This is a genomic window from Flavobacterium sp. T12S277, assembly GCF_048514875.1.
Taxonomy (GTDB): domain Bacteria; phylum Bacteroidota; class Bacteroidia; order Flavobacteriales; family Flavobacteriaceae; genus Flavobacterium.
The window spans coordinates 1-57671 of the sequence record NZ_JBLYEG010000008.1 but is presented as its reverse complement, the minus strand read 5'-3'; the positions used below and the strand labels follow the sequence as shown (position 1 = coordinate 57671).

General features: G+C 35.1%; 46 protein-coding genes, 5 tRNA genes, 1 rRNA gene, 1 other RNA gene and 1 pseudogene (1 of these 54 running past the window's edge). 23 read left to right on the top strand and 31 right to left on the bottom strand.

The window, feature by feature from the left end; translation table 11 throughout:
• The 3 genes from nagB to ACN1CN_RS13230 form a co-directional block, all read right to left on the bottom strand.
• Positions 1-318, bottom strand: partial view of a glucosamine-6-phosphate deaminase gene (gene nagB, locus ACN1CN_RS13240; protein ID WP_419135999.1) — the start only. Its footprint begins 1620 nt before the window's first position; only the first 318 of its 1938 coding nucleotides appear in the window; it begins with the start codon at positions 316-318; its stop codon lies off the left edge, out of view.
• 116 nt (positions 319-434) lie between these two features.
• Positions 435-2018, bottom strand: coding sequence for a RagB/SusD family nutrient uptake outer membrane protein (locus ACN1CN_RS13235; RefSeq protein WP_291287139.1), 1584 nt, complete (start codon positions 2016-2018; stop codon positions 435-437).
• An 11-nt stretch (positions 2019-2029) separates the two neighbouring features.
• A complete protein-coding gene (locus ACN1CN_RS13230; protein WP_291287138.1) occupies positions 2030-5062 on the bottom strand; it encodes a SusC/RagA family TonB-linked outer membrane protein in 3033 nt (1010 codons plus the stop codon).
• A gap of 423 nt (positions 5063-5485) precedes the next feature.
• On the opposite strand from ACN1CN_RS13230, the gene ACN1CN_RS13225 reads away from it, so the two are divergent.
• The 3 genes from ACN1CN_RS13225 to ACN1CN_RS13215 all read left to right on the top strand — a co-directional run bounded on the left by ACN1CN_RS13225 (position 5486) and on the right by ACN1CN_RS13215 (position 8875).
• Complete coding sequence (locus tag ACN1CN_RS13225) at positions 5486-6538, top strand: sensor histidine kinase (RefSeq protein WP_264524577.1); 1053 nt, start codon at positions 5486-5488, stop codon at positions 6536-6538.
• Entirely contained in the window at positions 6528-7229 is a 702-nt protein-coding gene (locus ACN1CN_RS13220; protein ID WP_419135998.1) for a LytR/AlgR family response regulator transcription factor, read from the top strand. Before ACN1CN_RS13225 ends, ACN1CN_RS13220 begins: the two co-directional genes overlap by 11 nt.
• Positions 7230-7405: 176 nt before the next feature.
• On the top strand, positions 7406-8875 hold the full coding sequence (locus tag ACN1CN_RS13215; protein WP_419135997.1) for an MFS transporter: 1470 nt from the start codon (positions 7406-7408) through the stop codon (positions 8873-8875).
• A gap of 194 nt (positions 8876-9069) precedes the next feature.
• Here ACN1CN_RS13215 and fsa read toward each other — a convergent pair whose 3' ends face one another.
• The 3 genes from fsa to ffs form a co-directional block, all read right to left on the bottom strand.
• A complete protein-coding gene (gene fsa, locus ACN1CN_RS13210; protein ID WP_173968024.1) occupies positions 9070-9726 on the bottom strand; it encodes a fructose-6-phosphate aldolase in 657 nt (218 codons plus the stop codon).
• A gap of 44 nt (positions 9727-9770) precedes the next feature.
• Positions 9771-10574, bottom strand: coding sequence for an SDR family oxidoreductase (locus ACN1CN_RS13205; RefSeq protein WP_419135996.1), 804 nt, complete (start codon positions 10572-10574; stop codon positions 9771-9773).
• 294 nt (positions 10575-10868) lie between these two features.
• An RNA gene (gene ffs, locus ACN1CN_RS13200) (signal recognition particle sRNA small type) lies at positions 10869-10966 on the bottom strand.
• Positions 10967-11054: 88 nt separating this feature from the next.
• On the opposite strand from ffs, the gene ACN1CN_RS13195 reads away from it, so the two are divergent.
• The gene (locus tag ACN1CN_RS13195; RefSeq protein ID WP_419135995.1) at positions 11055-12107 is read left to right on the top strand and encodes a glutaminyl-peptide cyclotransferase; all 1053 of its coding nucleotides are present in this window, start codon (positions 11055-11057) and stop codon (positions 12105-12107) included.
• 105 nt (positions 12108-12212) lie between these two features.
• Positions 12213-13451, top strand: a complete 1239-nt coding sequence (gene hutI, locus ACN1CN_RS13190; protein ID WP_419135994.1) for an imidazolonepropionase — start codon at positions 12213-12215, stop codon at positions 13449-13451.
• Between the two features lie 75 nt (positions 13452-13526).
• Here the strand turns inward: hutI and ACN1CN_RS13185 are convergent, their stop codons facing one another.
• The gene (locus ACN1CN_RS13185; RefSeq protein ID WP_173968029.1) at positions 13527-14405 is read right to left on the bottom strand and encodes a hypothetical protein; all 879 of its coding nucleotides are present in this window, start codon (positions 14403-14405) and stop codon (positions 13527-13529) included.
• A 97-nt stretch (positions 14406-14502) separates the two neighbouring features.
• Between ACN1CN_RS13185 and ACN1CN_RS13180 the strand changes: the two genes are divergently transcribed.
• On the top strand, positions 14503-15540 hold the full coding sequence (locus ACN1CN_RS13180; RefSeq protein WP_264524583.1) for a formimidoylglutamase: 1038 nt from the start codon (positions 14503-14505) through the stop codon (positions 15538-15540).
• A 135-nt stretch (positions 15541-15675) separates the two neighbouring features.
• On the top strand, positions 15676-16926 hold the full coding sequence (locus ACN1CN_RS13175; protein WP_419135993.1) for a DEAD/DEAH box helicase: 1251 nt from the start codon (positions 15676-15678) through the stop codon (positions 16924-16926).
• On the opposite strand, the gene ACN1CN_RS13170 is transcribed toward ACN1CN_RS13175, so the two are convergent.
• The 3 genes from ACN1CN_RS13170 to aroC form a co-directional block, all read right to left on the bottom strand.
• Positions 16923-19109 (bottom strand): response regulator, encoded by a 2187-nt coding sequence (locus tag ACN1CN_RS13170; protein WP_419135992.1) that lies wholly within the window; start codon positions 19107-19109, stop codon positions 16923-16925. The two genes, ACN1CN_RS13175 and ACN1CN_RS13170, sit on opposite strands and share 4 nt — an antisense overlap.
• 127 nt (positions 19110-19236) lie before the next feature.
• Positions 19237-20520, bottom strand: a complete 1284-nt coding sequence (locus ACN1CN_RS13165; protein WP_264524586.1) for a dicarboxylate/amino acid:cation symporter — start codon at positions 20518-20520, stop codon at positions 19237-19239.
• Between the two features lie 52 nt (positions 20521-20572).
• Positions 20573-21631 carry a chorismate synthase gene (aroC, locus tag ACN1CN_RS13160; protein WP_419135991.1) on the bottom strand — a complete coding sequence of 353 codons (1059 nt, stop codon included), beginning with the start codon at positions 21629-21631 and terminating at the stop codon, positions 20573-20575.
• Positions 21632-21819: 188 nt separating this feature from the next.
• Between aroC and ACN1CN_RS13155 the strand changes: the two genes are divergently transcribed.
• Complete coding sequence (locus ACN1CN_RS13155) at positions 21820-22644, top strand: UDP-2,3-diacylglucosamine diphosphatase (protein WP_264524588.1); 825 nt, start codon at positions 21820-21822, stop codon at positions 22642-22644.
• Between the two features lie 153 nt (positions 22645-22797).
• Positions 22798-23295, top strand: coding sequence for a hypothetical protein (locus ACN1CN_RS13150; protein WP_264524589.1), 498 nt, complete (start codon positions 22798-22800; stop codon positions 23293-23295).
• 187 nt (positions 23296-23482) lie between these two features.
• Here ACN1CN_RS13150 and ACN1CN_RS13145 read toward each other — a convergent pair whose 3' ends face one another.
• From ACN1CN_RS13145 to ACN1CN_RS13110, 8 genes are all read right to left on the bottom strand, one after another.
• A complete protein-coding gene (locus ACN1CN_RS13145) occupies positions 23483-23911 on the bottom strand; it encodes a protease complex subunit PrcB family protein (protein ID WP_419135990.1) in 429 nt (142 codons plus the stop codon).
• A 19-nt stretch (positions 23912-23930) separates the two neighbouring features.
• Positions 23931-25076 (bottom strand): N-acetyl-alpha-D-glucosaminyl L-malate synthase BshA, encoded by a 1146-nt coding sequence (gene bshA / locus ACN1CN_RS13140; RefSeq protein ID WP_291287127.1) that lies wholly within the window; start codon positions 25074-25076, stop codon positions 23931-23933.
• Positions 25077-25204: 128 nt separating this feature from the next.
• Positions 25205-25651, bottom strand: coding sequence for a hypothetical protein (locus tag ACN1CN_RS13135; RefSeq protein ID WP_419135989.1), 447 nt, complete (start codon positions 25649-25651; stop codon positions 25205-25207).
• A gap of 168 nt (positions 25652-25819) precedes the next feature.
• On the bottom strand, positions 25820-26302 hold the full coding sequence (locus ACN1CN_RS13130) for an ABC transporter ATPase (RefSeq protein WP_264524592.1): 483 nt from the start codon (positions 26300-26302) through the stop codon (positions 25820-25822).
• Positions 26303-26420: 118 nt separating this feature from the next.
• Positions 26421-27212 carry a (Fe-S)-binding protein gene (locus ACN1CN_RS13125; RefSeq protein WP_264524593.1) on the bottom strand — a complete coding sequence of 264 codons (792 nt, stop codon included), beginning with the start codon at positions 27210-27212 and terminating at the stop codon, positions 26421-26423.
• 131 nt (positions 27213-27343) lie between these two features.
• Positions 27344-28675, bottom strand: coding sequence for a 4Fe-4S dicluster domain-containing protein (locus ACN1CN_RS13120; RefSeq protein WP_419135988.1), 1332 nt, complete (start codon positions 28673-28675; stop codon positions 27344-27346).
• Between the two features lie 5 nt (positions 28676-28680).
• Positions 28681-29646, bottom strand: coding sequence for an MlaD family protein (locus ACN1CN_RS13115; protein ID WP_419135987.1), 966 nt, complete (start codon positions 29644-29646; stop codon positions 28681-28683).
• Positions 29647-29696: 50 nt separating this feature from the next.
• Positions 29697-30824 carry an N-acetylmuramoyl-L-alanine amidase family protein gene (locus ACN1CN_RS13110; RefSeq protein ID WP_419135986.1) on the bottom strand — a complete coding sequence of 376 codons (1128 nt, stop codon included), beginning with the start codon at positions 30822-30824 and terminating at the stop codon, positions 29697-29699.
• A gap of 82 nt (positions 30825-30906) precedes the next feature.
• Between ACN1CN_RS13110 and ACN1CN_RS13105 the strand changes: the two genes are divergently transcribed.
• Both ACN1CN_RS13105 and ACN1CN_RS13100 read left to right on the top strand, forming a co-directional pair.
• A complete protein-coding gene (locus ACN1CN_RS13105) occupies positions 30907-33627 on the top strand; it encodes a putative LPS assembly protein LptD (protein WP_419135985.1) in 2721 nt (906 codons plus the stop codon).
• A gap of 24 nt (positions 33628-33651) precedes the next feature.
• Positions 33652-34032: a Rid family detoxifying hydrolase gene (locus ACN1CN_RS13100; protein WP_264524598.1), complete on the top strand. Its 381-nt coding sequence runs from the start codon at positions 33652-33654 to the stop codon at positions 34030-34032.
• A 154-nt stretch (positions 34033-34186) separates the two neighbouring features.
• Here ACN1CN_RS13100 and ACN1CN_RS13095 read toward each other — a convergent pair.
• A pseudogene (locus ACN1CN_RS13095) lies at positions 34187-34300 on the bottom strand (methylglyoxal synthase); the annotation flags it as partial.
• A 163-nt stretch (positions 34301-34463) separates the two neighbouring features.
• Here ACN1CN_RS13095 and ACN1CN_RS13090 point away from each other — a divergent pair.
• Positions 34464-36068: a hypothetical protein gene (locus tag ACN1CN_RS13090; protein ID WP_419135984.1), complete on the top strand. Its 1605-nt coding sequence runs from the start codon at positions 34464-34466 to the stop codon at positions 36066-36068.
• A gap of 12 nt (positions 36069-36080) precedes the next feature.
• The gene (locus ACN1CN_RS13085; protein ID WP_419135983.1) at positions 36081-36680 is read left to right on the top strand and encodes a hypothetical protein; all 600 of its coding nucleotides are present in this window, start codon (positions 36081-36083) and stop codon (positions 36678-36680) included.
• A gap of 106 nt (positions 36681-36786) precedes the next feature.
• On the opposite strand, the gene ACN1CN_RS13080 is transcribed toward ACN1CN_RS13085, so the two are convergent.
• The 5 genes from ACN1CN_RS13080 to ACN1CN_RS13060 form a co-directional block, all read right to left on the bottom strand.
• Complete coding sequence (locus tag ACN1CN_RS13080; RefSeq protein ID WP_264524599.1) at positions 36787-37161, bottom strand: methylglyoxal synthase; 375 nt, start codon at positions 37159-37161, stop codon at positions 36787-36789.
• 13 nt (positions 37162-37174) lie between these two features.
• Positions 37175-38026, bottom strand: coding sequence for an N-acetylglucosamine kinase (locus ACN1CN_RS13075; RefSeq protein ID WP_264524600.1), 852 nt, complete (start codon positions 38024-38026; stop codon positions 37175-37177).
• Positions 38027-38156: 130 nt separating this feature from the next.
• Positions 38157-39161, bottom strand: coding sequence for a type I glyceraldehyde-3-phosphate dehydrogenase (gene gap, locus ACN1CN_RS13070; protein WP_264524601.1), 1005 nt, complete (start codon positions 39159-39161; stop codon positions 38157-38159).
• Between the two features lie 83 nt (positions 39162-39244).
• Entirely contained in the window at positions 39245-40231 is a 987-nt protein-coding gene (gene pfkA, locus ACN1CN_RS13065; protein WP_017497661.1) for a 6-phosphofructokinase, read from the bottom strand.
• Between the two features lie 311 nt (positions 40232-40542).
• The gene (locus ACN1CN_RS13060) at positions 40543-45042 is read right to left on the bottom strand and encodes a translocation/assembly module TamB domain-containing protein (RefSeq protein WP_419135982.1); all 4500 of its coding nucleotides are present in this window, start codon (positions 45040-45042) and stop codon (positions 40543-40545) included.
• Positions 45043-45248: 206 nt separating this feature from the next.
• Here ACN1CN_RS13060 and tsaD point away from each other — a divergent pair, with 206 nt between their 5' ends.
• The 8 genes from tsaD to ACN1CN_RS13020 all read left to right on the top strand — a co-directional run bounded on the left by tsaD (position 45249) and on the right by ACN1CN_RS13020 (position 52496).
• Positions 45249-46271 (top strand): tRNA (adenosine(37)-N6)-threonylcarbamoyltransferase complex transferase subunit TsaD, encoded by a 1023-nt coding sequence (tsaD, locus tag ACN1CN_RS13055; protein WP_419135981.1) that lies wholly within the window; start codon positions 45249-45251, stop codon positions 46269-46271.
• A gap of 2 nt (positions 46272-46273) precedes the next feature.
• Positions 46274-46987: a 16S rRNA (uracil(1498)-N(3))-methyltransferase gene (locus tag ACN1CN_RS13050; protein ID WP_419135980.1), complete on the top strand. Its 714-nt coding sequence runs from the start codon at positions 46274-46276 to the stop codon at positions 46985-46987.
• A gap of 63 nt (positions 46988-47050) precedes the next feature.
• Complete coding sequence (locus tag ACN1CN_RS13045) at positions 47051-47689, top strand: DUF4159 domain-containing protein (protein ID WP_419135979.1); 639 nt, start codon at positions 47051-47053, stop codon at positions 47687-47689.
• Between the two features lie 10 nt (positions 47690-47699).
• Complete coding sequence (locus tag ACN1CN_RS13040) at positions 47700-48197, top strand: TrmH family RNA methyltransferase (RefSeq protein WP_419135978.1); 498 nt, start codon at positions 47700-47702, stop codon at positions 48195-48197.
• A gap of 388 nt (positions 48198-48585) precedes the next feature.
• Positions 48586-49536: a zinc metalloprotease gene (locus tag ACN1CN_RS13035; RefSeq protein ID WP_264524607.1), complete on the top strand. Its 951-nt coding sequence runs from the start codon at positions 48586-48588 to the stop codon at positions 49534-49536.
• A gap of 115 nt (positions 49537-49651) precedes the next feature.
• A complete protein-coding gene (locus ACN1CN_RS13030) occupies positions 49652-50743 on the top strand; it encodes an AI-2E family transporter (RefSeq protein ID WP_419135976.1) in 1092 nt (363 codons plus the stop codon).
• A gap of 2 nt (positions 50744-50745) precedes the next feature.
• Positions 50746-51927 (top strand): THUMP-like domain-containing protein, encoded by a 1182-nt coding sequence (locus tag ACN1CN_RS13025; protein ID WP_419135975.1) that lies wholly within the window; start codon positions 50746-50748, stop codon positions 51925-51927.
• 2 nt (positions 51928-51929) lie between these two features.
• Entirely contained in the window at positions 51930-52496 is a 567-nt protein-coding gene (locus ACN1CN_RS13020) for a hypothetical protein (protein WP_264524610.1), read from the top strand.
• On the opposite strand, the gene ACN1CN_RS13015 is transcribed toward ACN1CN_RS13020, so the two are convergent.
• On the bottom strand, positions 52497-53162 hold the full coding sequence (locus ACN1CN_RS13015) for a M15 family metallopeptidase (RefSeq protein WP_264524611.1): 666 nt from the start codon (positions 53160-53162) through the stop codon (positions 52497-52499). It abuts the gene before it with no gap.
• Positions 53163-53770: 608 nt separating this feature from the next.
• Between ACN1CN_RS13015 and ACN1CN_RS13010 the strand changes: the two genes are divergently transcribed.
• Positions 53771-54508, top strand: a complete 738-nt coding sequence (locus tag ACN1CN_RS13010; protein WP_419135974.1) for a hypothetical protein — start codon at positions 53771-53773, stop codon at positions 54506-54508.
• A gap of 426 nt (positions 54509-54934) precedes the next feature.
• Positions 54935-56479, top strand: coding sequence for a hypothetical protein (locus tag ACN1CN_RS13005; RefSeq protein ID WP_419135973.1), 1545 nt, complete (start codon positions 54935-54937; stop codon positions 56477-56479).
• 449 nt (positions 56480-56928) lie between these two features.
• On the opposite strand, the gene ACN1CN_RS13000 is transcribed toward ACN1CN_RS13005, so the two are convergent.
• From ACN1CN_RS13000 to rrf, 6 genes are all read right to left on the bottom strand, one after another.
• A tRNA-Gly gene (locus ACN1CN_RS13000) sits at positions 56929-57001 on the bottom strand.
• Between the two features lie 50 nt (positions 57002-57051).
• Positions 57052-57124 (bottom strand) — tRNA-Gly (locus ACN1CN_RS12995).
• 50 nt (positions 57125-57174) lie between these two features.
• Positions 57175-57248 (bottom strand) — tRNA-Arg (locus tag ACN1CN_RS12990).
• A 78-nt stretch (positions 57249-57326) separates the two neighbouring features.
• Positions 57327-57412 (bottom strand) — tRNA-Leu (locus tag ACN1CN_RS12985).
• Positions 57413-57418: 6 nt separating this feature from the next.
• A tRNA-Phe gene (locus ACN1CN_RS12980) sits at positions 57419-57491 on the bottom strand.
• 70 nt (positions 57492-57561) lie between these two features.
• A 5S ribosomal RNA gene (gene rrf / locus ACN1CN_RS12975) occupies positions 57562-57671 on the bottom strand.

Below are 57671 nucleotides of genomic sequence, written 5' to 3'. Positions count from 1 at the left end.
GTTCTCTTTGCTCATCGGATAGTATTCATCCAGATTAAAAGTGATCACATTGCTAAAACTTAAGCCTTCTTCTCTGTGCATTCTCACCAATTCTTCATAAACTTTTATAGGAGAAGAACCAGTAGCTAAACCTAATACGCAAGATTTATTCTTTTCTTGTTTCGATCGGATCAATTGCGCGATTTCCTGTGCTACAATTACCGAAGCTTCTACAGAATTCCTGAAGATTTCATTGTGGATTTTTTCAAATCGTGTCTCTTCAAACTTCCCCGCGCTTTTATAGCTGATATCAGGTTTTATTTCTAAAGCACTTTTCATTTCTTTTCTTTTTATAATAATTACAATTTTGGTTTTTGAAATGGTATAAGCAACTCTCGTCACTTATACCATTTACTAACCAAACTTAAATTCTTTTACTTCTTGGATTCATTTTTTTAGAAATTTGGAGCAATAACATCCCACCAAAGTCTGGTTCCACCATTATCCGGTCCGCCTAATTTGGCAACACCAGTAGCTACACCTTCTTTATTGTTCAACAATTCATTTGATGTAAAGTTGATTCTTCTTGGGCCAAATTGTGTGGTAATTTTTCCTCCACTGTTATTTACTACTACAGGGAATAATTTTGGATATCCTGTTCTTCTGTAATCAGACCAAGCTTCTTGTCCTTCCGGGAAACCTGCGATCCATTTTTGAGTAATAATTCTTTGTAATTTCACCTCATTTGTAGCAGCATCATCCCATGCAATAGTGATGTTATTTACCGGAGCTGAATTGTTTACAGCAGCAACAGGATCAACATATGCTACAGGTAGACTTGTATTATCAATTAAGTATTTAGCAATACCTGAAGCTTCTCTTTGGTCAAATGACGCCCCAATACCTGCCTCGTATAATGATTTAGCATCACCTCCCATGTTCCAACCTCTTAAAGCTCCTTCTGCTCTTAAGAAATAAGCTTCAGCAGTTGTTACTAAGTAAATTGTTTTTGATCTAACCACTTCTCCGATACCTGAAAAACGCTCACGATCTCCTTTTCCTCCAATGTTGATACCAGTACGGATTCCTTTAAACTGACCCGAAAATTGAGCTGATTTATCAAAATAAATTGGCATTCTAGGATCGTTGTATCCTTTTAAAATAGATTCCATATCAGCAGACATTCTAATGTCTAACCATGAACCACTAATGGTTGCGATAGGATTTGTAAAAGTTGGAGATACAATTCTAAACGCATCTTTCTTAGCTGTAAATACTCCGAATTTTTGTGCTACCGCTTTTTCAGCCTGAGCTTTTGCTAAAGCAGGTTTTACTTTTACGATACGCATTGCTAATCTCAAACGTAATGTATTGGCAAATTTTACCCAAGAAGCATAGTTACCTTCATAACCAGATAAATCGGCATCTTTAAATACAAAAGGTTCTCCTGCATCTGCTCTTTTTGTCAATTCATCTACAGCAAAGTCCAACTCGCTAAACATTTGGTTGTATACTTCTTCCTGAGAATCATACGCAATTGGTGCATTTTTACCGTATTGAGAATAAATGATAGGTCCAAAAATGTCCGTAACACGGTGCATTCCTTCTACTTTCAAGATAAGAGAAAATGCATAAAAATGGTCAAATTTCCCTTTTGTTTTGTTTGCAATATCGTAGGCGTTGAACATAACTGTTGGATAAGCATTTGTCCAAATAGCATTGTTCCATCCATCAATTAAGTCATAAGTTGTATTGTTACTTCCTCCTCTGAAAGGAGTTGGAGTAGCCATATAACCTGACCAAATATCTGCATTTAAGTTCTGTTGTAATTGATACTGAGATTCCAGCTGATCCCCTAAAACCTGGATGTTGTTAAACATCGGAGCAAATCCTTTTTTGATGTCATTAAAATCATCCTTTAGTTGATCATTACTGAAACCATTTGGATTGGTGTTAATCTCATCAAAATTACCTGTACAACCTACCGCAGCAAGAAATGACATACAGATAGCTGTTTTTTTTATGTTATTGAATTTCATTTTTTTTTGATTTAGAAAGTTACATTTAAATTAAGACCAATACTTCTGGTAGAAGGTAAACCATAGATATCAATACCTTGCAGTCCTTCTCCTGTACTTAATGCAATGTTTGGATCAAAAGGAGCGTCTTTGTATATAAAGAATAAGTTTCTTGCAATTAATGAAATAGAAGCTGTTTGAAAAACAGGAAGTTTTTTAGGGTTGAAAGTATATCCTACAGAAATCTCTCTAACGCTTACGTTTGTTGCTTTGTAAACATACTCACCTGTAATTCCATCTCTACCTCCCACTTTTTTATAATAATCTTCAGCTGGTATACTAGTTACCACAGTACCATCAGGTTTAACTGCATTTACTGCAACACCTCCGGCATTTCTGGCATCACCTGTCGCTTTAGAAACTCCAAAGAAATCATTTTGTGCTTCAGTCATACTCATTACATTACCACCAAAACGTCCATCAATTAAAACATTTGCAAAGAAAGAACCTACTTTGAAAGTGTTAGAGAAACCTAACATAAAATCAGGATTTGAATTTCCAACTTCAGTAAAACCTTCAGTACCCTGAATTTTACCATCTTTATCTAATAAAATTCTACCCTGATCGTCTTTTAGGATATTTTTCCCCATAATAACTCCAAATGGTCTTCCTTCAATTAAAGAGTATTGGTAGTTATTAACTCCAGGAACAGTCAAATTCACAATTCCTTTAGATGAAGCAGGAAGTTCTTTTACTGTATTTTTGTTTTGAGAAAAGTTTATAGATGAATCCCAAGAGAATTTTTCTCCTTTAACTACACCTGCATTGAATACAACTTCAAAACCTTTATTTTCGATACTTCCGGCATTGAAACCATAGAATCTAACTCCCTCTGGGCTTCCGTCTGGAGCAGCAGATTGGAAATATTGATTTTTTGTTGTTGAATTGTAGTATGAAAGTTCAATACCAAATCTGTTGTTAAGAAATCTCCACTCTGTACCAAATTCATATTCTGATTTCAATTCTGGTTTTAAAGTAGTTCCTCTTTGTAATCCAACCTGAGGCTGAGTACTATTGTTACCTGGCAAATATGTATCTACTGGTGTAGTAACAAAAGCAGCAACGTCATTACCAACCTGAGCATAAGTTGCACGAACTTTTGCAAAACTAATAGACTCCGGCATTGTAAATATCTCACTAAGTATACCTGTTACCCCTACAGACGGATAAAAATAAGATCCTTTATTAGTATTTACTAAGGTAGAAGACCAGTCATTTCTGGCTGCAAGGTCTAAAAACAGTTTTTCTTTATACCCTAAAGTAGTAGCTGCAAATACAGATTGTACTTCTCTTTTTGAGTCAATTGTTTGGTAATTTCCTGTATTGTTTACAAAATTATTAAGTGTAAACCAGTTCGTAATTTTTAATCCTGCACCAATTCCAGAATCTAAAATTGTTCTGTCATTTGTTACTGTATTGGTGATACTTGTACCAATATTAGCATTGAATGAAAAATCATCACTGAATTTTGTATTAATGGTAGCAATTAAATCTCCATAACGTTGCGTACTTACAGCATCATTACTAATGTATCTACCGTTAACATGAGAAAGTGTTCCTTGAGTAGTAGCAAAAATTTTCTTTTCAAATCCGCTGTCCACTCTGTTATAACTATATCTTGAAGCAATTGTTAACCAATCATTCGCTTTGTATGAAGCCGATATTGCTCCATTGAAGAAAGTGTTTGTGTCTTCAGATTTATTTTTGTTAATAGCCCAATATGGGTTTTGCATAATATCTCTGTTCGTCATCCAATTTTGAGCCATTAAATTTCTGGTCGGATTAAAAACTTCGTAATTATTTTTATAAAAATCGAAATCATTTCCTCTTGGCATTAAATAAACACCTGTAAGCGGGTTAAAGTAAAGACCATTTACCGGTTTATTTGCAATTGATTGTGTAGTATAATTTCCGTTTACACCCACTGTAAGTTTATTATCAAAAAACTTAGCAGTTTGACGAATTCCAAAGTTATTTCTTTTAATTCCGTTTCCTGGAATAATCCCTGATCCTGAAGTATTAGCATATGTCAATGCTGTAGAAGAATTTTCTGTAGCTGCAGAATACCCTACAGATGTAATTTGAGTAACTCCAGTTTGAAAAAAGTCTTTTACGTGATCTTTTATACTTTGTTTTGCTCCCCAAGACTCATCTTCTCCTGCTCTTGCAGCATAATCTTTTTGAAACTTTGGCAAATAAGCAGCCGATTCAAAAGTAGTTACAGACGAACCTGAAAAACTTGATTGTCCTACTTTTCCTTTTTTAGAAGAAAGTAAAATTACTCCATTTGCTCCCTGAGATCCATACAATACAGAAGCAGCTGCACCTTTAAGAACAGTCATTCCTTCGTAATCATCAGGGTTAATTAAAGACACAACATCTCCACCATCACGGTTACCACCATTTAAACTACCAAATGTATCGTTAGGCTGACCTGATCCAGAGTTTAACATCGGGATACCATCAATAACGTATAAAGGCTGATTGTTTGTTGCTGAAGAGCTTCCACGAATATCCACTTTTGTAGATCCACCAGTACCAGCAGAACTTTTTGTTACTGCAACACCGGCAATTTTACCTGCAATTGTATTGATAACGTTGGCATCTCTTACACGTGTTAGTTCTTCTCCTTTAAGTTCCTGAGCGGCGTAAGTCAAAGATTTTCTTGTTTTCTTAATACCTAATGAAGTAACTACTACTTCATTTAAAGCATTAGAAGCCGCTTGTAGCATTTTTACATTAATTGTAGCAGCATCACCTACAACTATTTTTTGTGTTTCAAGACCTACATAAGTAAAAACTAAAGTCTGTCCTTTTTGCACCTCGATTGCGTATAGTCCGTCAAAATCGGTAGTAGCCCCCTTTTGACCTCCTTCTACTGCAACTGATGCTCCTGGCAATGGCAATCCATCAGAATCTGTAATCACACCTTTGACATTTTTTACCTGAGCAAGCGAAACCTGCGCCGTAAAAGCAATCATAAAGATTAAGAAAATTTTTTTCATGTTTATTTATTTTGTTAGTTATAGGGTAAAATTATTCTTAAGGGATTGTTAAAAAAAATAATTTATACAAACAGCACAAAATTTTAAACAAACGACATAAAACAATCAATAATATGCGATTCGAAAACGTTTTCTAGGCAATATCCTATAAAATTTTATAACAAAATAAATATTTACCACAAAAAAAAGAGCTTTTTAGGTACAATCGTTTAACAATCATTAACATTTTAATCACAATTACAAAGGAACGACACTCAATATTTCATAATATACTTTACGAAAACGTTATCCGTTTAAAATACAGCAACACATTTCTCTTTTTCAAAATTTTCTTTAAAAGAATTGCGTTTTAGCAAGTAATTGTTTAAAGTTGCACAATATTATTAATCAGAGCATCAAGCCCTGTAAACTGTTAAATAAAAGTTGAACGAGATACGAAAATTAAAATTTGACATCAAACTTAAAAACCACGTTTGGTTTTGGGGCAGCTATTTTACTCTTAACTTTTTAAGATGGGGAGCTTACTTTAATGATTACCCTTATTCGTTTAAATCGAACCTGATCGAATTCTCGTTACACATTCCACTAGTCTATTTCAATTTATTTGTACTGGTACCCCGTTACGTACTCAAACAAAAATACATTCAGTACACTTTTTTGATGGTCCTGAGCTTGTTGGGTGTTTATTTAATAAAAACCGGTCTTACCTATTATATTATATCTGAAAATATATGGCCCGAAGCGAACCGTGAATATCATACTTTCGACATCAACCACGTACTAGCGGTCTGTATTGGTGAATTGTATGTGGTTGCCATGGCTTCTTCTGTCTACCTTACTTTAACCTGGTTGAGAGAAAGGGAAAGAAACAGATCTTTAAGAGAAAATCAGTTCAGGATAAAGTTAAAATATCTTGAAAATCAGATTCAGCCGCATTTCTTTTTCAACACCCTCAACAATCTGTATGCTTTATCCCTTGAATCGTCGGATAAAGTTCCCGATGTCATTATAAAACTATCCAATTTGATGGAATATGTTTTATATGATGTAAAAGGAACCAAATCTGTTCCTTTAATTAAAGAGATTGATTACATCCAAAATTATATCGAAATTGAGAAGTTACGCTTTGAGAATGTTGAAGTTACCATCAACTTAGAATCGAATATCGAGGATATTGTCGTACCCCCGTTACTCTTTATTTCATTGGTCGAAAATGCCTTTAAACACGGTGGGGTCAACAATAATAACCTAAAAATTAAAATCAATTGTAAAGTTATTGACAATAAAATGTTAGACTTTGAAATCTTAAATAATTTTGTAATTTCACAAAATATTAATGCGAAAGGCGGAATTGGTCTCGCGAATACCAAAAAGAGATTAAAGCTGATTTACAAAAATGACTTCAGTCTAAAAAACACAACTAAATTAAATTACTATATAATCCGTTTGCAAATACCTCTTGATAATGAAAATTAAATGCGTGTTGGTTGACGATGAGCCTTTAGCAATCAAAGTCCTGCAAAATTATTTTACCAATTTTACAGATTTTGAGGTAATTGGCACATTTAATAATTCTCTGGAAGCGCTTGATTTTATAAACAGTACTACTGTCGATGCTGTATTCTTAGACATTAACATGCCTATGATGACAGGATTTGAACTTATTAGCTTGATCGAAAACAAAACCAAAGTTATCATTACAACTGCCTTTAGAGAATTTGCCGCAGAAAGCTACGATCTTGATGTACTCGATTACTTAGTAAAACCTATTCCCCTTCCAAGATTTATAAAGTGCATCAATAAAATCACCACCGAATACAATTTAAAAAACAATATTAAAGTCGAAGCCGCCAAAGGAGACTCTCATATTTTTATCAAAGTCGATAAAAAAATGATGAAAATTAATATTGAAGAAATTTTGTTTGTGGAAGGAATGAAAGAATATATAAAAGTGGTGACTTCAGACAAAACCTATATCACTCATAAATCTCTAACTTCATTGTCTGAAGAATTACCGGCCGACCGGTTCCTGCGCATCCACAAATCCTATGTAATCGCACTCAACAAAGTAAAATCAATTGAGGGCAACCGCATTCAGATACAATCTTATACCATTCCAATTGGAAGAAATTACAGCAAAGAAGTAAAAAACAAAATTCTGGAATAAATTCAACTTACTAAATCGATTTTCTAACTCGGTAAAAATTAACACATTGTTGAAAAAATCACGTCGTTGGTTTAAATTTAACATTATTTGTGGCTTTTTATTTTTTTTTGATACACTTAACAAATATATTTACGGTCTTCAAAAAACAATAAAATAAAAAATTAACCTCTTAAATTATGAGTTCAGAAAATGTTCAAACCAAATGGGGACAGTTTATCTCGTTGATAATTGTTTTCTTCTTTTGGGGTTTTGTTGGTTCGGCCAATGATATCCTGATTCCAGTTTTCAAGAAAGTATTTACCTTATCGCAAGTGCAATCGCAATTAGTAGCCTGGGCCTTTTATGCAGCTTACTTCGTAGGATCATTGATTTTCTTCCTGGTATCTTTAAAATTAGATGTTTTACAAAAATTCGGATACAAAAAAACACTTTCTGCCGGTTTACTATTATCTGCTTGTGGTTCATTTTTATTCATTCCGGCTGCAACAATGGAAAGTTTCCCTTTCTTTTTAACAGCTTTATTTACAGTAGGTTTAGGATTTTCAATCCAGCAAATCGTAGCAAACCCTCTTGCAATTAAAATGGGAAGCCCTGCAACAGGTGCACACCGTTTGACTTTAGCAGGTGGAATCAACTCTTTCGGAACTACTATTGGGGCTATTTTACTTGGAATCGCTTTGTTCGGAATGGGAGACAACAAAAAAACAGCCTTATCATTAGAAGATATCAAACTGCCTTTTATTATTCTTGGACTTGCTTTTATTGTCGTAGCCATTTTCATGAACTTCTCTAAAATTGAAGATCCTGCAAAAGAAGACGAAGAAGAAATTAAAGTAGCACACGAAAAATTCAATATCTTAGATTATCCACAACTCTATCTTGGAATGTTAGGGATCTTCATCTACGTAGGTACAGAAGTAACTATTATCAGTAACCTTCCTGCTTTATTACACACAGCCGAATTTGGCAACATCCTCGAGGATGCTATCGCTCCGTTTATTGCCCTTTACTGGGGAAGTTTAATGATTGGCCGTTGGAATGGTGGAGTTAACGTTTTCAATACTTCTAACTTAGTAAACACAGCACTTAAATTCATCGTACCGGCTATAGCATTTGGAGTAATTATTGGCGCTAACCTTTTTGCTGCACACGATGTTTCTTCCTTTTATATCTACCCAATCTGGATCTTATTGTTTATCGCAGTGAGTTTTGTTGGAGGTAAAAATGCCGGAAAAACACTAATGCTTTTCGGAATATCAGGTGCATTAATGATGTTTGCCGGATTGGTTTGCCCGGATCCGCAAATTGCTAAATTCTTCTTCATCTCAGGAGGTTTATTCTTGTCTATCATGTGGCCGTCTATCTTCGACTTAGCCATTGCAGGTTTAGGAAAAAACACTGGAAAAGCGTCTTCATTCTTAATCATGATGATTCTTGGAGGAGGAATTATTCCTTTAATTCAGGGAAGCATCTGTGATATCGACCTTACAAGTCCAAATGGAATTTTCGGAATTACATGGACACACTTCTCTTATATCGTTCCTCTAATTGGTTTTGCTTATTTAGGATTCTACGGTTTCTATTGCCCTAAGATTTTAAAAAGACAAGGAATCAACCATGTTGAAGGTGGTGGCGGAGGTCACTAAACCTGGATAAAATTTAAATTCCAAATCTCAAATTCCAAACCTTTAAGCGCTTGGAATTTGGAATTTGAGATTTGTTTTTTTTATACTAATTACAACAAACCCGACAGGTTTTTGAAACCTGTCGGGTTTATATAAAACAAAAAAAACGCCATCTTGCTATTGAAAAATGGCGTTTTTAATTTTATAACTAAGGACTACTTGTTTCCTTTTTCAAAATCAGCTACAAACTGAGCCAATCCGATATCTGTTAATGGGTGTTTCAACAATCCGTAAATTGCAGAAAGAGGTCCTGTCATTACATCAGCACCAATTTTAGCACAGTTTACAATGTGCATCGTGTGACGTACAGAAGCTGCTAAAATTTGAGTTTCGTAACCGTAGTTATCATATACCAATCTAATTTCTTCGATCAGATTCAATCCGTCAGTCGAAACGTCATCTAAACGACCTACAAACGGAGACACATAAGTTGCTCCTGCTTTTGCAGCCAAAATAGCCTGTCCAACTGAAAACACAAGCGTTACATTTGTTTTAATTCCTTTATCAGAGAAATATTTTGCAGCCATAACACCTTCTTTTGTCATAGGCAATTTCACCACGATTTGATCATGCAATTCAGCCAGCTCCTCACCTTCTTTAATCATTCCGTCAAAATCAAGCGCATTTACTTCAGCACTTACATCTCCTTCAACCAAATTACAGATGTCAACATAATGCTTTAAAATGTTGTCTTTTCCAGTAATTCCTTCTTTAGCCATCAATGATGGGTTAGTCGTTACACCATCCAAAACGCCTAAAGCCTGTGCTTCTTTAATCTGAGCTAAGTTAGCCGTGTCAATAAAAAATTTCATAATCTATTTATATTTAATTGTGTGTTTAAAAATTTCGTGCAAAATTACAACTTATAATGATTCATCAGCATTTTTTCGTAAACTTTATCCGGAAGTGCACGCTTTAAAACAATCGAAAACTTCTGCATAAAAGCACCTACTTTGTAATGCACTTTTGGTTTTTCCTGTTGGATGATTTTATAAACTGCTTCCGCCATTTCATTTGGATTCCCTCCTGCATCAACATGCTCGTTCATCGTAGAAAGAATATCACCGTACACTTTTTCATAAGCCGAACCTTTTACAACCGGTGCGTGGTAACGGCCTGCTGCAATATTGGTTGCAAAATCTCCCGGTGCCACATTGGTAATATCAATTCCAAATGACTTCACCTCCATACGCAAAGCCTCCGTAATCAATTCCAAAGCCCCTTTTGAAGCCGAATAAACACTGCGATAAGGCAATCCCATATAACCTGCGATTGAAGTGATATTAATAATCAAACCCGATTTTTGTTCCCTCATTTGAGGTAAAACAGCTTTCATTACTTCGATGGGTCCGAAAAAATTGGTTTCAAAATTATTTTTGATTTCCGCAGTCGGAATTTCTTCCAGAGGTCCGGTAATCCCAACACCCGCATTATTGATAACAACGTCAAGCCTTCCCGAAGTAGCAATAACCTCTGCTACTGCCGATTTTATAGAATCGGCATTGCGAACATCTAAAGCAACTAATGGAAAAACTGAATGCTGTACCTTTTCAGGATTTCGGCTCGTTCCGTATACTACGAAACCTTTTTGATGCAAGAACTCTCCAATTGACTTCCCAATTCCTGAAGATCCTCCGGTAATTAAAACAACTTTACTCATTGTGTGCTTTATGTTAGATGTGAAATGTTATTTGTGAGATGTTTTATGTGAAATGTTGTCTGTGAGATAAAATATACTAGACGCAGACTTTTAATTATGATTGTTAAATGTACTTGTTTATAAATAGAATTTCTGCAATACAAAAATCTTCTTCCCTAAAACATCTTACATCTTACAAGCAACATTTTACATTTTACAAAAAGGTCAAAAATAAAAAAATCCTCCATAAGGAAGACTACTTTTAAATTAATTCTAAAAAAAAATCCCGAAACATCGGGACTACAAAAAAAAAAAAAATGGCAAGCGACCTACATCGCACCGCTCAACCACGTACCCTTGCTATGTTCCCATCCTGGGGGAGTCTGCAGGAGCTGGTCGTGTAGGACTTGCCGGTGCAAATATACAATCTTTTTATATTTTTGCAAGACCTTTGTTGCTATAAAAATATCATCGTATATTGGCTTATTCAAATTTTAAACTATGAAAAAATATAACTTCCTAACTGTCATTTTATTAGGAATCACATTAATTGGATGTGGAGATACAAAAAAAGGTGAAAATTCTTTATTCACCATCGATGATTCTGCTTTTCCGGCTCATTTTTTGCCTCAGGAAGCCATTTCGATCGGCATTTTGAACCCAAATTCTAAAGAAATCGACAGCATTGCCTACTTCATAAACGATAAAAAAGTGGGAAGCACTAAAGGTGCTGAAAAATTCAAATTTGAATTAAAAGATCAAAAATTAGGATACCAATATTTAAAAGCGACCGTTTATTTTGGATCAGACTCCTCTGATGCTACCAAACGTGTTGAGCTGGTTTCGAATATTGAGCCTAAATTATTAAAATACAAAATAATCAATACCTACGCTCACGACAAACAAGCTTTTACGGAAGGATTAGAATTTTATAAAGACACTTTATACGAGAGCACTGGGCAGGAAGGCGCTTCTTACTTAAGAAAATACGATTACAAGACCGGAAAAGTTTTCAAACAAGTCGATTTAGACAAAAAGTATTTTGGTGAAGGAATTACTTTTATTAATGGCAAATTATTCCAGCTGACCTGGCAAAACAAAACCGGTTTTATCTACAATGCCAACACTTTGAAACTGGAAAAAACTTTTGCTTATGAAAAAGACATCGAAGGCTGGGGAATGACCAATGACGGGAAATACATCTACCAAACCGATAAGACAGAAAAAATCTGGAAAATGGATCCGGCAACTCAAAAAATGATCGATTACATCAACGTTTACTCGGGAACTTCAAAAATTAAAGCCATTAATGAATTGGAATGGATTGACGGAAAAATCTACACCAATGTATGGTTCAAAGATGCAATTGCAGTGGTCAACCCTACTTCGGGAGCTGTAGAAGGGATTCTGGACATGTCAGGATTACGCAAACTGATGAGCGATGTGACCAAAGACGATGTTTTAAACGGAATCGCTTACAACCCAAAAACCAAAACTATTTTTGTTACCGGTAAAAACTGGAGCAAAATGTTCGAAATAACCGTTTCAGAATAAACAAACACAAATTACTTAAAACACAAATTTCATTCAGCGTAAAAATTCGCAACTTGACCAAAGGGAACAGGCGAAGCAAATTTGTGTTTTACAACAATACCAACAATGACAACTCTTATAACAAACATCAAAGAATTACTTCAGGTTCGCGAAACTTCAATCGCTAAGGTTTCGGGAGCAGAAATGGCCATACTTCCAACGCTGAAAAATGCCTATTTAATTCTAAAAGACGATCTTATTCAGGATTATGGTCTGATGGAAAACCTTCCTGAAGCTCATGCCGATTTAACAATTGATGCTACCGGACGAATGGTAATGCCTACCTGGTGCGACAGCCATACACACATTGTATATGCAGGAAACCGCGAACAGGAGTTTGTAGACCGAATTAACGGATTTTCATATGAGGAAATTGCGAACCGTGGTGGCGGAATTCTAAACTCGGCCAAAAAACTCAACGAAACTTCAGAAGAAGAGATCTACGAGCAATCGAAACTTCGTTTAGAAGAAGTCATGCATTTAGGAACAGGCGCCGTAGAAATAAAATCCGGTTACGGACTTACGATCGAAGGTGAATTAAAAATGCTACGCGTCATTCAGAAACTTGCCCAAAATTATCCTATTGCTATAAAAGCTACTTTTCTGGGCGCACATGCTTTTCCTTTACATTACAAAGAAAACAAAGCAGGTTATATCGATGAAATCATCACCAAAATGCTGCCCGAAATTGCCCAAAACAAACTGGCCGATTATGTGGATGCCTTTTGCGAAACCGGATATTTTTCTGTTGAAGAAACCGAAAAAATCATGGAAGCGGGAATACAATATGGTCTGAAGCCAAAAATTCATGTCAACCAGTTCAATTCTATTGGCGGTATACAGGCAGGAATCAAATACAAAGCCCTTTCTGTTGATCATCTCGAAATTATGAACCCGGAAGACATTGAAGCTTTAAAAAACACCGAAACAATGCCTGTCGCATTGCCGTCCTGTTCTTATTTTTTAAGCATTCCTTATACTCCTGCCCGCGAAATGATCAAAGCAGGCCTACCAATTGCTCTGGCTACCGATTTTAACCCTGGTTCTACTCCATCCGGAAATATGAATTTTGTAGTAGCAACGGCTTGTATCAAAATGAAAATGACTCCCGAAGAAGCTATAAATGCCGCTACTATAAATGGCGCTTATGCCATGGACCTTTCGGAAACACACGGAAGTATTACCAAAGGCAAAAAAGCCAATTTAATTCTAACAAAACCGATTTCATCTTACTATCAAATTCCATACGCTTTTGGCAGTAATTTAATCGAAAGCGTTTTTCTTGAAGGAAAAATTCTTAAATAATAAAGCATAAAAAAAGGTCTGTGAAAATCACAGACCTTTTTTATTTTAGTGGTATTTGTCCTAAACGGCTCGGTATTATCTTAAGCTGAAACTAGTTTTAGAAACCAATTCGTCATTATCAAAAACATTAATAAAGTAAGTACCTTTTTCAAAATCTTTACCAATTAAATCTTCTGAAACGTTTACTGTTTTGTTTTCATATCTAACAGTCGTTTTAAAGCTATACGTTAAAGTATTATCTCCAAAACTTTCTGTTTTCTTTTCTCCTAAAACATTGTTTTTAGAATCGATAACTTGTACATAATACGTTTTATCTCCTGATTTAGCGATTTGATTTTCAGCAATAGTAAAACTTACTTTCAAAACATCGGCACGGCTTGCTTTATCGGTTTCGATTTGTTTCCCTGAACCTTTTACTTTGTAAGCGATCGTTTTTGTATTTAATACAGATAATTTAGCTCCTTTTTCAACTGTTTTAGCCAACTCTTCGTTTTGACCAACTAAAACTTCATTGTACTTTTTAGATTCTCCTAAAACTACAATTGTACTGTCTCTTTGAACTGTTAAAACACCATTTTGTTTTTTCAACTCATCGTTTTCAGCAACTAAAGTTTTCATTTTACCTTGCATTGCCTGAACTTGTGATCTGTATTTAGATACATCTCCTTTAGATTTATTTAAATCATCCATTAGAGCTACTACTTTATCTCTTTCCTGAATTAACTCATCAGACATTGAAGTGTTTTCAGCAATTGCAGCATCATAAGTTGATTTCAATTCCTGTAAATCTTTCATAACAGATTCTTTTTCTGTCATCGTCGTAGTAAGTTCAGTCTTAACTACATCTGTATCAGATGATAATTTAAAAATATACACTAAGCTACCAATCAGTAGGACTGCTAAAACTGCGATTACCGCTTTTAGACTTGAGTTGTTGTTCTTTGGGTTTTCCATATTTAAAAAATTTTCTTTAAAACAAATTTAAGAATTAATATAAGGTAATAACGTAAGTTGCCACAATTATATTATTTTTGGAAAATATTTTTTTTTCATGGAGAAACTAATTCCTTTTACTGTTAACGATTTGGCAAAAATCACCAATCACAGAAGTGGTGAAATAAAATTCGGAGAAAAAATGGTCATCATACCCAAAGGGGCTGATAAGATCAATTTTCTAAAAGAAAGCGAGGCCAAATATGTGCTTTTTGGGATACCTGAAGATATTGGGGTACGTGCCAATTACGGCAGACCCGGAGCAGCATCGGCATGGGAAAGTGCGATAAAAAGCATTGCCAACATTCAGCACAATCGTTTCTCTAAAGGCAGTCAGATTTTGGTTTTAGGACAATTGGATGTCGCTCAGGAAATGCGCGATGTCGAAAATCTTGATTTTAATGATATCGACGACAGGTCTAAACTTAGTCAGTTGGTAGAAAAAATTGACAAAGAAGTTTCGCATATTATTTTTACGATCATAAAAGCGGGCAAAACGCCAATCATTATTGGGGGCGGACATAATAATGCCTACGGAAACATAAAAGGATCGGCTTTAGCCAAAGGAAAACCAATCAATGCTATTAATTTTGATGCGCACTCTGATTTTAGAATCCTTGAAGGCCGTCACAGCGGTAATGGTTTTTCTTATGCATATGAAGAAGGTTTCTTAAAAAAATATTTCATTTTTGGTCTGCACGAAAACTACACTTCCAAAAGTGTTTTAGACATCATCAAAAAACTCGAAGACCGCGTTCGTTACAATACCTACGACAGTGTAAAAATCCGCAAGGAAAAGGATTTTGACAGGGAAATGGCTTTAGCACTGGAATTCATCAGAACCGATTCTTTCGGGATCGAAATTGATCTGGATGCTATTCCTAATATTGCGAGCAGTGCCATGACCATCAGTGGTTTTTCGGTGGAAGAATTGCGTCAGTTTATTTCCTTTTTCGGACAGCATAAAAATGCCGCTTATCTGCATATTTGCGAAGGTGCTCCGGATTTAGCCGACTCTCCAAACAACAATCTAATTGGTAAGCTTATAGGGTATTTGGTAACGGATTTCATCAAAGCGAATAACGAAAAAATCTAGTCAAAGCAGCAAGTACAGCTGTTGAAAATTAAGGCATTTGCCAAATAAAATGATATTCAAATAAAGGATTAACCGAATAAACCTATCTTTGCACAGAATTTTAGTACTTAAAACTAAATTCTTAATATGTAAGATATGTTATTCGAAGATCTATCACTCTCAAAAAGTATACAAAAAGCCGTATTTGAAGAAGGCTACCTAAACCCCACTCCTATTCAGGAACAATCTATTCCGATCGTTTTATCGGGAAGGGATTTAATTGGTTGCGCACAAACAGGTACAGGAAAAACAGCAGCATTTGCTATTCCAATCATACATCAGTTACACCGAATTGTAGGTTCTTCTAAAAAAGCCAAACAAATTCGCGCCCTTATAGTTACTCCTACACGTGAATTAGCGGTTCAGATTGGACAAAGTTTTGATACTTATGCCAAATATACCAACTTAACGCAATTGACCATTTTTGGAGGAGTTTCGCAAAATCCGCAGGTAGATACGCTAAAAAATGGAGTTGACATTTTAGTTGCTACTCCGGGCCGATTACTTGATTTACACAAACAGGGATTTCTGGATCTGGATCATTTACACACTTTGGTGTTAGACGAAGCCGATCAGATGCTGGATATGGGTTTTATCAATGACGTGAAAAAAATTGTAAAACTTACTCCTAAAAACAGACAGACTTTATTGTTCTCGGCTACTATGCCGATTGCGATTCGCGAACTGGCCGAAATGTTTTTAAAGGATCCTGCGAAAGTAGAAGTTTCACCAGTTTCATCTACAGCAGAAACCGTTGAACAACGCATTTATTTTGTAGAAAAAACAGAGAAAAGAAACTTACTGTATCATTTGATCAAAAATGAAAATCTATCCAATGTACTGGTTTTTTCAAGAACCAAACATGGTGCTGATAATGTGGTTAAAGCGCTTCGCAAAAAAGACATTCCAGCTGAAGCGATTCACGGAGATAAATCTCAAAATGCAAGACAACGTGTTTTGGATGCTTTTAAAAACAAAGAAGTTGGTGTTCTTGTTGCGACAGATATTGCCGCAAGAGGAATCGACATTGACCAGTTGCCATTTGTAATCAACTTTGATTTACCAAATATCCCGGAAACTTATGTACACCGTATCGGGCGTACCGGACGTGCAGGAAACGGAGGAATTGCCATTTCGTTTTGTGGTAAAGACGAGCAGCCTTACTGGAAAGACATTCAAAAATTAATAAAGGTAGATGTAAAAACGATTACAGATCACCCTTACCCATGGCACTCCGGAAGTCCGGAAGCAACGGAAGAGAAGCCTAAAAACTCGAACCAAAGCGGTGGTGCTCATAAATCGAGAAAATCAAATGCTTCTAAGCAAAACAAAAAACGCTGGTACTAACCGGCGTTTTTTGCTTCCAATATTAAGTAATTCATAATTTTAAAAAGCCTTACAGGTTCAAACGGCTTAATAATAATATCGTTTATTCCCGACGAAATGGCCTCGTCTGTAATCTCATCCTTATCAAAGGCTGTTAGTGCTACTATAGGCGTTTTAAGCCCACTCAAACGAATTCTTTTGGTCGTTTCAAACCCATTCATCAAAGGCATATTGATGTCCATTAAAATCAGGTCAAAACTCTCGTCCTCCAGTATCTTCAGAGCCGAGAAACCGTCATCAACTACTTTGCAGATGTAATTGTGTTTTTCGATAATCTTTTTGGTCACCAGCTGATTAATGAGATTATCTTCTACAATTAAAATTTTATATACTTCGTTTGAACTCAAATCCACTTCTATTTCGTCAATAATTTGTTTTGTTTTTTGAGGATCAAACTCAAAAGGAATTGTAAACGTAAAGGATGTTCCCATACCAATCTCACTCTTCAGTGCAATTGTACTTCCAAAAAGCCCCAACAATCGTTTTACAATACTCAGTCCCAAGCCTGTTCCCTGATAGTCTTCATCTTTTCTGCCAACCTGTACAAATTTTTCAAAAATTTTGCCCTGATCCACAATTGCAATTCCAACCCCATTGTCTTTTATTAAAAAGTCCAAAAAGTACATTTTTTCCTCCGACCGGTTAAGCTTTACTATTATTTCGACTTTCCCATCTTTGGTAAATTTCAGCGCATTACTGACTAAGTTCATCAAAATCTGAGCAAGCCTTAACTTATCGCCAATGAGGTACTCCGGAATACAGGGATCTATAGAAACTGTAATTTTATTATTGTTTTTTTGCCCCAAAAAAGAGAGTGAATTTTTGATCATCATAATTTCATCCGAAATATTGAAGGTCAAATTCTCCAGTATCACTTTGTTTTCCTCAATTTTATTAATCTGAAGAATATCATTTACGAGCGACAGTAAATACCTGGCCGAAAATTTCAACGAACTCAAATGCTGGCTTCTCGACAGTTCTTTGTGTTCTTCCAGCAGCATATTGGTTATTCCCACCACGCCATACAACGGGGTGCGGAGTTCATGACTTATGGTCGAAATAAACTGAGTTTTGAGCAATGAGGCTTCCTCTGCAATTTCTTTTGCCCGTAAAAGCTCGGCATTGTGCTTTTTCTTAAACCTGATGTTTTTTACTAAAGTAATAATAAGAATTAAAAGAATCAGCGAAATCAGTACAAATAAGACGACAATAATTCTTGACTTTTTAAGGCTTTGATATTGAGAATCTTTCTCGCTTTCAATCTTATCAATCTGTCTTTTATACTCGTCTAATTCTAAATTAAAACCCGCAATTGAAGCTTTTTTGAGTTTTTCCTCATTGTACAATTCTGCCGTTATAGCATTATAGGAAGCCAGATTCTCATAAGCTTCTTTGTGTCTTCCAATTTTACTTAAAAACTTAGAATATTCCTGATGCGCATAGGACAGATCGGATTTTTCTTCACTGTTTTTACCCGCCTGAATGGCTTTCAGAAAAAAAGTATTGGCCAGATCGTATTCGTTACTATAACTCGCATACATGCCGTTTAACATGTTTACAACGATCTCTGTCGACTCATCTCCATATTTGCTTTTGTTGCTGTTTACAAACTTCAAAAACGGGTAGCCCGCCTTAAACTCTGCAATATCAAAATAGGCCCAGGCTATATTTACGTTTGTAAAATAGACCTGCGACATCTCATTTAATTTTAAGCTGTAGGCGATGGATTTTTTATAATAATTAATTCCCTTGTTGAATTGCTTCTTTTCGAAACAATAAATATTACCAAGATTATTATGAAGGCTGTATTTTAAGGAATCATTATCGGTGCGGTTAGCGTAGAACAATCCTTTGTTATAGAAGAAAATAGCTTTATCAAATTCCGACAATTCATTGTAATTCCCGGCAATTATTTTATACGATTTTGCTATTAAATTATCATTTTTTGAGGCGGTAGCATAGTTTAATGCTTTGCGGGAAGTGATGAGTGATTTTTCAAAATTCGATTTCTTGTAGTCTTCCCAGGCCTCTTTGACCAGTTTATTGGTCCTTGCTTCCGATATCGTTTCGGATTGTGCGGCAGCGGAATTGGTAAAACAATTCAGACATATCAGCAACAATAAAAAAATCCGTATTCGGGGCATAAATAGGCTAATTTCATCAAATATACATTAAAAATAAAAAGAAGCTGTATTTCCTATAAAAATACAGCTTCTTTTTTATTGAAACTTTAACAAGAATTGATGTTTTTTCCTACTATACTAAAATTAATTATACGTTTTCCGAAGAAATTTCAGTGTCTTTATCATCCTCCCATTGCCCAACAACCGATGTTGCCAAAGCATTTCCTAAAACGTTTGTAGCACTTCTGAACATATCACAAAAATGATCAATTGGCAGGATTAATGCAATTCCTTCAACCGGAATATCAAACATACCGCAAGTAGCCGCTACTACAACCAAACTTGCACGTGGTACACCCGCAATACCTTTACTGGTTAACATTAAAACCAAAAGCATTACCATTTGAGTTCCTAAATCCAGGTGTACGCCATAAAACTGAGCAATAAAAATACTCGCAAAAGTCATATACATCATACTACCATCGAGGTTAAACGAGTATCCAAGCGGTAACATGAATGCTACAATTTTATCTTTCACACCAAAATCTTCCAATTCCTCCGTTAATTTTGGAAAAACAGCCTCACTACTCGTTGTACCAAAAGCAATCGCCAAAGGCCCTGTAATACGTTTTAAAAGCTCTGTCATTCTTCCTTTTAAGAAAATATACCCTACTGCAACTAAAACCACCCACAAAGTACCGATTCCGACTAAAAACGATCCGAAGAATTTAAAATAAGTAATCACCAGTTCTTCCGCATCTCTGATCGCAAATACTCCCGCAATGGCTCCAAAAACTCCAATTGGAGCGAAGTTCATTACATAGTTTACCATTTTTAAAACGATATGCGAAGTCTTGTCTAAGGCATTGATTACCGGTTTTACGGTACTTCCCAAAGAGGCACCAGCTAATCCGAAGAAGATTGAAAATACAACAATCTGTAAAATTTCGTTGGTCGCCATTGCTTCGAAAATACTTTTAGGAACGATGTGTTCCACAAAATTCTCAACCGATAATGTTTTTGTTTTGGCTGTTACTTCTGAAGCTGCAGCCATATCCACATGATCCAGTTTCAAACCTACACCCGGCTCCAGAATGTTTACATAAAACAATCCGATCAACAAGGATATAAAGGAAGCAGTAAAAAACCATCCAAGCGCTTTTCCACCAATTCTACCCACCGTTTTAATATCTCCAAGTTTAGCAATACCCACTACTAAAGTGGTAAATACCAAAGGAGAGATAATCATTTGTACCAATCTGATAAAGATCGTGGCAAGCATTTTTATTTTATTGCTAAAAGACTGTGCTGCTTCAGGCGAAATCGAATTGTGCAAAATAATTCCCAAAGTGGCTCCAAGAACCATTGCAACTATAATTTGCCCTGTTAATCCTTTTAGAAAAGGCTTCTTTTTAGTTTCTGTAACTTGCATTAATTTGTTTGTTTTAAATTAAAAAACTAAGACCCTCATGTCCTAACTTTTACTAATAGGTTTTGTTGATTAAATAAAAATCAGCCAAAACAATCGCTGCCATTGCTTCAACAATTGGTACAGCACGAGGTACTACACACGGATCATGACGGCCTTTACCGGTCATTGGTGTAATATTTCCTTTGTTATCTAACGAATCCTGAGTCTGCATGATAGTCGCAACTGGTTTAAAGGCTACTCTGAAATAAATATCCATCCCGTTACTGATTCCGCCCTGAATTCCTCCTGAAAGGTTTGTTTTTGTTGTTCCGTCAGGATTGTATAAATCGTTATGTTCACTTCCTTTCATTTCAGAACCCGAAAATCCGCTGCCGTATTCAAAACCTTTTACCGCATTGATCGAAAGCATTGCTTTTCCTAATTCAGCGTGCAATTTGTCAAAAACCGGCTCTCCTAAACCTACCGGAACATTTTGAACGACACACGAAACCACACCTCCAACGGTATCCCCCTGTTTGCGGATATCGCGAATGTATTCTTCCATAATCGCAGCCGATTTTTCATCCGGACAACGAACAGGATTACTTTCTATTTTAGAAAAATCTAACTCCTGATAAGGCGTATCCAAATGAATTGGACCAACCGAAGAAACATAGGCGTTAATTTTTATTTCAGGAAGCATTTGTTTGGCAATCGCACCAGCCACTACTCTGCTCGCAGTTTCTCTTGCAGAGCTTCTTCCGCCACCATGATAGTCACGAAAACCGTATTTTTGGTCGTACACATAATCGGCATGACTAGGTCTGTAATTGTCTTTTATATGGGAGTAATCATCCGATTTTTGATTGGTGTTCGGAATAATAAAACCAATTGGTGTTCCTGTTGTTTTACCTTCAAAAATACCTGATAAAAACTGAACCGCATCCGGCTCCTTACGTTGTGTTACAATTGCTGACTGTCCGGGCTTTCTTCGGGACATTTCAACTTCAATTGCATCTAAATCAAGTTCAATTCCAGATGGACAACCATCTATAATTCCGCCTAAAGCTTCACCATGAGATTCTCCAAATGTTGTAACTTTATATAGGGTGCCGTAGCTATTTCCTGCCATTGTAGTTTGTTTTGAGCAAATGTAAGTTTTATGAATTAAATTAAAAAATTTAAAATTGGTATTATTAAGTAAAGGTTAACGAGATTAAAAATCACAATTATTTAAAATTGTCGCTAATTTGATAACCTTTTGATAAAATTTATCCTACCGAATTTTCTTTTATTTGTCAAACTTCAAAAAAAGAAAAATTGAAAAAACGAAATGTCGAATTGGTCATTCTATCGGATGTCCATTTGGGAACTTACGGAAGTCACGCTAAAGAACTAAACAACTACCTATCAAGCATTAAACCTAAAACATTAGTCCTGAATGGCGACATTATTGACGCCTGGCAGTTTAGAAAATCATACTTTCCAAAATCGCATTTAAGAGTCATTCAGCGCGTTATTGGCATGGCTTCTAAGGGTACAAAAGTGTATTACATTACCGGAAATCACGATGAGATTCTGCGAAAGTTCAGCGATATGCACATGGGGAATTTTGCATTGGTCGATAAATTAGTTCTGGAACTGGACGATAAAAAAGCATGGATTTTTCACGGAGACGTATTTGACGCCTCAGTTCAGCACTCTAAATGGATCGCTAAGTTAGGCGGATTAGGATATGATTATCTGATTCTAACCAATCGATTTGCCAACTGGTGTCTGGCCAAATTAGGACGTGAACCTTACTCCTTTTCAAAAAAGATAAAAGCAAGCGTTAAAAAGGCGGTAAAATTCATCTCTGACTTTGAAACCACAGCTACCGATCTGGCCATTGAAAAAAAATACGATTATGTAATTTGCGGGCACATTCACGAACCGAAAATCATTACCAAAGAGAACAAACACGGATCGACTTTATACCTCAATTCCGGGGATTGGGTTGAAAACCTCACGGCTCTAGAGTACCATAAAAAACGATGGAAATTATATTCGTATGCCGAAAGCAATTTTACCGAAGAAGAAAATCTCTTTGAAATGGAAGACACGCTAAGCTCTCAGCTAATTTCCTCTATTATCCTAAAAAAATAACCTTTAAACACGCTAGCCTATAGCAGATAAAACTACTCTACACTTCATATTGGTTCTTTGCGGAAATGTGAATTATATAACAATTTTCAATAATCCTATACGTTTGGAAATTATAACACCCCTTACATTTGACGTAAATTAATAACCATTTTTATGAAAAGAATCATTTTATCTGCCCTTATGCTATTAGGATTAGCATTTACGGCACAATCACAAGAAATTTCAAAACATGCCTTGGGTATCCGTTTAGGAGATAATAACGGTTTTGGCGGAGAAGTATCTTATCAGTTAGGATTAAACCAAAAAAACAGACTGGAGTTTGATTTAGGCTGGAGAAACAGCAGTGATGTTGATGCGATCAAAGGAGTAGCACTTTACCAATGGGTTTGGAATATTGATGGAGGATTTAACTGGTACGCTGGTGTTGGTGGAGGTCTTGCTACCTGGAACCACGACTATTATACAAACAACAACAGATACAAAGATAACGGAACGTATGTTTTTGCAGCCGGAGATATTGGTATCGAATACAGATTTAAAGAAGCACCAATTACCTTGTCATTAGATGCAAGACCAGAAATTGGTTCAGGATATTATGACGATGACAATTTTGGATTTGACGTTGGTTTAGGCGTAAAATTCAGATTCTAAATACAACTAAAAAATAGTTATAAAAAAAAACCTGTCGAATCAAACGACAGGTTTTTTTTATGTTTACAGTGAAAAAACGGCCGTCAGGCCGAAAACGACTGTCAGGCTGAGCGTAGTCGAAGCTTTGCGGTAGGGCTTCGACTACGCTCAGCCTGACACGCTATAACTCACAACTCATAACTCAAAATTACTTCACAATAATCTCTTTCTTAGAGTGCACTTTGATTACCGTATACGGATACGTAATAACCTGCATCACCATAGCATCTGCAGCCGGATTATTTTCTTTAACGGTTATGATGATGTTTTTATCCGTTTCTTCTACTTTTTCAATACCAATTGAATAGCCTCCGGTATTCTTTTCTCCCATATTCAGGATCACATAATTGGAGTTATTGATATCATCCTGTTTCATTTTTGCTTTCAGATGAGGATCGCTTTCTAACATTTTGATTTCGTTTGGCTCCGTCAAAATTTCAAAAAATTTAATGTTACCACCTCCGTCAGACTGCTCTGTCAGCACCTCATACAGCACTTTAGAAGTCCCGTCTGATGTTTTTTGGACTCCACAAGAAACCAAAACTAAAATTACCAGAATCGAAATTACTTTTTTCATTTATGTTAATTTTATAAGATTACTGCTTTTCGTGTTTATAATCATTAATTGCTTTTTGATACAAAGCTTCGTACTGAGGCAATATCGTTTTGATGTCAAATTTTTTGGCAACTTCTAATGCATTTGCTTTAAACTGATTTAAAACATCATCATCTTTTAGTATTTTGATTGCATTAGCGGCCATTTCTTCCACATTACCCACATTACTCAAATAACCTGAAAATCCGTCAAAATTAACTTCCGGCAAACCTCCTGAGTTACTCGAAATTACGGGAACTCCACTTGACATTGCTTCTAAAGCTGCCAAACCAAAACTTTCGGTTTCTGATGGAAGCAGGAACAAATCAGTAAAACACAAGATTTTATCAATCTCATTACTGTTTCCAAAGAAAATCACTTTGTCGTAAATGCCAAGTTCCATACATAAAACTTCTGCTTTTTCTTTCTCAGGACCATCCCCCACCATCATCAGTTTCGCCGGGATTTCTTTCTGAATATTATAGAAAATCTTAATAATATCCGGTATTCTTTTCACCTTTCTAAAGTTACTGATATGCGTAATAATACGTTCGTCTTCCTTCGCCATCACATAACGATGACAAGGTACCTGAGGGTCTTTTTTAATCTTATCCAGTTCTATAAAATTCGGGATCACTCTAATCTTATTCTTGATATTGAATAATTTCAAGGTATCGTCTTTCAAACTTTGGGAAACCGAAGTCACATAGTCTGATTTATTGATACTAAAGGTCACGGCAGGCTTATAAAATGGGTGATTCCCAACCAACGTAATATCAGTTCCGTGAAGCGTAGTGATCATTGGAAGATTAATTCCTTCATTTTTCAACATTTGCTTCGCCATATAACCCGCATACGCGTGAGGGATGGCATAATGCACATGAAGTACTTCAATTTTATATAATTTCACCATATCAACCAATTTGCTTGACAGCGCCAACTCGTAAGGCTGATAGTGGAAAAGAGGATATTCAGGAACGTTTACTTCGTGATAATGAACATTAGGATTTAAAAGTGCCAACCGTACCGGCTGACTGTAGGTAATAAAATGGATTTCGTGTCCGCGTCTGGCTAATTCAAGGCCTAATTCAGTTGCAACTACACCACTACCTCCAAATGTCGGATAACAAACTATTGCTATTTTCATGTATTAAATTTAGTAACTACGAAAGTACTTAAAAATAGCTTTTAATTAATCTTTTAAAATGTTAGATTTTTGTGAATATATAGATTCAGATTTTTCGATTTCAAACCCGACAGGTTTTAAAAACTCCTCTAATCAAAAGTCAATTCACTAAAATTTGGGATTTTGTTCTCATTACCGTTATACCAGCTGGAGTAAACGAACTCTTCAATCTCCTTAATGATTTGCTCATCAATTAAAACATCTGATTGCTCTATAAAAGCTAAAATACCGGTATAACCGATAATGGTCGGATTAGTATCCATAAAAGGCTTCCCACTTAACTTATTAATTTTAATTGTCCAAAAATCAGAACTATGAGACAGTGCAAACTGCAAACCCTTAATCAAACCAATTTTCCATGTAGCCAATCCTTGTTCCTCAACATCTAAAGAATTATTACAAAATCCTTCTCCGGAATAATTTTCTATGATTTCATTCCCAATTTCATTCTTTCTAACATCTAAAGTAACAAAACCCAAATACAATCTTCCATCTCTAACTTTTATCCATCGATAACAAGCATCAAAATTTTCCATCATTAAAAGCTTTTTATTTTCAAAAATTCCATTACCAAACTTTCTTCAATTAGTTTGACATATTCAACCCGACAGGTTTTAAAAACCTGTCGGGTTTAGAATAATTCCTTCAAAACAAGAAAGGCGCAAAATCTAAATTTTACGCCTTTTCTTTATTCTGAATATTTCTTAGAAAAATCTGCTATGCCAACTGTCGGCAGCAGGAACTTCCCATGATTCATTGAATTCTTCAATATTATTTACCAGATTGTTAAATACAATTGTATTCTCTGATACTGATTTGTCTTTAACCATTTTCTTGAAATCGATTAAAGGTTTGTGCGCGATATGTTCACCCAGTTTAAAAGTCACGTTCATTTTGTCTAACAAATCAACGTTGTACTTTTTTTCTAAGCTTTGGATAAATTCCACCGAGCTATCGATCGAACAACCTGTTGCTGCCTGTACTTCCTGATTTACAGCCAAAATAATAAATCGGTTGTATTTCAACAGGTACGAAGCCTCCAGACTTGTTCCGTGTGCTGCCCAACCTTCTACAAAAGTTTTCAGATCGGCTTCTATTTCAGAAAATTCTTCCTCAGAAAACTTTCTGTTTGATTGATAAATCCAGACTCTGGATTCACCAGGTAAATTTTCAAAAGGTATATACATTTTTTAATTTTAGATTGTTGATTGTTGATTTTAGATTGGGGAAGTTTCAGATTTCAGGTTTCAGGTTTCAAGTAAAAAAACTTAGTTCCCTAGCTCCTCAGAACCTTAGCCCCTCCTTCTACAAATCCTGTGCATTTGCAATTAACTCTGCAATATCCATTACTTTCACTTGCCCTTCTTTCTCCTGATGTTTAATACCATCGGTTAACATCGTGTTGCAAAACGGACATCCGGCTGCAATAATATCCGGTTTTACTTCCAAAGCATCTTCGGTACGCAAAACGTTCACTTCTTTATTTCCCGGTTCGGCATCTTTAAACATTTGTGCTCCACCAGCTCCACAACATAATCCGTTTGCTTTTGAGCGCTTCATCTCAACCAGCTCAACATCCAGTTTCTGAATTAAGTCTCTTGGTGCTTCGTATACTTTATTTGCTCTTCCTAAATAACAAGGATCATGAAAAGTGATTTTCTTCCCTTTAAACTGACCACCTTCAACGGTCAATCTGCCATCATCGATTAATGACTTTAAAAACTCGGTATGATGAATAACATCGTACTGACCTCCTAATTCCGGATATTCATTTTTTAAAGTATTAAAACAATGCGGACAAGCGGTCACAATTTTTTTGGCTTCATATGCATTAAGCACCTCGATATTCATCATGGCCTGCATTTGAAACAAAAACTCATTTCCGGCACGTTTTGCAGGATCTCCGGTACAGCTTTCTTCCGTACCCAAAACCGCAAACGAAACGTTAGTACGATTTAAGATTCGTACAAATGCTTTTGTAATTTTCTTTGCTCTATCATCAAAACTCCCTGCGCAACCCACCCAAAATAAAACTTCCGGTTGTGTTCCCTGGGCTAGCATTTCAGCCATTGTTGGCACTACTAAACTTTCTGACATCTTCTTTTGTTGTTAAATCGGTTAATTGTTTATTTGGTTAATCGCACTCATTGCCATAACCCTACTAAAAAACCTTATATTTTATTCCAATCGATTAAAGGGTTGAACCAATAACCAATTAAACTTTTTTCTTAATTTTCGTTTTTCCAATTCAAGCGGTCCTGCTGGCTGTATTGCCAAGGTGCTCCGTTGTTTTCGATATTCGTCATCATGGCATTCAATGACATTGGAGCAGCACTTTGTTCCATTACCAAATAACGACGCATGTCCATAATAATAGACAACGGACTGATGTTTACAGGGCATTCCTCTACACAGGCATTACAAGATGTACAAGCCCATAATTCTTCAGGAGTGATATAATCGTTTAATAATGTTTTATTATCCGGAACAAAAACTCCTTTATTGGCGTCTATGTTTTTACCCACTTCCTGCAAACGATCTCTTGTATCCATCATAATTTTACGAGGAGACAATTTTTTACCCGTTTGATTTGCCGGACATGATGACGTACAACGACCACACTCTGTACAGGTATAAGCATTTAAAAGCTGAACCCAGTTTAAATCCTGAACATCACTTGCTCCAAATTTTGCCGGAGCAGCATTTTCATCAACTGGAGCAGCCGCAAACGGATCTGCATTTGGATCCATCATTAACTTTACCTCTTTCGTTACTGACTCTAAATTATCAAACTGTCCTTCCGGATTCAGGTTGGCAAAATAGGTATTCGGGAACGCCAAAAGAATATGCAAATGTTTAGAGAAGTACAAATAGTTCATAAAAACCAAAATACCCGCTATATGCAACCACCAAAAGACTTCAAATAATAGCACAACCAATTCATTCGACATTCCGTTAAAAATTGGTGCTATAAACTGACTGATTGGAAAGCTGCCTGCTTTATGAAAAACAGCATCCGGAACATTCTGTAAATGCAGATCGGAAGCGTTCATTAACAAAAACAACATCATCAAAACGGTTTCGAAATACAAAATGTAATTGGCATCACTTTTTGGGAAACCATCTAAATCAGGGTTTATGAAACGTTTTAATCGAATTACATTTCTTCTGATCCAAAAAACAGTAACAGCAAAAATTACAAGTACCGCTAATATCTCAAATGAGGCAATTAAAACATCATATACTACTCCTAAATAAGGCGCAAAAATTCTATGTGTTCCAAACAACCCGTCGATAATGATCTCGAGTAATTCGATATTAATAATTATAAAACCAACGTAAACAAAGATATGAAGTATTCCAGCTACAGGGCGTCTCACCATTTTTGACTGCCCAAGAGCAATCAATGCCATGTTTTTCCAACGTGCTTTAGAATTATCTTTTCGGTTTACATCTACTCCCAGATTAATATTTCGGATGATTTTTTTCACGCTCGATGCAAAAAAACCGAAACCAATAATAAGAAGTATAGCGAATAAAATATTATCTAAATAACTCATTCTAATTAATTTTTAGTAGTTGGGTTAGCTTCTTCAGTTGGTGCTACATAAGGTTTGTTTTTCTTTCCGAAAAGAGAAACATTTACATAACGTGTCGGGTAAAGACGAACGTCCTGTAACAATAATTCAAGCTCTTTTGAAGTTTTCGCTAAATTATTATACAAAGCATCGTCATTTAACAATTTACCGGCAGTACCTTTTCCTGAGTTTAAATTACTCATAAGACCGTCAACTTTAGCCAAAGTCTGATCTAGGTTTCTAACTGTTTTTCCTAAATCTGCCTTGTTTAAAGAATCTGATATTTTATTAAAGTTACTTGACATTTTATTAAAGTTGGTTACCACTCCGTTAATCTGTCCTTTATTGGTATCCAGGATCGAATTGATACTTCCCGAAGCTTTGTGAAACTGCTCCATAGTTTGGCTCAGTTCGGCTAAAGTTTTCTTCAGATCCTCTTGTCCTTTTTTGTCTAAAACATTGTTCAATCCGGAAACCAGATTGTCAATATTCACCAACATTTTCTCTAATTTTATCTGAATAGGCTCAATTTTTCCACCTAAAGATTCTTTTAGTCCTAATTCCACAACAGGAGTTAAAGTCTGCCCGTCAGCAGCAGGTTCTTTGTCTGTTAGGTTTGGAATAATCTTGATCTGTTTTCCACCAATTAAACTTGGGGAGTATAAAGATGCCTGACTTGTTTTAGAAATTGGAAAATCAGTTTTTAATTGAAGTTCAACTAATAATTTCCCTGTTACTTCATTGATTGTAATTTTAGTTACTTTACCAATAATAAGTCCGTTTATGGTAACGGGAGCTGATGCTGACAAATCTTCTACATTATCATATTCTACATATAATGTCTTGTAATTTGTAAAAAGGTCTCTGCCTTTTAAAAAACTATAGCCCCAAATAAATAATAAAATTGACGCGATGACTAAAATAGCCGTTTTAATTTCTCTTGTTAGTTTCAAAATTCTTAGTGTTTGTACAAAATTAATATAAATATTCGAACTAGAAGCTATTATTTAATGGCGTCTTGAATACTGATCTTTTCTCCATCTTTGGTTGCAACCAAAAACGCGGCTCCATATCCTTTATCTTTAGCTTCTTCCAAATATTTTTTGGCAGCATCGTAACTTGAAGTTTCCTGATAGAAATATTTGTAAATATTATTTTCGAATAACATTGTTACGTTTTTAAGTCCTTTAAAATTTCTAGGCTCTAGCGGTGTTTTTTTAATACTTGCGATAAGCTGTACTTTGAAGAATGTTCCTTTTGGAGCGTTTTTGACTGCTGCAGTGTTTTCCACCTCTTTCGGTTTTGCCGGAGTCGAAGTATCTTTTGCCGGTTTTGCCTCTACTATTTCAGGAGTACCTGAACCAAAATATTCACTCTTGTAACTCAAGATTGCTTCGGCTATCGCTTTTGCAATATCATTTTGTCCTTCCTCTGAATTTAAAATATTTCCTTCTGTCGGATTAGATACAAATCCGGTTTCTACTAAGACTCTAGGCATATAGGCTTTATGAAGTACCATAAAAGGAGCTTGTTTCACACCTCCCTGTCTTAATTTTTTTCCAAGTTTATCAAAATTATCTTCGATTTTACTAGCCAGCGAAATACTATTGTCTAAATATTCTTCCTGCATTAAAGTCATTCCAACCATGGATTCAGGAGAGTTTGGGTCGTAACCTTCGTATTTACGTTTATAATCTTTTTCTAAGGTAATTACGGAGTTCTCTTTTTTCGCAGCTTCAAGATTCGATGCTACTTTACTCAAACCCATTACATAGGTCTCTGTTCCGTCTGCAGCAGTATTTTTATTGGCATTACAATGTATAGAGACAAAAATATTCGAATTGGCTCTGTTGGCAATATTGGCTCTTTCAACCAAATCGATAAAAACATCTGTTTTACGCGTATAAATCACATGAACATTTAGACTTCCTTCTAAGATTTTACCCACTTTTAGAACAATAGCCAAAGCAATATTTTTTTCAATTCGTCCGCTGTAAACAGCCCCAAAGTCGTGATCACCATGTCCAGCATCAAGTGTTACCTTAAAAACATTTGCCTGGCTATAAGCACAAAAAGACAATATCGTTAGAAAAAAAGTAAATATTACTTTAATTTTGTTAAATCTATTCATAAATCTAAAAGTTAATTTTAATAAAACGCAACAGCTATAATTTTTACAATTGATTATTTTTGACAAAAAATTATATGTAAGTTTGACATGTCAAAAAACAAGCCATAATTTTACAAAAATAGCATTTAAACCTTTGCATACAAACTTATTTAATATCGTTTTATTATCATTTTTCCTAACTTTAGGATGTGGTAATTTATATTCGCAAGAGATAAAAAACAAAAAGAAGTCTTTACCCACTGTAAAACAAACAGATAAACCTACAACTGTTGCTCCAGTCAAACCTGAAGCCGCTACAACAGACACTATAAAGCTGGATACGGTTAAAGCCAAAAAGAATTTTCTGGACGCTGTTACCAAATATAAAGCGAAAGATTACGCGAAATACGACAAAAAAGCAAAAACGCTTACCTTATATAATGAAGCCGAACTTTACTATAAAGATGTAGAACTAAAATCGGGAATCATTGTTTTAAACATGGAAAAGGAAGAAGTTTACGCCGGACGTATCCGAGATTCTGCAGGTGTTTTGATACAATATCCAAATTTCAAACAGGGAGCCAGCGAAGTTCAGCCGGATTCTATCCGATTTAACTTTAAAACCAAAAAAGCTTTAATCTATAATTCGAGAACCGAACAGGGAGAATTTAAAATTAAAGCAGCGGTTACCAAAAAAGAAAACGACTCGGTTTACTTTTTGCGTGGTGCCCGTTTTACAACTGCCAAGGACATTGACAATCCTGAATACTACTTTCAAACCAATAAAGTAAAATTTATTCCGGGTAAAAAAGTAATCACCGGTTTAACCAATATGGTTATTGCCGATGTACCTACTCCTCTGGCATTGCCTTTTGCCTATTTCCCGATGAGTCAGGAAAAGAGTGTTTCGGGTATTATTCTACCAAGCTACAACGACTCTAATACAAGAGGATTCTCTTTACAGAATGGAGGTTACTATTTTGCATTAAGCGACAATTACGACCTGACTGTTTTGGGTGACTACTACACCAATGGTAGTTACGCCATGCGTTTTGAATCGCAATACGCTACAAAGTACAAGTACAGAGGAAATCTTAATATCCGTTATGAAAATTTAATCAACAGCGAACGCGGTTACCCTGATTATTCTAAAGAAAAAATCTACAACATTCAGTGGTCGCATTCAAAAGATACGAAAGCAAATCCTAATTCTACCTTTTCTGCCTCTGTAAACATGGGTAGTAGTAAGTATTTCAAACGCTCTATCAACCAGGCGAATATAGGATCAAATTTAAATAACACTTTAAATTCATCCATCTCATACAACAAAACATTCAATACGATACCTCAGGCACGAATCTCTTTAACGGCAACACACTCGCAAAATACACAAACGGAAAAAATCGACATGACGTTACCAACTCTGCAAGCCAGTGTGGATCGTGTGTACCCGTTTGTTGGAAAAGACGGTGTTAAAAAAGGTTTCATCAAAAACATCAATTTTCAATATAACCTAAGCGGTAAAAACAGTATTTCTACAACAGATTCTTTGTTTTTCAAACCACAAATGTTTAGAGATGCTAAAATAGGAATGCAGCACAGTATTCCTATTAGTACCAATTTCAAGCTGTTTAAATACTTTAGTGCAGGAGCCTCTACCAATTATCAGGAAACCTGGGTAACTAAAACCATTGCCAGAAATTATGATGCGACTAAAGGACAAGCCGTAACATCTACTATAAATGGGTTTGATGCTTTTAGAACTTATAACTTTAGCACCAACTTAGGAACTACAATTTATGGTACTTTCAATTTTGGTGAAGACAAAAAAATTCAGTCTGTACGCCACGTCATGAGACCAAACATAACGTATTCATATACGCCTAGTTTCAATCAGTATTATGACAATTATACCGTTGACGCAACCGGAAAAATTAATACGTACTCCAGATTTGATGAAGGTATTTTTGGCGCTCCGGGCAACAACAACTCCAATATCGTATCCTTTGCCTTAAGCAACACTTTTGAAGCCAAAGTAAGAGATCGTGACAGCACAAAGACAGAGCCGAAAAAGATCATGTTATTAAACAATTTAAACTTTAGTACGAGTTATAATTTTAATGCTGACGGAAAAGAAACTTTAGCCTGGCAGCCTGTAATTGTAAGCGGTGGAACACAGCTTTTAGACAATAAAATGAATGTCAATTTCGGGGCTGTTTTAAACCCGTATGCAATTGACAATGCAGGGCATGTTATGAATGTTTTCAACATTGACAACGGCGGAAGTTTATTCAGATTAACCAGTGCCAATGTTACTTTAAACTATTCGTTTTCAAACAAGGGAACAAAGGAAGAAAAGAACACACAAAGCCAGCGAAATGGTGGTCGTAATGATGACTTATTCGGAACAAATACCGACTTAAATGATCCACGAAACAGCCAGTTTGCTAACGAGAAGGATGATGATAAAGACGTGATAAGCGAATTTTTCAGCTCTAAACTTCCATGGGATATGACGATGGCCTACTCTCTAACCTATTCGAATGCCGCCAGAGAAAATAAGATTACCGGAAATTCTATCATGATATCTGCCAATATGGATATCACTCCTAAATGGAAAGGCGGAGTTTCTACGGGTTACGATTTTGTACAAAAAGGGGTTACTTTTACGCAGTTTCGTTTTGAAAGAGATTTATTAAGCTGGAGAATGGCATTTAACTGGACGCCAATTGGTCCAAACTCAAACTGGAATTTCTTTATTGGAATTAAATCCGGAATGTTGAGCGACATCAAATGGAACAAGCGTAGTACTTCAAATCGATAAACGATCGAACAAAAATAATTTATTATGAAAAAAATCATCTTTACTGAAAAAGCACCAGCGCCAATTGGTCCTTACAACCAGGCCGTATTATCAGGAAACACACTTTATGCATCAGGTCAGATTGCTATCAATCCGGCTTCTGGCGAGCTTATTACGGACAACATCAATGATGAAACAAAACAAGTAATGGAGAATATTGCCGCAATTTTAGAAGCTGCCGATATGACTTTTGAAAATGTGGTTAAAGCAACTATCTTCATTATGGATATGAATAATTTTGGAGCAATAAACACGGTTTACGGTTCTTATTTTAACGAAAAAACAGCTCCTGCACGTGAAACTGTTCAGGTTGCCTGCTTACCAAAAAATGTAAATGTTGAGATTTCGATAATCGCAGTACAATAAGAATTATTTGAAATTTCAAATTCCAAATTCCAAATTCCAAGTTTCAAGTTTCAAGTTTCAAGTTTGACACTTTGAGCACAACCTGAAACTTGAAACCTGAAACAAAAAAACCATTACAGTTCGTAATGGTTTTTTTTATATCTAAATAGAAATTCTATAATTGCAAAGCGATAGCATTTAATAGCAACTGCGCCGAAGCTTCATTTGTTGCCAGAGGCACATTATGTAAATCGCAAACACGAATTAACATATTGATATCGACTTCATGAGTATCACTCGTTAAAAATATTATTCCCCCTAACACTTAAAATCATAAAACTGTAAAAAACCAATAAATCAACATTTTATAGGATTTTTCTTTATATATTTGAATTCCCTCATTAGGCCCAAAAACAAATTTTACATTTTATAAATTTAAAAATGATAAAATTATGTTTAAAACAGCTAAAAGAATATCCTGCCTAGTGCTATTCTGTTTTATTTTGTCCTGTCAAAATGAACCTTCAAACCTGCAAAATTCAGCAACTAAAAGCTTTATTAATGGAACTGTCATTAACGGTAGATTTTACTTTTCCTCGAGAGAAAATCTAAAAAGTGATCTTGAAAATTTCAAAAAGAAAAACACAAAAGACTTAGAAGATCAATTTGAAAAAATTTATGAGAAAGGATTCCTATCAAACACCCCAATAGTGGATCCAAAAAATGAAATCCTAATTTCAAAACTCTCTAACAAAAAGAAAGAACTACAGAAGTCTAACGATGCCCATGAAACTCCGGAAGAAGACAGTACTATTCCTGATCCATATTTTGCCGCAGTTATAAACCAAAACAACGAAATTATAGTTGGAGATTCAATTTACAAAATCACAAAAGATCTCGGTGTACTATCCATACATATAAGTGATACTACATACTTAAAAAATTATCTTAAAGAGCACTATAATTTTAAATCATCACTAAAAACAAAAAAAGGGGCTCTGACAGATTTTGATCCCTGTACATCTCGCAGCCAATATGGAGGCAATACAAATTTAGATTCCAAAATATCAAGATTTATAGCTCCTATAGATATTGATTGCCGTTCAATACAAATTCCTTTTCCAAATCCCTCCATTTTAACCTCCATACCACAATTAACGGAAGATCAAATAGTACAAAATCAAATAAATAATTTACCTATATGTGACGGTCTTCATGATACCAGCTGGTTTCAAAGTTTATTTGGCACTAACAGGTCCTGCATTAATTATTTTGACAATTCGCACAGAATAAAAACTGAATTTTGGAATCAATCATGGGGCATATACAGCTCAATTGGTGTTCAAACAAGAGTTCAGGTAAAAAGATTCGGAATTTGGTTTAAATCTGAAGCAGATGAATTACATCTTGGAATAAACAGAGTATTATTAAAGTATAATTATCCAGATCCAAAAATTAATACTTACAATCCTTTCACGACAGAATCATTACCTCCAATATACATGTACAATAATTATTATCAAGTGTTAGGTGATGGCAACAACTTCAAACTTGTCAATATAACTTCCGGAACAGGCTTACCATTTTTTAAATTTAATAACAATAATATACTAAATATATACATTAGACAACTTCCTAATCCGTATTACCAAATAAATAGTGAATCAAACATTAAACAATTGTATAATTTGGGCATTAATTTTTTGAAAAAGGCAATTAATAGTGATCCGAAGAAGGAATTTGTAATCACCCATCAAAAAAATGCTAACGAAATTGAAGTGCTTTATTTTGGTGAAAGATACAAAGCTCTCAACACCAATAAAATTGAAAGAAAATTTGATAGTCAAATTTTAGAGTTCCTTATTACTTATTCAAACAATCTTAACTATAGCACTCCCACATCCGTTAATCCAACAGGTGCAACAGGGAGCAATAGTTTTTCATTAAAAATAGCTAAAGGACAAAGCTTTAGAAACTACAATTACTATGAACTGGATTTCTATGCCCTTGGTCGTCGAAGAGATATATGGAGCGGCAATAGGATGAACAAAATATAATTCAACAAAAAAATGAAAAAAATAATAATACTAATTATAACGCTCATAAATTCTATTGGCTACACTCAGGATATACCTCTAAAAAAATGGTATTCGGATACTCAGTTTGATCTGATCATTCATAAAAGGGCAAAATATAGTTACAGTTATTTGGGTGCTGATACCGAAAAACATACAGTTTGGGACGAACAATTAAACGTCAAGAAACCAGCAATTGGTTTTACATACACCTACAATTATATGCTTTTTAAAAAATTGAGCATCGGAATACTAACAGGTTATAAAAACTACACCTCTCCAGATTTTTCTATTTTGGAATTAGGAGGAATTCTAAAATTCTTTTTTGTAGACACAAAAAACATATATACCTACGCAAGCTTAAGCAATCAATTTAGTTTGAATAAAAATCAATTTAGAAATGGTACCAATGCAAGGATTGGCATCGGATTACCAATCATTAAAGGAGATTCTTTTAGCCTTTCTATTAATCTTTTTAAAGAACAACAATTTCTGAGATTAGATGATGCAAAACCTTTGTTTAATTACAATCATGAAACCCCAGGCGACCTCATATACAGCTCCTATGGCTTAAGCGCAGGAATCAAGTTTTAATTAATCCTCAAAATTAATAAAGTATTAGACAGCAATTTGAAACCTGAAACAAAAAAAACCATTACAGCTCGTAATGGTTTTTTTATTATATCTAAAAATAGAAATTCTATAATTGCAAGGCGATAGCATTTAACAGCAGCTGCGCCGAAGCTTCATTTGTTGCCAGAGGTACATTATGCACATCGCAAACACGAATTAACATGTTGATATCGACTTCATGAGCATGACTTGCCAGAGGATCTTTAAAGAAGAAAACCATTTTTGTTTTCCCCTCGGCTACTCTTGCAGCAATTTGTGCATCACCCCCCATTGGTCCGGAAAGCATTCTTTTTACCTTAAAACCAGCATTAACAGCTTTGCTTCCTGTAGTTCCCGTTGCGATTAATTTAATGTTTTCCTGAAGCAGCAAGTCTTTGTTTTTATTCAAAAACTGAACCATGTCTGCCTTTTTTCCATCGTGAGCTATAATAGCAATTTCCATATTTTAATTCTATTTATTGATTTGCAACGTGGTACGCAATTAATCCATCAATAGGCCTTCTTAAAACATTACCCAATTGAAGTTCATACTTATCAAAAGTTTCCTGTAATTCTTCTTTTAGATAAAAAGCGATAGAACCTACAAAATGAACCGGAACTTCTTTGCAATTATCAAATTGCTTGATGTAATTTTTAACAAAAGATTTCATGCCTTTGAAGATGATCTTTCTGCAAAACTGCGTGTCTTTGTGTTTGATTAAGAACTTTGCAAAGGTCGCTAAATAAGCATTTGGATTCGGTTCTTTGTACAATTTATTCTTGATAAAATCAGGATCTAAATTATACTCTTTCTCAAATTCAACAGCCAGTTCTTTTGGCATTTTATTGAAATAGTACTTTCTGATTAATTCTTTTCCAAAAACATTTCCACTACAATCGTCCATGGCGATAAACCCTAACGACTGTACTTTCTGATGCAATACTTTTCCATCAAAAAAGCTACAGTTAGAACCTGTTCCAAGGATGCTTACAATCGCAGCTTCTCCTTTTGGAGTTGTTGCATATACCGCAGCATAAGTATCTTCCTGAACTTCTACGATTGCATTCTCAAAATATTGCTGAAATATTTGCGAAAGCTCTGTTTTCATTCGGTCTGTCCCACAACCTGCTCCGTAAAAGAACAAATGTGTGGCGGTTTTTTTATTTTGTAAAATATCAAAACGATCGTTTAATCTTTCGATTATTTCCGGACCGTCAAGAATTTCAGGATTTAATCCTAAAGTTTGTGTGGTGAATAATACTTTTCCATTATCATCAATTGCAATCCAATCGGCTTTAGTAGATCCACTATCAACTATTAATTTCATTTTATTTAGTTTTTGGATTAGGTTTTTCTTTAGCTAAATAAAAAGTATGCTTTTAAATTAATTAAAGAAGTAACAAAATAAGAAAATCCCATTACTATACAATAACGGGATTTTGCAAAAATATATATTATTATTTTAAACCTGCGATATGCACAGACAAATCAATCAATTTACTTGAATATCCGTACTCATTATCATACCAGGATACTAATTTAAAGAAAGTTGAATTTAAACCGATTCCTGCACCTGCATCTACAACTGAAGTTCTTTTGTCAGAAATAAAATCCTGAGAAACAACTGCATCTTCTGTGTATCCTAAGATACCTTTCATTGTAGTTTCAGAAGCGTTTTTCAAAACAGCCATAATTTCTTCGTATGAAGTTTCTTTGGCTACTTTTACAGTTAGATCTACTACAGAAACGTCAGCAGTAGGAACACGGAAAGACATTCCTGTTAATTTTCCATTCAAAGCAGGAATTACTTTTCCAACAGCTTTAGCAGCTCCAGTTGAAGAAGGAATGATGTTGATGCTTGCAGCACGTCCACCTCTCCAGTCTTTTCTTGAAGGACCATCAGCTGTCATTTGAGTTGAAGTTGTTGCGTGAACTGTTGTCATTAAACCTTCAACAATTTCGAAATTATCGTGAATTACTTTAGCTAAAGGAGCTAAACAGTTTGTAGTACAAGAAGCATTAGAAACTACTAAATCTGTAGCTTTTGCCGTTTCATGATTTACTCCCATTACAAACATTGGAGCATCAGCAGACGGAGCAGAAATGATTACTTTTTTAGCACCTCCTTTGATGTGTTCGTTTGCCGTTTCGATAGTAGTAAAAATACCAGTACATTCAGCCACTACATCTACATCAACCTCGTTCCATTTTAAGTCAGCAGGGTTTCTTTCAGCAGTGATACGAATATTTCTTCCGTTTACGTAAAGTTTTCCTTCTTTTACTTCTACAGTTCCATTGAAACGACCGTGAACTGAATCATATTTTAACAAGTAAGCCAAGTGATCTACATCTAACAAATCATTGATTGCTACTACTTCTACATTATCTCTATTGAAAGTTTCTCTAAAAACGATTCTTCCGATACGTCCAAATCCGTTTATTCCTAATTTTACTTTTGACATTTTACTTAATTTTTTGTTTTTTATTACACTAATTCAAAGTCTAATTTCCTCACAATAAACTTCTTTCCTTTTTAAACTTTTTTTTATGTCGACATGATATCGGACACTCTTAACAATTCTCTGTCAATCTCAGATTTACCTTTAATTGCCTGTTCAAGAGGTGTCAAAACAACTTTGTCAGCCTGCAAACCAACCATATAATTTGATTTTCCTTCTATTAAGGATTCTACCGCTTTTACTCCTAAACGGCTTGCCAAAACACGGTCAAAACAAGATGGAGAACCACCTCGCTGCATGTGTCCTAACACAGATACCCTAACATCATACTCAGGCAGGTTGGCTTCTACGTAATCTTTTAGTTCGAAAACGTTTTTACCAATTTTATCTCCTTCGGCGATCACTACGATACTTGATGATTTTCCTGAAGCTTTACTTTTTTGAAGAGAATCTAATAATCGGTCTAAACCTAAATCTTCTTCAGGAATAAGAATTTCTTCGGCACCGGCTCCAATTCCGGCATTAAGAGCAATATGACCTGCATCTCTACCCATAACCTCTACAAAAAACAGACGGTTATGCGAACTTGCAGTATCTCTGATCTTATCGATACAATCTACAACAGTATTTAAGGCTGTATCATAACCTAAAGTATGACTGGTTCCAAAAATATCATTATCAATTGTACCCGGGATTCCCATTACTGGAAAACCATATTCTGAATTAAAGATTAATCCTCCGGTAAAACTTCCGTCTCCTCCAATAACAACCAAAGCATCAACTCCGGCTTTTAAAAGATTCTCGTGTGCTTTTTTTCTACCTTCTGGGCTTCTAAACTCAACTGAACGAGCTGATTTCAGAATCGTTCCACCTTTGTTTACAATATTATTTACGCTTCGGGGTCCCATTTCTTTGAAGTCTCCTTCAATCATTCCCTGATACCCTCTATAAATTCCTATGCATTCTATATTATGATAAGCGCATGTTCGAACAACTGATCGTATTGCGGCATTCATTCCTGGTGAGTCACCTCCCGATGTTAGAACACCAACTTTTTTTATTGTTTTTGGCATTATTTAAGTATTAAAGTGTAAAATTAGCAAACATTCACCACTTCTTGGGTTATGTTTATAATAAATTAATAAAATATGTTAAATTCAAACGTTTTCGTTAATAAGTTTTTCTATTACTAAAAATTCATTTACAATAATAAATGTCCCTTATTTTAATTGAATGTTTAAAATTAACAATACATAAATGAAGTGTTATAAAATTTCAGGGCATCCTCCCCTTTTCAAAAAAATAAGTGGATCTATAAATTTAGCACAAAAAAACCATTCGCAGCAACGAATGGTTTCTTATGAGTGTATTTTTAACAAATTTCCTAAAAATCATTATCCGGAATCAATCCTTCATTGTTTATAGGCGGCGGAACTTTTCGTTCTTCCTCTTTTTTCTCTTCTTTCTTATCCTTCTTTTTGTTCTTGTCTTCCTTCTTTTTATTCGAGAAGTTCACAAAGTCCGGATTTAGATTGGAATCCTGTAAATCATTCGAAGAGTTTTTTATCGCTCTTTCCAATTTGTGGTTTTTAAACAGTTTATTGACCAATTCGCTGAAAGTATCAAAGTCGACTTCATACGAAATACCCACTCCCTGCGTATACCCAATTCCCTGTCCGATATAATTAATATCATTTTCTTTATTGAACAAACGAAGATTCATTGATCCATCCTCGTTTACCCTATATAGTATCTCAATATCTCCTACGATGGCAGACTCATTAACCCCACCAACAGGAACTCCAAGTTTTCCATTGATTGTGATTCTTTCATTGATCTGCGAAGAGATGTTTGCTACAAACTGCCCGTCCGCTTCCTGACCCAATCTTTTGTCTGCCGAAATATAATTTAAATCAATATTCACCTTATCGTTATCCGATTTGATAATCCCTCCCAGTAAACTCGAAGCGGTTTCGGTTAATGTTCCCGACAAATCGCCCTGACTAAATCCGTCCGTACTCATAAACGAACCTGTCGATAACAAATACAAGGCCTGTGTTTGACGAATGTCTTTGTCATCTAACTTATATTGGATCTCCGATTTAAGTACATTACTGATAGATGGGAACTGTATATCAAAATTAGGCTCCGGACTGGCCAAATCGCCACGCAATCCAATAACCACTTCTACCGGTACTTTTTTATTAAACGAAGAGGTATTGTCTAACAATACAGCCGGATTTGCAGTTGTTTTATAAACTGCTTCCAGATTCAGCTGTGCTTTCATAGGGTTTCCTTCCCAAATGATCGACCCACCCTTCTTAACCGAGAATTTTTTATCAATTAAACCGCCATATTTAAAATTGTAAGTTCCTTCATAGGCCTGGAAATCCCCCCACATATTAAATTTACCCAGTGTGTTAATTTTAAACAATAACGAACCGTATCCTTTTCCTTTCATCCCGTGTCCGGAATTTCTATCCAGAATTACTTCTACTTCGGCATCAGGCGTAATGTCAAAATCAAACTCCAGTTCCAATCCGTTATAGTTTTTGGTCTTTTCGAGGATTCCATTTGCCAGGTTATATTTTTCCTGAGGCGTGACAAAATGAATCCAGCTGCTTTCTCCAACACTTTGCGCATTGTTTATCGGAATCTTAACCTGAGTTCCTTTTTCTGATTTTGCATCTACCTTTATAAACAGGCTTTCTGTTGGTCCTTTAATGCTTGCGGTACCATTTATAAATGCCGTACCAAAATAGGCCGCATCTTCACTGTCTTTGGTATCCAATGCTACCAAGCGTTTAGAAGTAATCGTTAAATCGAGCTTCCAGTCGCCAAAATTATGATGTTCGATACTTCCGTTGAGTAAACCTTTTGTTCCGTACTTCGTATCCGTCAGCTGATTGTTTCGGAACAGGAATTTCTCATCGGTTAAGTCAATTACGGTACGATCACTTAACTCGTAATCGGTATTTAGATACGGAATGGTCATTCCCGCTTTTTCGACATACAAACGTCCGTTAATTTCAGGCTTTTTTAAATTTCCAACTACTGCGGCGTTTCCTGAAACCGATCCACGGACATTCGATAAGACATCTCCTCCAACGGCTCCTAAAGTAGCCAGATTAAACCCTTCGAGTTTTAAACTCAAATCCAACATGGTCTCTTTGTTCTCTACCGCAAAAGTTCCTTCTGCTTTAAAAGACTCTGTAAACCCGTTTTGAATAGTCGAGTTTATGGTAAATTTCTTAAAGCTTTCATCTCCGGAAATATCAAAATTAAGCGTTCCTAAATCTGTTTTATTCAGGTTGAGATGATCAATCACAATCGATGCTGTGGGCTGATAGACGTCTTTATTTTGTTTGTAATTTACATTTCCGTTCAGGTTACCATTAAAGACAAACTTAGAATTGAATGGCGTAATCTTATTAATATCTACATCTTCAAAATTCAGCACCAGATCTTTATAGTCCTTCCCTTTTATAACCCCATTCAAATCAATTTTCTGATTCTCATGTGACAAAACAATGTTCTCAATGCTAAAGTTTTTAAAATACTGATCAAAAATAATCTGATTGTCTTTTTCCGCATCTTCATTTAAATACCATAAATAGTCTTTAAATTTCATTTCCGATTTCTTGATCCCGACGATATTGTTTTTGTTTTTATCGATGGTATGATAAAGATCCAGATTGTAATAATCCTCTCCCTTATCCCCACCTTTAAATTCAGATCTTACAAACAGGGTGTCTTTAGCCGTAACGTTAATCAGGTTAAAATCGCGTATCTTATAATAAGGTGTTTTAATACTGTCTAACTCCACATAAGCATTATACAACGTGTTTTTATTGTCGATGCTAATTCGGATATTGTCAAAGGTATTTTTGGCAGCAGTAATTTTTTCAGAATTAAATTTGAATTTAAATTCTTGTAGATCCGAATCAATTTTCCCTCTAACCACAGTACTGGAGTCAATCTTGATATCGGGATACAACATTTCGACGATCTTGTCATACACATGGAAGTTGAAGCGCAAAAACTGCCCTTTCTTCACCTTGTATGGTTTATAATTCGTGTATAAACTTCCCACCGAATTCATAACTAACTTGTCCAATTGTGCAAACTGAAACTTACCCACTATCTCTCCGTTTACCACGTCATTAGAACTAATGGTTATGGTACGTAGTTTGTCTGCATCAAAATTCGAGTTAACCGAAATCACATCGAAAATATAAGTGTCTTTAGGATTTTGATAAACCGCGTCTTTGATGGAGATCGCTCCCTGCAAATTCTCTATCGAATTTCCGGTCATTTCCACCACAACATCACCTCTGAATTGTGAAATAGAATCGTCGACAAATTTCAGTTTTCGCAAGTCGGCATTGTCTACGTTAATATGAAAATCATAACGGTTTTCACGTTTACTCAAATCGACCATACCGTCAAACATCAAATTCAAATTGGGATCATTTATAGAAACCTGTCCTTTATAATAGGGTAATTTAAAATTACCGTTGACCACAATATTATTATAGGTGTATTTATTGTAATCTAATTTGGTGATATCCCCTTTAACAATCGTATTGAGATATTTTTCGGTAAAACCTTTTCCGTCTACATCTACATTCAAAGTCGTTCTGCCAATATCCTTGCGATCAAGGACTGCACCAATGTTAAAATTGTCCAGAATGATATTTCCGGAATAGGAAGCTTTATCAATAAAATCAATATTGTTCATGTGCAAATCGACCTGTCCGTTACCCAAATCGGTAATCATCTTAAAATCGGTTTCTAAAGCCGTAGTCGAAACTTTTGCCTTTCCAACAATATTGAACCTGCCAATCTTCTGTAATTCTTTCGGCAGTTTTTTACCTAAAATACTCGGCAGTAAAACCACCAGATTATCGTAACTCGAAACTAGTTTTTCAAACTTACCATCCATAGAAAACTTCTGAGTTTTGCTTCCTAAAAGGTTTTTGAAGTTAATGGTTCCGAAGATTTTTGAACCATTGGTATCACTCAATCTAAGACGTCTTAAATTCAGGTCATTCAGTGTTCCTTTTATTTTTGTCTTAATTTTAAAATGCTGATTTTTACCCAATCCGTCATAAAAATAACGAATATCATTTGAAGCAATAGAAGCGGAATCTAATGCTACATCAAATTTTACTTTATCGGTAAAATGGAGGAAATCCTCTATTTTATAATTTAAAATCGCTTTTCCGTAAAGAGAAGATCTTTTCGTTTTTATTGCTAAATTTTCAACCTTGATCTGCTTTTTGGTATAACTGAATTTCCCCGCAAAATTGGAAACATACAAACCGCGATGATCCAAAAAGGAAAACCGATGAATGTTGGTGCTCACATCCGGTCCGTATAACTTAAATTCGCTTATATAAGCGTTTAACTTTTTAAAATCAAGAAATCGTGGTGTAGTTTTATTCTCATCAACGACAGAAAAAGCTCCTTTTGAAATGTAAGCGTTTTTGGCTGTCATCAAAAAATGCTTGTCTGATTTGGGCGTTTTTTTTCCCGTTTCAAACAGTTTAATGAACTTGTTGATGTTATTCTCGTCTTCGTTTTTATACGTTTTCAGATTAAAAATCATACCCGTCAGCCGAAGATCTCCAAAAAGCAAATCACCATCTAATAATCTTTTAATACTAAGAATATCAGTGGTAATTATATCAGAATAGATTAAAGTCTTCTTATGATGGTCCCGAATCAGGACCTTCTTGAGTTTTACACCTCCAAAAATGTTTATAGCTACTTTTTCTACACTAATATCTGTCTTAAAATCAGTATTTAGCGATTCTGTAACATACTTTGCAATTTTTGTCTGAACAACAGGCAAAGCCAGAATGATAGCAAGTGCTAACAAAAGTAAAATTAAACCAATTAGGGTTCGTGATATTATTTTCTTTACTTTTCTGATAGCTGCTTTATTTTAGTTTTCTTTTAAATTTACTTTGAACAGACAAAGAACGGCTGTTTTTGATAAAAATTCTTTAATTTTGGCTTCTCCTTATATTATAAGAAATTCAAATATTTGATTTGTCAAATATAATCCAAAATTCGTGCTTTTATATGCAAAATTCAGAGGTTTTTATTCTTGCCATCGAAAGTTCATGCGATGATACTGCTGCCGCGGTTCTACATAACGACAAAGTACTCTCAAATGTTGTGGCCAATCAGTTAATTCACAATCAATATGGAGGTGTGGTTCCTGAATTAGCTTCAAGAGCGCACCAGCAAAATATTGTTCCGGTAATTGATGCCGCACTTCGCAAGGCAAATGTACAAAAAGATCAATTAACAGCGATCGCTTTTACACAGGGTCCGGGCCTAATGGGGTCTTTATTAGTGGGCAGTTCTTTTAGTAAATCGCTATCGTTAGCTTTAAAAATTCCGCTAATTGCTGTAAATCACATGCATGCGCATATTCTCGCTCATTTTATAGACGAAGAAGGTTTTGATAAACCGGAGTTTCCTTTTCTGGCGCTGACCATTAGCGGAGGTCATACTCAAATTGTTAAGGTAAACGGTTTTTTTGATATGGAAATTATCGGAGAAACTACTGATGATGCTGTGGGTGAAGCTTTTGACAAAAGTGCCAAGATTCTCGGGCTCCCTTATCCGGGCGGACCGCTTATCGACAAATATGCAAAATTAGGAAACCCAAAAGCTTTTGCGTTTACCAAACCTAAAGTACCGGGACTTGATTTTAGTTTCTCAGGACTAAAAACGGCCATTTTATATTTCATTCAAAAGAAGAAATTGGAGAATCCGAATTTCATTGAAGAAAACCTGAATGACATTTGCGCTTCTATTCAACATACGATTATCGAAATTTTGATGGACAAGTTGAAATTAGCCGTAAAAGAAACCGGAATCACACAAATCGCAATTGGCGGAGGAGTTTCGGCCAATTCAGGCATCAGAACCCGATTGAAAGAAAGTGAAGGCAAATACAGCTGGAAAACTTTCATTCCAAAATTTGAGTACACTACCGACAATGCTGCAATGATAGGAATTGTAGGGTATCAAAAATATTTATCAAGTCGTTTTGAAACTTCAGCAGTAGTTTCGAAAGCGCGAATCCAATTTTAATTATGCAATTATTTTACAACCCTGATATTGATGAAGCTACAGAACGTTTTTCTTTTGATAAAGAAGAAAGCCGTCATATTATAAAGGTTTTACGCAAAAAAGATTCTGACATCTTACACGTAACAAATGGCGCGGGCTTATTGTTTGAAACAGAGATTACTTTAGCCTCCGACAGCAAATGTATTGTAGAGGTGCTTTCGATCACGAAATCGCCGGCTCCAAAATTCAAACTGCATCTGGCCGTTGCTCCAACCAAAATGAATGATCGTTTTGAATGGTTTTTGGAAAAAGCGACAGAAATAGGAATCCAGGAGATTACACCTGTTTTTTGCGATCGTTCGGAACGAAAAGTAATCAATCCGGAACGTTTTGAAAAAATTATCTTATCGGCAATGAAACAATCCAATGAGACTTTTTTACCAAAACTGAACGAGGCGATTTCGTTTAAAGAGTTCATCAAACAAAAAAACGAAGGCTTGCAATTGATCGCACATTGTGAAGAGACCGATAAAAAATCGTTGAAAGAAGTTTTAAAGCCGAATGAGAATGTTACCCTGCTTATTGGTCCTGAAGGTGATTTTTCTGAAAAAGAAATTGCACTCGCTTTAGAACATAACTTTGCGCCGGTTACTTTAGGAAATACCCGATTGCGTACCGAGACGGCTGCCATTGTAGCTTGTCATAGTGTTGTTTTTTTTAATGAAACACCAAATTAGATATAGTTCACATCAGAACTAAAGCAAGCATTCTCGCAAATTACCTGATAACTTATTAAGTATATGAAAAAAGTATTTCTTTTGTTTTTATTGGTTTCTGTTTCTTCCTTTTCGCAGGAAATTACGTTGCTAAAATATAGCGGTGGTGGTGACTGGTATGCAAATCCAACCTCATTGCCCAATTTAATAAAGTTTTGCAATGCCAATATAAACACCCGAATAAAAGCAAAACCGTCAACAGTGGAGCCGAGTAATCCGGATCTGCTCTCCTATCCGTTTGTTCACATGACGGGACATGGAAATGTTGTTTTTAGTGATGCCGATGTGAGTAATCTTAGAAATTATTTAAATGGCGGCGGTTTTCTTCATATTGATGATAATTACGGAATGGATCAATACATTAGAAAAGAGATTAAAAAAATATTTCCAAACAATAATTTAATCGAAATTCCGGCAAACCATCCCATATTTCAAAAACCGTATCCCTTTCCAAATGGTTTACCCAAAATTCACGAACACGACGGAACACGTGCGCAGGCCTTTGGTATTTTTGTAGAAAACAAACTCGTATTACTCTATACTTACGAATGTGACTTAGGAGATGGCTGGGAAGATCCTGAAGTACATAATGACCCTGCCGCGGTTAGAGATAAAGCTCTAAAAATGGGTGCCAACATTATCAATTATATTTTTACCAATTAAATTTTAGAAGGTGCAACTTACTCACGAAGAAAATCAATTTGAAAGAAAAACATTTCCGATAACATTAGTTTGTGATCACATTTATTTTCAGCAAAATATCGGTTCTCTTTTTAGAATCAGTGAGGCATTTGGGGTCGAGAATATCATTTTTTTAGGAAAAGATATTCCGTTAACTCCCCGAAAAATCAACAAAACTTCACGAAGCACTCATCTTCATGTAGCCCATACCATAATTGAAGAAACAGCCGATCTTGCTGACTACCTGCTTCAAAATAATTTTGAAATTATTGCTTTAGAAATCGCAAGCAATAGCAAACCTCTAAGAGAAGTTTTTATTCCCGAAAATCAAAAAATTGCACTTTTAATTGGAAGTGAAATTAGTGGAATCTCTGAAGAACTTTTAAAAATTTCAAACCAAATTGTCCACATCAATATGTTTGGAAAAAACAGCAGTATGAATGTTGTGCAAGCGGCGAGTATTGCACTTTATGAGATTACTTCTTTTTAAACTTTTTCACATTTTAAATTGTAAGTATAAAATTCCACCTTTTGTTGTATCTTCTGGAATTCCATGACTAATTAGACCCAAATATTACCATTAATTTAACAGTTGTTCTTACGTATAAATACGTGCTAAAATTTCATTCTGTAATATTTGTCAATAAAATCCTCTATAAAGAACAAAATTCAACATAATAACATTCTCAAAAACAACATTGTACGAATTTACTTCTTAATAATTTTAATGATTTTTTTGTAAGAACTAGATTATACAAGGGATTGTAAAATTCTCACAAATAATATATTGTAATTATTTTGTTACAATAATTATTTTGTTATAAAATTGCAATATAATTAACCAAAGCAATTTTTTTATAACAAAAACCCAAGTTATTATGAAAAAAATCATTATTACTGCATTCACAGCATTAGTGCTGTTTTCTTGTCAAAACGACCAATCTGAATCTACTGATTCAAAAATTGATGCTATTGCACATCGCGGATGCGCAAGCCAGGAAGTTTTAGAGGCTCAACTGAAAGCTGATCCTACTTTAGCCATCAGAATGAACGAAATCAATGCCTTTACCGAAAATGCCATCTTGACAAAACGTCTTGTAAACGGTAAAATTGAAATTCCTGTGGTAGTGAATGTTCTTTACAGAACTGCAGCAGAAAACATTTCTAATGCACAAATTCAAACTCAAATTGACGTCTTAAACAAAGATTTCAATGCATTAAACTCAGATTACAATAGCGTACCAGCGCTTTTTTCAGGTGTAAAAGCCAATGTTGGAATTACTTTCGTTTTAGATCAGGTAATTAGAAAATCGACTACAAAAACTTCATGGGGAACAAGTGACGCCATGAAAAAAACAGCTCAGGGTGGTCTTGCACCAACTTCTCCAACAACAAAATTAAACATGTGGTCTTGCACCATTGGAGGAGGTATTTTAGGTTATGCACAATTTCCTGGAGGAGCTGCTGCTACTGACGGAGTTGTTGTTGATCCGAAATATTTTGGTCTATCAGGAGCAGCAAATGCACCATTTAACTTAGGAAGAACAGCTACTCACGAAGTAGGACACTGGATGAACCTACGTCACATTTGGGGAGATGCTACTTGTGGAAGCGATTTAGTTTCAGATACTCCTACTCACAATACAGCAAATTACGGTGTACCTGCATATCCTCACTATAGTACTTGTTCAGGAACTCCTGTTGAAATGACAATGAACTATATGGATTATGTTGATGACAACGCTATGTACATGTTCTCACAAGGACAAAAAAGCAGGATGGCTGCGATATTTGTTACCGGAGGTGCTAGAGCTTCTTTTGGAATCTAAATATAGACAAGCATAAAAGACAAACTTGAAAAGCGGGACGGCAACATCCCGCTTTTTTTCGTTTACCTATAAACTTCAAAAGCTTTTTCCTATATTTATCCTTTAAAACCGAATCATGATCACATCGAAAATTATTTCAAACGGAATTTTAAGAGCTTTAACTACCATCCTGGTTGTCGCCGCTATTTTGTATTTTCTATACCAAATTCAGACTGTAATTGTCTATTTATGTATTTCGTTGCTATTGTGTTTAATCGCAAATCCATTAATACAATTTTTAAAGAATAAATTAAAGTTCAGCAATTCACTGGCAGCCACAACGGCGCTAATTTTATTCATACTTGCCATCGTTGGCTTCATTTTATTGTTTGTTCCGTTAATCATTTCACAAGCCAATAATTTATCGCTGTTGGATACTCAAAATCTGCAACAGCAATTTCTACAAACAGAACGCACTATTGAAACTTATTTTAATATTCAGCATCTTGATTTAAATAAAGTTTTAAAAGAATCTAAAATAACATCGATAATCGATTTCAGCTACTTTACAGGTTTTCTAAATTCAATTATAGGCTTCATGGCGAATATCGGAATGGGATTGGTTTCGGTATTCTTTATTACTTTTTTCTTTATCAAAGATCAGGACGCCTTTAAGATTAGTGCCAAAAGAATTCTTCCTGACTCGAATGAAGACAAAATCTTAAATTCGATCACTAAAATCAACCATTTCCTGACCCGTTATTTTATAGGTCTGTTGCTGCAATTAACGGTTGTATTCATTCTGTATTTAATTGTTTTAATGATATTTGGAAATAAAAACGCTTTTGTGATCGCCTTTTTATGCGCTATTTTGAATGTTATACCTTATATAGGACCCATTATAGGAACGATACTGGCGGGAATTTTAACTATGATCAGTATGATTGGAAGCGATTTTCAATCTGAGATACTACCCAAAACCATCTACGTAATCATCGGGTTTTTATTGGTTCAGGCCATTGATAATAACATCAGTCAGCCTATAATCTCATCAAAAAGCGTAAATTCGCACCCGTTAGAAATATTCCTGGTTACTTTAATCAGCGGAATTACTTTTGGAATTGTTGGAATGATCATTGCCATTCCGGTATTTACTATGCTGAAAGTAATTTTAAAGGAATTTTTTCCTGACAACAAAATTGTCTCTGTATTAACCGAAAGAATTTAACATTGAATACTGCTATTTTAAACCAAAACATTCAGGAATTCATAACTCAAAATAGTGGTGCCCCAATTACAAAATTAGCGCTTCAGAAAAATCCCTTTCCTGAAATCGACTGGATTGTACTTTTAAATCAGATTGAAGCAAAAGCAAAAGCAAAAGACAAGCTGCCAACCTGGTTTGAGACCGCAAATATTATTTATCCTTCTAAAATATCCGTTGAACAAACTTCATCTGAAAAAACAGCAGCCTATAAAGCTTCTTTAATTTCCGGCGAAAGTTTAATTGACCTTACCGGAGGTTTTGGTGTCGACGATTACTATTTCTCTAAAAAATTCAAAAAAATAGCGCATTGCGAAATAAACGAAGATTTATCGGCTATCGTCAAACATAATTTTGAACAGCTAAAAGTTGAAAATTGCACTTTCTATGCTAATGATTCTACTTCTGTTTTAAATGATTCTGATCAAAAATGGGATTGGGTTTATATTGATCCGTCCCGCAGGAACGATGCTAAAGGTAAAGTTTTTATGCTGAAAGACTGTTTACCTAATGTTCCCGATTTACTGGATTTTTACTTTGAAAAAACAGCTGCTGTCTTAATAAAAACGGCTCCGTTATTAGATCTTTCTGCCGGCTTATCCGAACTTCAATTTGTCAAAAACATTCACATTATTGCACTTGAGAACGAAGTAAAAGAATTACTTTTTGAAATCCACCACCAGTACTCCGGCGAAATCACAATAAAAACGGCCAATATTTTAAAAGACAAAATAGAGACTTTCGAGTTTATTATGGGCCATGAAACGATTATCCCTTCTTACGGCCTTCCTCAGAAATATATTTATGAGCCCAATTCGGCTATAATGAAATCGGGAGGATTTGAAGAAGTCAGTACAATTTTTAAGATCGATAAACTCCACAAACATTCACATTTGTATACCTCAGAAAATTTAATCGATTTTCCGGGACGCCGTTTTGAGATCGAAAAAGTGATTCCCTACAGTAAGAATGAAATGAAAACTGAGCTCGTCAATCAGCAGGCCAATATCACTACACGAAACTTTCCGGACACGGTGGAAAACATTCGAAAAAAGTGGAAAATAAAAAATGGCGGAAATTTGTATTGTTTTTTTACAACTGATAAAAATGATACCAAAATAGTTTTAATTTGCAGAAAAATAACTTAAAAATGAAACAACTAATTACACTAACCTTTTTCTTATTAACCTTTACTGCCTTTGCACAAAAACCATGTGAATACAGTACGAATGTAAACGACTCTATAGGCAGCTACAAAGTAACCAACGAATACATGATCAGTGAAAAATACTTTGGCGGAACATTTGATTATGTTTTCTTCGCGCTGGCACAAACCGATGGTTTACCAACCTTAAATTTACAGCTTATTCAAAAAAGCAAAGACTTCATAAAAGCAAATTGCTTCGATAAAAACTCAAAGGTTTTTTTACAATTAGAAAACGGAAAAATAGTAACGTTGATTCATATCGACAAAGAAAGCTGCGGAACGCTTATTCGTGACGAAAAAGGTTTTGACAACCGAATCAATACCGGAATTTTTATGTTTATGAAAGACAACTTCGAAGATCTTAAAAAATCGCCAGTTTCGATCATGCGAATAAAATACCTGACTACTGTAGAGGATTATATTGTAAAAAGAGATTTAACTTCGGAATTGAATGGTAAAGTTTACCATCCGAATACATATTTCATGGAAAACATAAGATGTGTTGAATAACTAATCGCATTTCCACTTTTGGTTGGAGACTTTATCGTTTAAACCTGTTTTTAAATTATAATGCCACCACTCTGAATCAAAAGAATTGAATCCATTTTTGATCATCACACTTTTCAAATATTTTCGATTTGCTTTAACCGACACCGGAAATTTTTTATAATTATGACTGGCTTCAATGCCAAAAAAATCAAAATTAGTACCCATTTCCAGTTCTTCGCCCTTAGCATTGACTAAAGTAATATCAACGGCTCCTCCTTTATTATGGATGGAGCCTTTTTTTGGATCGGCCACATACTCCGGATTTGATACAATCTCCCACATTTTTTTCTGGATGGACAAAGGCCTGTAACAATCAAAAAGTTTTATTTTACATCCGTTTTTCATAAAATCTTTATTTGCCGCTATTAAAGCTTTAACGGTTTTATAGCGCAGTAAACACTCGGCGCAATCGTAAACTTTTGCCTTTAAAAAATTATCTTCAGTAGCATATTTCATGTCATAAACAAAATCATTACTGTAATCTTTAAGATTTACAAAAGTGGTATCGGCAATTTCACTTCCCTCTTCAGATGAATAAGTTTCATTCTGTGCATTTGCTGTAAGTATACAAAAGAAAAGACTAAACAGAAGTATTACGATACGAGATAAAGACAGTTGCATTTTCATGGTTCTATAAATTGAAAGAAGTAAATATAAACAAAACCATTTAAGGTAATAGAATCAATCTTCTAAATCTCACCTACTTTCCTTTGCTCCCTTGCCTTTTAACACTCTAAAATGTGACCTGACAGCATGGTAAACCGGGCATTCTAATCTTTCCATAACTGCTATTACTCGAAATTCTTATAACAAATTTAACAAAATCATAAAATATTATTAATCAATTGTTTACGATGTTTTTTTTCTTCAACATAAAAAAATGTCCGTCTCTTATTTATTCGATTAACTCAACAATTAACCTTTGCAGCAGTAAAAAAAATCAAAATTTAACGTATCATCCTTTAGAACAAAAAAAACGTAACTAAATATAAATCAGCCTATTTAATTTATAACTCATTCCTTATTCTATAAATTAGTCTGCGATAATTTCTATTATTTTTTTATGGTACCTTGTATAAAATCTATTCAAAACAGTACTACTTCCTATAATTTGTCATTTCTAAAAAAACATCTTGGAAAGCTTAAAATTCTTATATTTACTTTTTACCTAGCCAAATAACACTATGGACACAATCGATTCCACTGTTATGCTGGTTCATAATTAAGCAGTCAAGATGGAGAAATATACAGCAGAAACCACCCCCTTAACACTAGACGTGAATCTAACATGGGATAATAAATTAAAAAGAGCCGATTTATTACCAGATCCTCAATCCCGTTTAGATTCTGTTTACATGAAAGAAAGCCCCCTTTCTGACTCCAGCATTCCCTTTAGAGATCAAACAGATGTTTCCAGTAAGAAAAAAAGTATTGGCCAACTTATCGATAAACTCGATGTCGAAACCAATATTAGATATCAAAGAACCGTAGAAGATACCTACTGTAATGTTTACTCTTATGATTATTGCTATTTCAGCGGTGTCTATCTCCCAACTGTTTGGTGGACTGAAGAAGCACTCGAAAAAATAGCACAAGGAGAGGAAGTGGAAGCTGTTTTTGAGCAAACGGTTGAACGTATTTACTCCAGTGCTATACACGATTGGTTTCTAAAATGGGGACCTCAATTTGGCTGGGAAAGAATGTTTACTCCCGATGAAATTCAAAACAAAGTAAATACCAATGGTGGAATTGGAATAATTTGTGCCAAAAGAAGAGAAAAAGGACTATCCGGTCATATCGTTCCTGTTGTTCCTGAAACAAATTTAAATCTGGCCTATCGAGAGAATGGCGTAGTCCTATATCCCCTGCAATCACAGGCAGGAAAACTAAATTATAATTATTTTTCAGAAGTTAGAAAAGACTGGTGGAATGACGAATTATACTCCTCCCACGTGTTTTATTACCATGAATAAATAAAAAGAATACCTTCAATTCTCCACACAACCAAAAATAACTGATTTACAAGCTTTTAACTGTTTGGAAATAACATAATAAAGAACTACTTTCGCAATCTGAAAAAACAGAAATCGCAAGAGTTGTAATTCGGCTATACGCTTACCTAAATCATTGATAAAAAGACAATTAACAAGAATAGTAATTTTGTATCCCCATTATAAAATTATTTAATCAATTTTTCAATCGATACAAGTATACAATTTCCCAGACTACTACTAATTCATACCATTTTACAAACAAAACAAAGCTTTTTTAAGGGATGCAAACCATTAGGCATTATTCGTTAAAAGATCTTACGACCCAGAATTTCAGCAAATGAACTGCTGTATTTTAGCATAAAAAAAAACACTTTAAAACAACCTTAAAAAAGAAAATTAGTATAAATGAAAGACAATCAGACACAAAAATATTATTGGGGAATTGGATTAGAAAACGAAACCTACATGCAATTTGAAGAATCCCTAATAGTTTCTGGTGAATTTATACAACAAAAAATTGGTTTTGAAAAATATAGCATAGACTATCGAAAATGCTACAAACCAGAGAGCTTGGCACCTGTACTTCAAAAAGCTTTTGATACAAACGAGAACTATAACGTGAGCCGAATGATGAACAGTCATTCGCTGGAAAAACTGGATATAAACTATCAGCACAAAACATTATCGCCAGTAAAATCATTGGTTCCTACTGCCGAATCTGCTGAAGCAAATCCACAACCACTTGAAAATCCCGAATATCTCGGAAAATCTATCATGGAACTTTTCCTTGAAGATCAACCTTACAATATTCAAAGTATGATTACCCAAAGAAACAAAACTATGGGGTCTGTTCATTTCGACGGTGATTCTATAGAATTTGTAACTAAATATTTTGAAAATCGTACAATAGCTGATTCATGCAAAGAATTAAAGGCAACCAAAAAGTTGTTTCTCGATAAAATCAATGACTCAGCAATACTTAATGGCAAATTAAATTTTCCGGATTACAACAATGGCCTTAACATGTTTATGACCAACCAGGAAAATCTCGTTTTGTTTAATAATGGAACATACCATTTTCACATTACTTTACCTTCGCTAACAAAAGACAGCCGCATTCTCGATTATAGTGATTTTGACAAAACACATGCCAATGCTATCTATTTATTGCAATGGTTCGAGCCTTTTTTCATCGCCACCCTTGGAAGCCCAGATATTATGGGAGTGATAAGCAACACCTATAGTCTGGACAAGAAATTTACTCTGGGTTCTATGAGAAATGCTATGTCACGCTACATCGGTGTAGGAACTTTTAATAAAGCAATGCCTAAAGGTAAAATTCTAACCTATAAAGTGGATGACTTTAGAAAATTGCTAAAATTCAAAAAAGAAGACAATATTTGGTGGCGCGATCAGATTGAGACAGAAATGGAGTACGAATTACTTTCGGAAGTGGGTCTGGATTTTAATCAGGAAAAAATGTACCAAAGCGGTTTTGAATTCAGAAGTTTTGACGAATTTCCGGCAGAATACTTAAATGATGTTCTTTTTTCGATTATTCTAATTTGCGAACATTCCCTAAATCTGCCTGACGTTCAATGGGGGCATGATAGTGAGGTTTGGAACAATTTAGTATTCAAAACCTTAAAAACCGGTTACCTTACTGAAATCAATGAGACTGAAAAGAACACAATCCTAACCTTATTGCAATTGCTAAATCCATCTGATAGTAATTATAATGAACTAAAATCCGAATTTGAAGGCATTGTTATGCTGGATCAGTTTTTCTTTAAGATTTTAGCTGTTTTACACGATAAATACAAAGACAATAACGTCTGTTTGGATCTTATGTACGGAAAAAAAACAAGTTCACCTCCAAAATGGGATAACTTTAATAAATATCAAACCGAAAAACACCTACAACAGATAGGAGTGTTTATTAAGAACTAAAAGAAGCATTCTTAAAATACGATCAAACTTTATACAACTTTAGCTTTTGTATAAAGTTTGATTTTTTTTTAGCTACAAGATTCGCTATGTTAGTCAACAATTATTGATTTCATAAAAGAATACTCTTCAAAACCTTTAGCTGTTCTATTCCCGAACAAAGTAGTGTCATTGATCCTATCTAACCTTTTTTCACTTCTCCTGGTCTATTCTTGATTCGATTATTGCCAGGTGGCTTAATCTGCGAGATTAGTGCTGTCACAATCTCTTGCCGTTCGCTACGAGAGTTATTTACTTTATTAAAATGATTGAAATCATTGCTAATGTTTATCTCCACATAGCTTAGTTTTTCAAAATTCCAAACTTCTAAACCTGATCCCTCTATTCCTGCTGAGCCGCGTTAATAAAACCACTTGAAAACAAAAAAGCCACTCGTTTTGAGTGGCTTTTTGTGAACGCAGAAGGATTCGAACCTTCGACTGTCCCGATTGGAAATCGGGATGCTCTATCCAGCTGAGCCGCGTTAACAAAACCACTTGAAAACAAAAAAGCCACTCGTTTAGAGTAGCTTTTCGTGAACGCAGAAGGATTCGAACCTTCGACCGTCCCGATTGGAAATCGGGATGCTCTATCCTGCTGAGCCGCGTTAACAAAACCACTTGAAAACAAAAAAGCCACTCGTTTAGAGTGGCTTTTTGTGAACGCAGAAGGATTCGAACCTTCGACCGCCTGCTTAGAAGGCAGGTGCTCTATCCAGCTGAGCTATGCGTCCAATATTTTTTTAGAACATCTCTGTTCTCTTTTATTCGAAAAAAAACTTCAACTAGTAAAACCAGTTGAAGTTTTTTAGTACTCAGAGCGGGACTTGAACCCGCACGAACATTGCTGTTCACTGGATTTTAAGTCCAGCGTGTCTACCAATTTCACCATCCGAGCATTATGTGGTACCTCCAGGGATCGAACCAGGGACACATGGATTTTCAGTCCATTGCTCTACCATCTGAGCTAAGGTACCATTTCTACTTATATATAAGTAAAATTTAGAATAAAAAACCCCGTTTTGTTACGAACAGGGTTTTTAAAAAGAAAGGCGACGACATACTCTCCCACATAACTGCAGTACCATCTGCGCAGGCGGGCTTAACTACTCTGTTCGGGATGGGAAGAGGTGAGCCCCGCCGCAATAACCACCTTA

What these genes read in the sequence shown, in the direction of transcription:
- ACN1CN_RS13215 (WP_419135997.1), top strand. Translation starts at nt 7,406, where the DNA reads ATGAGTTCAGAAAATGTTCAAACCAAATGGGGACAGTTTATCTCGTTG.
- ACN1CN_RS13010 (WP_419135974.1), top strand. Translation starts at nt 53,771, where the DNA reads ATGGAGAAATATACAGCAGAAACCACCCCCTTAACACTAGACGTGAAT.
- ACN1CN_RS13085 (WP_419135983.1), top strand. Translation starts at nt 36,081, where the DNA reads ATGAAAAAAATAATAATACTAATTATAACGCTCATAAATTCTATTGGC.
- ACN1CN_RS13195 (WP_419135995.1), top strand. Translation starts at nt 11,055, where the DNA reads ATGAAAAAATATAACTTCCTAACTGTCATTTTATTAGGAATCACATTA.
- ACN1CN_RS13030 (WP_419135976.1), top strand. Translation starts at nt 49,652, where the DNA reads ATGATCACATCGAAAATTATTTCAAACGGAATTTTAAGAGCTTTAACT.
- ACN1CN_RS13120 (WP_419135988.1), bottom strand. Translation starts at nt 28,675, where the DNA reads ATGAGTTATTTAGATAATATTTTATTCGCTATACTTCTTATTATTGGT.
- ACN1CN_RS13100 (WP_264524598.1), top strand. Translation starts at nt 33,652, where the DNA reads ATGAAAAAAATCATCTTTACTGAAAAAGCACCAGCGCCAATTGGTCCT.
- ACN1CN_RS13075 (WP_264524600.1), bottom strand. Translation starts at nt 38,026, where the DNA reads ATGAAATTAATAGTTGATAGTGGATCTACTAAAGCCGATTGGATTGCA.
- ACN1CN_RS13175 (WP_419135993.1), top strand. Translation starts at nt 15,676, where the DNA reads ATGTTATTCGAAGATCTATCACTCTCAAAAAGTATACAAAAAGCCGTA.
- ACN1CN_RS13235 (WP_291287139.1), bottom strand. Translation starts at nt 2,018, where the DNA reads ATGAAATTCAATAACATAAAAAAAACAGCTATCTGTATGTCATTTCTT.
- fsa (WP_173968024.1), bottom strand. Translation starts at nt 9,726, where the DNA reads ATGAAATTTTTTATTGACACGGCTAACTTAGCTCAGATTAAAGAAGCA.
- ACN1CN_RS13005 (WP_419135973.1), top strand. Translation starts at nt 54,935, where the DNA reads ATGAAAGACAATCAGACACAAAAATATTATTGGGGAATTGGATTAGAA.
- ACN1CN_RS13150 (WP_264524589.1), top strand. Translation starts at nt 22,798, where the DNA reads ATGAAAAGAATCATTTTATCTGCCCTTATGCTATTAGGATTAGCATTT.
- ACN1CN_RS13045 (WP_419135979.1), top strand. Translation starts at nt 47,051, where the DNA reads ATGAAAAAAGTATTTCTTTTGTTTTTATTGGTTTCTGTTTCTTCCTTT.
- ACN1CN_RS13080 (WP_264524599.1), bottom strand. Translation starts at nt 37,161, where the DNA reads ATGGAAATTGCTATTATAGCTCACGATGGAAAAAAGGCAGACATGGTT.
- ACN1CN_RS13230 (WP_291287138.1), bottom strand. Translation starts at nt 5,062, where the DNA reads ATGAAAAAAATTTTCTTAATCTTTATGATTGCTTTTACGGCGCAGGTT.
- ACN1CN_RS13205 (WP_419135996.1), bottom strand. Translation starts at nt 10,574, where the DNA reads ATGAGTAAAGTTGTTTTAATTACCGGAGGATCTTCAGGAATTGGGAAG.
- ACN1CN_RS13185 (WP_173968029.1), bottom strand. Translation starts at nt 14,405, where the DNA reads ATGGAAAACCCAAAGAACAACAACTCAAGTCTAAAAGCGGTAATCGCA.
- ACN1CN_RS13035 (WP_264524607.1), top strand. Translation starts at nt 48,586, where the DNA reads ATGAAAAAAATCATTATTACTGCATTCACAGCATTAGTGCTGTTTTCT.
- aroC (WP_419135991.1), bottom strand. Translation starts at nt 21,631, where the DNA reads ATGGCAGGAAATAGCTACGGCACCCTATATAAAGTTACAACATTTGGA.
- ACN1CN_RS13050 (WP_419135980.1), top strand. Translation starts at nt 46,274, where the DNA reads ATGCAATTATTTTACAACCCTGATATTGATGAAGCTACAGAACGTTTT.
- ACN1CN_RS13020 (WP_264524610.1), top strand. Translation starts at nt 51,930, where the DNA reads ATGAAACAACTAATTACACTAACCTTTTTCTTATTAACCTTTACTGCC.
- ACN1CN_RS13180 (WP_264524583.1), top strand. Translation starts at nt 14,503, where the DNA reads ATGGAGAAACTAATTCCTTTTACTGTTAACGATTTGGCAAAAATCACC.
- bshA (WP_291287127.1), bottom strand. Translation starts at nt 25,076, where the DNA reads ATGAAAATAGCAATAGTTTGTTATCCGACATTTGGAGGTAGTGGTGTA.
- ACN1CN_RS13170 (WP_419135992.1), bottom strand. Translation starts at nt 19,109, where the DNA reads ATGCCCCGAATACGGATTTTTTTATTGTTGCTGATATGTCTGAATTGT.
- ACN1CN_RS13135 (WP_419135989.1), bottom strand. Translation starts at nt 25,651, where the DNA reads ATGGAAAATTTTGATGCTTGTTATCGATGGATAAAAGTTAGAGATGGA.
- ACN1CN_RS13015 (WP_264524611.1), bottom strand. Translation starts at nt 53,162, where the DNA reads ATGAAAATGCAACTGTCTTTATCTCGTATCGTAATACTTCTGTTTAGT.
- tsaD (WP_419135981.1), top strand. Translation starts at nt 45,249, where the DNA reads ATGCAAAATTCAGAGGTTTTTATTCTTGCCATCGAAAGTTCATGCGAT.
- ACN1CN_RS13165 (WP_264524586.1), bottom strand. Translation starts at nt 20,520, where the DNA reads ATGCAAGTTACAGAAACTAAAAAGAAGCCTTTTCTAAAAGGATTAACA.
- hutI (WP_419135994.1), top strand. Translation starts at nt 12,213, where the DNA reads ATGACAACTCTTATAACAAACATCAAAGAATTACTTCAGGTTCGCGAA.
- ACN1CN_RS13130 (WP_264524592.1), bottom strand. Translation starts at nt 26,302, where the DNA reads ATGTATATACCTTTTGAAAATTTACCTGGTGAATCCAGAGTCTGGATT.
- ACN1CN_RS13125 (WP_264524593.1), bottom strand. Translation starts at nt 27,212, where the DNA reads ATGTCAGAAAGTTTAGTAGTGCCAACAATGGCTGAAATGCTAGCCCAG.
- ACN1CN_RS13110 (WP_419135986.1), bottom strand. Translation starts at nt 30,824, where the DNA reads ATGAATAGATTTAACAAAATTAAAGTAATATTTACTTTTTTTCTAACG.
- ACN1CN_RS13145 (WP_419135990.1), bottom strand. Translation starts at nt 23,911, where the DNA reads ATGAAAAAAGTAATTTCGATTCTGGTAATTTTAGTTTTGGTTTCTTGT.
- ACN1CN_RS13220 (WP_419135998.1), top strand. Translation starts at nt 6,528, where the DNA reads ATGAAAATTAAATGCGTGTTGGTTGACGATGAGCCTTTAGCAATCAAA.
- gap (WP_264524601.1), bottom strand. Translation starts at nt 39,161, where the DNA reads ATGTCAAAAGTAAAATTAGGAATAAACGGATTTGGACGTATCGGAAGA.
- pfkA (WP_017497661.1), bottom strand. Translation starts at nt 40,231, where the DNA reads ATGCCAAAAACAATAAAAAAAGTTGGTGTTCTAACATCGGGAGGTGAC.
- ACN1CN_RS13090 (WP_419135984.1), top strand. Translation starts at nt 34,464, where the DNA reads ATGTTTAAAACAGCTAAAAGAATATCCTGCCTAGTGCTATTCTGTTTT.